This window comes from Candidatus Zixiibacteriota bacterium, assembly GCA_035380245.1.
GTDB lineage: Bacteria > Zixibacteria > MSB-5A5 > GN15 > FEB-12 > DAOSXA01.
This window is the reverse complement of record DAOSXA010000003.1, coordinates 173,015-230,685: the sequence shown is the minus strand read 5'-3', so window position 1 is coordinate 230,685 and position 57,671 is coordinate 173,015. Positions and strand designations below refer to the sequence as shown.

Genomic DNA, 57,671 nt, shown 5'->3' with positions numbered 1-57,671 from the left:
GCGCCGAATCATCAGCATGGTCCCGGCTATTGCCGGAACGGCGGTCGTGGTCTCGTAATCCGGGAGTGTATACCGAGTCGAGGAACCGAACCATCGTCCCAGCACCGATCCGCGAGAGAACAACACGTTCCCGACCGAGGGGTAACGGCGGCAAGTCGGTTGAAATGAGTCATCAGCATTGCGTAAACGTCCTCCCAGAGCACCGACTCTGATATTGGTAGTAGCTGCTTCCAGCAGCCTTTTTATCGCGTATTTGTCGAGTATGACATCGGGATTCAAAAAGAGCAGGAAATCTCCATCCGCCTCACGGGCCCCCCGATTACAAGCCGCGGCAAAACCCTCGTTGCGCTTGTTCTCAATAATCGTCGCCCCTGGCCGGATATTTCCGACACAATCAAGCGAACCGTCATCGGACCCGTTGTCGACAACGACCAATGCCCAATCCACTCCCTCACCTCCGTAATCGAGCGAAGTCAGGCAATCGCCCAGCGCAGGCATAGAGTTATAAGTGACAATGATGATCGTGACGCGATTTGCAGCGGAGCGTTCCAAGCCGTCTTAGCCTAGTTTTCCGAACATCGACTTAATCCGTAACCACCAGACCATCCAGATCGCCTCACGCATGATCTTTTTCGACATCTTGGATTCGCCGGCAGTGCGGTCGACGAAAATGATCGGGATTTCCTTGATGCGGAAGCCTTTTTTCCAGGCTCGCATTGACATCTCAATCTGAAAAACATAACCGGATGATTGCGCCTCGTTGAGATTGATCGCTTCGAGCACTTCACGACGGAAGCATTTGAAGCCGCCGGTAGCGTCCTTGAGTGGTAAGCCGGTTACTATGCGAGTATACAAATTGGCGAAGTATGAAAGCAACAGACGCGACATGGGCCAGTTGATAACATTGACACCTCGAATATAGCGAGAGCCGATCACGACGTCGTATTCCTGGATTTCGCGCAGGAAGTCTCGGAGATATTCCGGACCGTGAGAGAAGTCGGCATCCATCTCGAAGATGAAGTCGTATTGATGCTCTATCGCCCAACGGAATCCGGCTATATAAGCCTTCCCCAGCCCTTCCTTGTTCGGGCGGTGCATTACGTTGACCTTTTTCTCAGAGGCTGCCAGAACATCGGCAATCTCACCGGTGCCGTCAGGTGAGCTGTCGTCAACAATCAGAATGTTTATTCGCGGGTCCATCGGCAGGACAGCGTGAACGATCTTCTCGATATTATCCCGTTCGTTGTAGGTCGGGAAGATAATCAGGGCGCGTTGTGACGGGCTCATGCGTTTTCGGAAGTCTCCTCTGCTTGTTCCGGTCTCTTGCGATAGGTCATTACGCCGAATCCGGCGATGACCAGGATAAGATAGATTGCGGTCAGGGTGGTAACCAGCTTGCCGGTTGCATACACTTGGGAATTATACCGGAAGACAACCTCCTGCGTTCCGGCAGGTAAGGCTACGGCGCGGAAGGTCCCGTAAGCCCGTAACAATTCTGCGGATTGTCCATCGACCGTTACTTGCCAGGCCGGGTAATAGTTATCAGTCATTACCAGCAGGCGATTACTCGAACAAATCATATTTACGGTGACGGAGTCCATGGCCCATTGGCTGATCCAGGCGGAATCGATCGCACCCGAATCGGCGCCGGGCGCTATTGAGATCGGAGGCTCTTGTTCGAGATAGACCACCTTACGGAAGTCAATCGCGCCATCGAGTATCAGCGGGTATATCAGATCCCGGTTATTTACTATCTCAAAAGAATCAACCAGGTAAACCGGCGGCAGGGCATTAAGGTTCTCGCTAACGGTGATACTGCCAAAACTTGCAGCCTGTAACACGGGTTGGTCGCCGAAATATCCAGGTGGAATTTGTGCATTGGAGGGATAAACCAGGAACCGTGCCGAAGCCAGATTGAGCAGGTACGGATTGGTTTCGTTGGGAGCGCCCGGACCACCTAAAAGAGCATCGAACCAGCGTAATTGGTTACCATGATAACCGGTGACCACTTCAATCTCGTGGAACGGCAGCATATCGGCCGGGAGAGCGCCGAGGTTCATCGTGCGATAATGTCCCGGTTGTTTTTCCAGAAAATCAGAAACCGGATTCGCGGACCAATAACGAGCCGGATCAATCGTATCTATAAAACGACTGTCGAATCTGATGCCGTCGATCATCGGTAATAAAATCAAACCGATCAATATCGCCGGACCGGCTTTGCGCTCGCGATACAACCAGATCAAAGCGGCCGTGAGAGCCGTAAAAATGAACGCCATCCAGGCGCCGGACTGAATATGCGGCAACTGATGCAGCGCCAGGTCGAACTTGCTGATCCCCTGCGCGACCATCGTGGTGGATGCCTCGCTGTAGAAAATAGAGGCCCATAATGAAAGCATGCCTCGGCCTGCAGCGGAAAATGCCAGAGCAATCAGCAGCAGGAGACCTGGGAAACCGAACAGGATATAATCGAACCATTTGCTGTCACGTCGTTCCTCTTTCGGAATCTTGCCGTCGACCCAGTCACGCACATACTGAATAGCCATGCCGGCCAACAGTGCTCCCGAGAATGAAAAAAGGAACATGATCATTGACGGCGCCCGGAGTGATTTGACTTTTGGGATGATCCAATAAAACAGATAATAAATCGGTGTCGTAGCACCGAGAGCATAGATCAAGGCAAAGAGCGCCAATCCTCCCCAAAAATACGCCGACTTGCGGCGGCTGAAAAACAAACCAAGCAGAGCTAAAAACAACGTGATGACACCGACTGATTCACAATTGTCCTTAAAAGCATTCCGTCCCCAGTAATACAGATCTTTCTCCTGGGCCTGTGTCCCGGCGAACTCGGGAATAATGAGACCAAACGCTTCTTCCTCATGCAGCGACCAAGATGTCGACCATTGCCAACCGGACTTGGAGTCGGCGCGAGGGGAATAATTTGTCGTATACAAGAAACCGGGATAGAACTGGATCGCCGAAAGCAATAATCCTATCACCACCGCATAAACTGTCAGTAATGCGGGATTAATAATGGAAATAATCGGGCGTTTCGCTCGCAACATCAGAATCAACCGATAAGCAGCGTAAAACGCCACGGCCCAGAGAGTGTAATAGGACATCTGAGGATGGGGAGATAAAATAATGCAGCCGATCACGAGACCGAGCATAGAAAACTGAAAGAACGACTTGAGACCGCTGAAATCAAAACCACCCTTGAGGAAAAAGACTGCCAGCGGGAACAACGCCGTCACAAAAATTTTACCGTCGTGCCCCGGCGCTACCATTGATACCAGATAAGCTGCAAACATATAGCAGGCGGCTGAGATCAGGGCTGCGATTTTGGAGAGCTTGAACCGCCGCGCCGCCAGGTACATAAACACTCCGGCCAGGAAGATATGCAACACCAGGTTCATACCCAGCATGCGGTAGAAATTGCCTAAATACTTGAGTGACGATAAGGGGTAGAAAATGTCGCCGTGGAAGGCTTCGATATACGGCATACCACAGAAAATATAGGGATTCCATTGCGGTACTGTGCCGAATTCTTTGACATGGTTAACCAGCATTGCCCGGAAAAAGACACCGGCCTGAATCGTGTCGGAGCCATAGAGCATCTTGTCCGAGAAGATAAAATCGCTGAAGAGCACGAGGATGCCGATCAGGAACAGGACAAATATGGCCGGGGCAAACCAGGGAGATTGTTCCAGATCAAACCGGATGGTACGTCCGGAGGGAGTTCTTTTCATTCTCTCTTTTTTCGCCAAATCGGTCTCCGCTCTACTTTCTAATCATCAAAGCGATCAACGCTGCCGTCACTTCCACGATAATGGCCCACAAACGAGCCATGATAGCTATTGCCGGCGCCACTGGTCCCAGAAAAGGCGCCAGCATGAAGCCCATTACCAACTCTCGCGGGCCGAATCCTCCCGGTGCGAACAAGGCCAGATACCCGATTTGATAGGCGGCATTAAACACACCAACAGCCGCAATCAGGCGTATGTCTGCCTCGGGCGCAAAGGCTTCAAGGAAAAGATAGAAGGCCAGCCCGTACATGAACCAGCCCAAAGAATAACGAACAAACAGTTGCAGGGCAACCTTTTTGTCCAGTTCGAAGACTATCTCAGGACGGCTAAATCGCCGCAGTACAACATTTAACAGCGATAGAAGGCGCTTCGGCCAAAGCACCAGCACAACCACCCCAATCAGCAAACAAGCAGTAAACAACCAGGCGGACCATTCCCCTAACAGGGCTACCTGATCCACGAGAATCCGTGGTTCGAACTGGACGGCCAGTGCAAACAACAAAAACGAAGCCGGTATGGCAAACAGTTGGATCAGCACAAATGAGGCCGTTGCCTGCTCCGGCGGTACGCCCTCCTTTTTGGTCATATAGAGAATACCCATCAACGGCCAGATTTTGCCAGGGATATAACGACCCATATCCGACAGGTAGAATATCCGGAATGACTTGAGAAGGCTGATGCGATGCCCGAATCCGGCAATCAGGCTCTGCCAGTTAGAAGCCATAATTAGAAAAGTAGCCAGCCCGACCAGAATTGAACCAATCAATGGCAGCCATGAGATCTCCCAATCGAAATCCTTGATCTCCTGCCAGTGGTGTGAAATCTGTCGGAAGAGAAAGAAAACAATAACAGCGGTCAGCAGAAGTTTCAGAACGAGACCGACCGCCTTTTTGAACGACATGGCCGATTGCTTGCCGATAACCAGGTCCTCTCGCTAAGACTGCTCGCGATCCGAGTTATCTTTGAGTTGTCGCTGCACCTTTCGCCGCAGATCGGAAAGTTCTTCTTTAATGGCTGTCTGGCCTTCGGCCATGAAACCCATCATAAAGAGCGCCATACCTATTCCGACCAGCAGAATTACCAGATATAGAAGCGGTCTCTGTCCTTCGCCCACGACATAGCGCAAGTAGACCGCCCAGAGTCCAACCAATACTCCCAGGAAGAGGATAACGCTGCCAACCATACCAAAGAAGAGAAGCGGTTTACGCAGGAACGTAAGTTGAAACTTCACGGCCAGCATATCCAGCACACCGACGGGAATGCGCCAGATCGACGAGAATTTGGAACTGCCCCAGTTGCGATCATAGAGCGGAACTTTAACTTCGGCAATTCGGTATCCCTCGGCCGCCGCCAGGACCACGATATAACGATGCCAATCGCGGCGCATAAAAATGCTCTCGACCACTTCACGGCGAAAAGCTTTACAGGAGTTCAGGTCGTGCACTTTCAGGTTGAAAATCTTGCGTGAGATCCAGTTGTAGACAGACGATACGAACCGTTTTTTGTATTTTCCGTGTTTCCACCCGGTGCAGACATCGGCACCGTCGAGAATCGGCTTGACCAGTGAGGGAATATCCTCCGGTAAAAACTGTAAATCGGCCGGATAAAAAACAAATATCTCTCCCCTGGCAGCACTAAATCCGGTTTGGAGAGCCTCTGTCAATCCTCGATTACGGGCATGAACAGCATAGCGAACGAAATCGTATTTCTGTGCCGCTTCTTTGATAGCCGCCAGGGTTCCATCGGTAGAGCCATCATCGATATACACCAATTCCAGCTCATACTCCCTGACCTGTTGTCGCATCTTATCGAATTGAGCACAAAATTCGGCGATATTTCCCTCTTCGTTCATCGCCGGAACAATGGTTGACACAATCAGTCGGGCTGTTTGTTCAGGGGGCAAGATCGACATCCTCTAGTTCGAGACGCTCTTCCTGAACCTTTTTGACGGTCGGGGCGAGCTTCTCAGCAATTTCGAAATACTCCAATCCCAATGACTTATACCGGGTATCGGCAGTTTCCTCGTATCTCTCCTTATAGAAAACCGCAAGCGTCGCATTAAGATTGTAGTTGGTCGGTGAAAACTCAATAGCTTTTTTCAGCAACGCTTCGGCATCTTCGTAGAAACCACCAGCCTTGGCCATTTCGTACATCATCAGGTAACCGGAGATGTTCTGTGGGTGCCCCTTGATAAAATCGATTAAGAGGCGATTGGCTAAAACCAGGCTTCCTTCGTTATACAAATCGACCGCCCTTTCGAACGCCGAGCGCTTGTATTGGGTGGTCTGCGGATTATCCGTCTGATAGGCGATACGATAAAGACGCACCCGTTTCTTACCAACGTAATAAGTAACTACATGGGTAGCGCCACTCATGATATGAGAATAGTCATCACGAGCTCGGTTTTCATTTGCTTCATCCACTAACAGATGCGTCACCGGGAAACGTTTGAAAAGATTACTGTCGGCCTGAGCCACACCGAACATGTGAATTACCGTTCCCAGATCGTTGGACAATGAGAATTGGGGAGCGAAGGGTCCGGATAAAACCGCATCAGGAGGGAGAATCATCGCGATATCATGCGAGTTGTCACGAAGAGTGAAAGTGGGATTACTCCACCAGGCGGCATAGCTGCTGCCCCCGGCAATCAGAACCCCGACCACGATGCATACCATCACTACTCGCCAAATAATCGGGATATATGGGATCTTCCCTTTTTTGTGAATGTTCACTAAAACACCTGTCAGAACCGTAAGTATTAGCGAGAGGACTCCCAGCATATACTTATTCTCATCGAATGTAAAATTATAATCGAGCCGACGAGAGAGGCCTGAAAAGGTCTGGCTCAACGTCACCATCACTGCCGGATAGAACAGAACATAGAACAACCAGGGCGTTTTTTCCGCCTTCGGTTCCGACCATGTTTGCCATAAAGTCGACAGAACCACCGCCGCGCCGCCGCAGAATGGAAAAATCAACACCAGTTCATAGCGTAACGGTCGATAATTCCAGATAGCCATAGAGCCGAAAAAAGCAACAATCATCGCGGCCATGAACAGATGGCCGCTGTTGAAACGTCCGAATCCCTCTCGCCAGCTTACTTTGCGGCCAACATGATAAAAAATCATCCCGAGAAAGATCACGCCGAGCAAAGCGATAGTCGACATACGCGGAAACAAATTTGACCGCACCCCGAACGAGACCATTTTCCACACGAAGTCATCGAACGACTGAAGTCCCTCAGGAGCACCGTAAAGCTCAACTGCCTGCTCCTGGATATATCCCCCCACTTGCGACTGAGCCGGGATATAACTGAAAAACAACCAGAACACCACAACTACAGCGAATCCCGCCACAAAAGCACCCGGCCTCACCAGGCGCGATTTAAGCGTTTCTCCTCGGTAGTCGAGCCAGAATTGATAAAATAAAAGACAGGCAAACGGAAACAGAAACACCGTGCCGACCACTTTACCGAAGAATATACCAACTGCAAGTGCGGCGCCGGCCAACAGATGCGCCAACATGCTCTTTCGGTAAACCAGCAATACCGCCGCAAGTATGGCGAAAAACGACATGGCATGTTCCAGAAACGGCAACCGGCCATAAAAAAGCTGGTTGTAATTCAGTCCGACCAAAAGGAGAAAGAGCAGCCCGGCCAGAGAACCTGATATTTTTCGAACAAATAAAAAGAACAGGAGAAGTGAACCGAACGAAAGAAGCAATCCGACAAAATTAGATTGCCATAATCCCACCCCGATGATTTTAAAAACAACCACGGCTAAAGCTGTAACCACGGATTTAACGAAAAACACCCGGCGGTCATCGTGAAACGGATTCAACTCACCGGATTGCACATACTGCTTGGCAAACAAGGTATATTGAGGAGGATCAGTATAAACATCAGATGATCCGGAAAGATCACCCGGCGGATCGGCATCGAGATTCCATAAACGAAAAACCAGCAACACGACAAGCAACGCCAGACAAGCCCAGTCGAGGCGTGATAATCTGAAATGTCGGAGGTTAATGCGCGCCAAAGAACGACTTCACCTTCCCCGCCACAAAGGTTACCTGCTCGTCGGTTATTTCCGGATAGATCGGCAGCGACAGAACCTGATCGGCCAGCCGTTCAGTCACCGGGAATTCGCCTTTTCGATAGTTCAGGTAATCGAAAGCCTTCTGGAGATGTATGGGAATCGGATAATGAATAAGGCTGGGCACGCCTTCCTTAGCGAGGAAAGCCTGAAGTTCATCACGACGATCGGTCTCGATAACATAGACATGAAAAACTTGTTCGATATCATCGTCAGCCATATTCGGGAGGGTGATCGGGAGATCAGACAGCAGTTGGTTATAAAGCGCCGCCACCCGGTTGCGTTCGCGATTCCATTTTTCGAGATAACGGAGTTTAACGTTCAACACCGCACCCTGGATTCCTTCCATCCGGGCGTTGTATCCTAATAGTTCGTGGACATATTTTTGTTTGGAGCCGTGATCGCGCAACATCCGCACGGTTTCATCGAGTTTCTGATCGTCGGTTGTTATCGCCCCCGCTTCACCGTATGCTCCGAGGTTTTTCCCGGGATAAAATGAAAAAGCGGCGATATGTCCCATACTACCGGTGCGCAGCCCGCGATAGCGAGCTCCCTGAGCTTGAGCGGCATCTTCTATCACGGAAAGACCGTAACGACCGGCCAATTTCAGAATGGAATTCATGTCGGCCGGACAACCGTAGAGATGGACCGGGATAATCGCTCGGGTTCTTGATGAAATGGCCATGGAAACCAGTTCCGGATCGATATTACGGCTGACCGGATCGACATCGACCAGCACCGGTTGTGCTCCAGCATGAACGATAGCCGCGGCAGTAGCCACAAAGGTGTTTGCAGCCGTTATTACCTCATCTCCGGGGCCGATATCAAGCGCTCGCAGCGCCAGCAACAACGCCGAAGTTCCGCTGTTCACGCCGGCACAGTAAGAGACATCACAGAAATTGGCGAATTCTCCTTCGAAATCAGCCACTGCTTGTCCCAAGACATAGGCCGATTTATCCAAAACAGCCTGAATCGCCTGATCGATTTCCGTTTTGATTGATTGATATTGAGCGGGAAGGTCCAGGTAGTTGATTTTCATAGTTTTTCCTTTGCCGCCAACAAGATAGAAGCACACCTGCAATGTGTCAAGCCTGCCGTCTTTCGCAAACGGCCAACTTAAAAAACTCCGGGGAAGACAATGGGGGATGTCAAAATGACATCCCCCATTGTGCAAAACGATATCTAAGATTGGAAGGTAATACGACCACCCATGATGGTCATGTGAGCCCGTCCTGACAGTTTCCATCCGATAAAAGGCGAATTAAACGACTGGGACAGGAACTTGGCGGCGTTGACCGTCCATTTCTTGTCCGGGTCGATGATCGTAATATCAGCCGGAGCACCGTCGGCCAAAGTACCTCCCGGAAGACCAAGAATCCTGGCCGGGTTGATTGTCAGCTTGCGAACAGCATCAGCCCAGCTCAGGTAACCCTTGTCGATCAAGAAGGTTTTAACCAATCCCAAGGTGGTTTCCAGACCGATCATCCCAGCCGGCGCCTGGTCGAACTCGCAGTCTTTGTCCTCCTGCGGATGCGGGGCATGATCCGAAGCGATACAGTCTATCGTACCGTCAATCAAACCTTCAACCACCCCATCCCGATCCTCAGCACTGCGCAAAGGAGGATTGACCCGCAGCGAAGTTGAGAAGGTCTTACCAATCTCATCGTCGGTCAGAATCAGGTGATGAGGTGTCGCTTCGGCCGTAATCGGGAGTCCTTCAGCCTTGGCTTTGCGGATAGCCTCCACCGCCCCGCGTGTCGACACATGCTGAATATGCAAACGAGCACCGGTCAGACGAGCCAACGCGATATCTCGCAAAACGGCGATTTCCTCGGCCACCGGAGGCGTTCCTTTCATGCCAAGGCGAGTAGATTGGAACGACTCGTTCATAACGGTTCCCTCAGAGAGGAACTGGTCTTCGGCATGTTCCATGACCGGGATGTTGAACATAGTCGAGTATTCGAGCGCACGGCGCATGATCGCCGGGTTCTGGACATAATTGCCGTCGTCGGTAATTGCAACGGCTCCCATCTTGACCAGGTCGCCAATTTCAGCCAGTTCCTTGCCCTCGATCCCTTTGGTGATCGCTCCGACAACGTAAACGCGGGCATCAGCCGACTGGGCTCGAGCCTGTACGAACTTGACCGTTTCCTGATTGTCAATTCTCGGATTAGTGTTCGGCATACAGCAAATCGAAGTAAACCCGCCGGCTGCAGCCGCCCGGCAACCGGACTCAATCGTCTCGGCATCCTCACGCCCCGGCTCTCGCAAGTGTACATGCATGTCGATCAGTCCCGGCACCACGAGCATATTGGTCGCATCGATGATGTTTTCGGGAGCGAGGGTCTTGATCTCCCTTTCCTTGACCTTGTCATCCGACTCTACCTTGGCAATCAGACCATCCTTGATAAACACCGAGGCATCCTTACCAAATCCAAGGGCGGGATCGATAACCCGGCCGCCGCGAATTACCAGATCGTATTTGTTACCGGCCATCAGTTACCTCCTTCCTCTTTACGTCCGGAAAGCAGATAGAGAACCGCCATCCTGACCGCCTGACCGTTGGTTACCTGATCGAGGATTACGGAGCGGTCGCCATCGGCCACTTCACTGGTTATTTCCACGCCGCGATTGATCGGCCCGGGATGCATGATCGTGTAGTTTTTGTTGAGCCGTTTGAGACGGTCGCGGTTGATCCCGAACAAGTTGGTATATTCCCTCAGCGAAGGGAACAACCCGGCCTGCTGCCGTTCGAGCTGGATGCGCATAATGTTGACCACATCGGCCCCTTCCAGCGCCTCATCCAGATTGGTATAGACATCGCAGCCGAACTTCTCGACTTCGACCGGCATCAGTGTCGCCGGCCCGCAGAGCGCCACCGACGCTCCCATGGTCTTGAGACCGAAGATGTTGGAGCGAATCACTCGAGAGTGTTTGACGTCGCCGAGCAACACCACGCGGAGTCCCTCGAATGATTTGTAGCGTTTCCAGATCGTATACATATCCAGCAACGCCTGGGTGGGATGCTCATGAGCGCCATCGCCGGCGTTGATGATATTGGCATCCATGCACTGAGTGAGAAAATACGGCACTCCGGTCGAGCTGTGACGAACAACAGCCATGTCAATCTTCATCGCTTCGATATTCTGAACCGTATCCCGCAGTGTCTCTCCTTTTTTCACGCTTGATATCGCCTTGGAGAAATTGACGGTATCGGCTGAAAGCCTCTTCTCTGCCAATTCGAATGAAATCCTGGTGCGGGTCGAGGGCTCATAAAAGAGGTTCAACACCGTGATACCACGCAGTGTCGGGACTTTCTTGATCGTGCGATCGAGCACCTCGCGGAAGGTGTTGGTCGTTTCGAGGATTTTTTGAATATCCTCGCGCGGGACATCTTCCAGACCCAGCAAATGACGTGAACTGAGGCGACTCATTTCGCGCTTCCCCCTTTCCCGGCTTTTTTCGCCGCCGGTTTACGCTTTTGCGTCTCCTTCTTGCCGCGTTCCACGACCACGCTGTCTTCGTTGTCGCGCTCCTTAAGGCGAACGACCACCTGGTCCGACTTGGCTGTGGGGATATTGACTCCGACATAATCCGGCTTGATCGGCAATTCGCGATGACCGCGATCTACCAGCACAGCCAGTTGGATCGTTCTTGGACGACCGAAATCGACGATCTGATCGAGTGCCGCCCTGATCGTTCGGCCGGTGAACAGAACATCATCAACCAGGATTACATTCCGGTCGACGATATCGAACAGAATCTCGGTACGCTGGACCACCGGCTGGTCCAGTTTGGAATGGACATCATCGCGATACAACGAGATATCCATCAAACCGACCGGGACCTCCGCTCCTTCGAGTTCTTTGATAGTCGCCGCGATGCGCCGCGCCAGCGTCGCCCCACGCGTAATGATACCGATAATGACCAGCGACTCGGCTCCGGAGTTGTGTTCCAGAATCTCATGGGCTATCCTCGTCAGAGCCCGGCTGATCTGCTTATCGCTCAGGATAGTATCTGGTTTAACAGGCAAACCTACCTCCATTGGAGATAAAACATATATAGATTGATTGTAATTGATCGTGTTCGTGCAGGGCGCCTCTATGGCGCTGAGTCACTTTCAATCTGAGTTCCTTTCGTGACCTCCCGGGTCACATTAAAAGGTTCAGGGTAACGGGCGGCGGGAAAGATCCGGTCGCTTTTGAGGGGGATAATAGCAGGAAAAATTACCGTGTCAAGCTAGCACTATAAGAAATCCGGATTATTGCAGCAAATCGGAGTTACCAAGTGTCACCGGCGAAACGAACGAGGCTAAATCGGGATTCCCAAAGAACTGCTCCGGCATAAGGATTCGATGAGAGCCATCGCCCGGCAGCAGCAGAATCCGATCAGCCAGAGCCTTGATAATGTCACCGTCATGAGAGACCAAACCGATACCAACGTGATTGGCCTTAAGAATCCGTCCCAAACGGATGAAACGCCCGACTCCTTCCATATCCAGGGCGCAGGTGGGTTCATCGAAAAGCACCATCTCCGGAGCCATTGAAAGTACCGCCGCGAACGCAAGACGGCGCTTCTCCCCACCCGACAAACTGAATGGGTCCCGCTCGGCAAATTGCTCTGCCTTGAGACCGACCAGATGAAAAAAAACATCGCTGGTCTTTTGATCGAGCGTGCGGCCTAAGTTAGCCGGGCCAAAGGCAATTTCCTCGCGACAGGTCGGTAAGAAGAACTGCCGTTCCGGTTGCTGAAAAATCCCCGATACACGACCGAGCAGGTTCCGTCGCGGTATCGACGCCCCGTGTTCGTCCTCGTACCGTATCTCTCCCGTTCGGGGTAAAAGCAAACCACAAAGAAGATGCGCCAGCGTGCTTTTGCCCGATCCGGAAGGTCCAACCAGCGCCAAAGTTTCACCGCGCTTCAACTCGAAATTCAGCTTTCGAAAAATAGGGGCTTTAGTGCCGTAACAATATGACAGGTCTTTGGTTACGATTCGTTTTATGGCCATTTGCCCGGCTGTGACATCTCCGTTGGTCAATCCCGGCACGGCTAACTCGGTGTTACCCAGGGGAGCCAGTGAGATACCTGCACCGCGACAGAATTCCTCGTTGGAGAAAACTGCATGTGGTAGTCCGTCAACCGTCAAACGACTGTTCTCAAAAACCAGCATCCGTTCGTAGGGCTGAGCTACCTGGGGATACTGGGTTATGCGAACCTCAATCAAATCGGGACAACTGTGATGAATTCGTTTCAACTCACGCCGGAGAACCTCGCGACCGGCCTCATCCAGATAGGAGTCCGGTTCATCAAGGACCAGAACCGGGGGATCGAAAACCATGATCGAAGCCAACGCCACCCGTTGTCGCTCTCCCCCGGAGAGTTCTGAAGTAAGCCGGTTTCGTAAGTGTTCGATGCCGAACCGCTCCAGCACCTCTCCCACTTTTTTCTCCATTTCAACCAACGGCATCGACAGGTTTTCGAGGGCAAAAGCCAGCTCTTTTTCCACGGTCACCGCCACCATCTGGTTCTCCGGATTCTGGAAAAGAATCCCGACCGGGATCGGGTGCCGGGAGTCGACATCCAGCTTGAAATAACCTGTTTGAGCTTTCAGCAATCCGGCCAGAATTTTGGCAAAAGTAGATTTACCGGAGCCGTTGGCGCCCATAACGACCAGCGACTCGCCGTTCTCTATTTTGAGATTGAGTCCCTTGACCGCCGGTATCGAAGCACCGGGATAGGTATAAGTCAGATTATCGATCTGAATCATATTGAAACCGCCGATGCCACAATAGCAGCATCGGCGGATATTATCAACAATTCTTGTACTTCCTTAATCGCCCAGGCAGGCGACATCAAGCGTACGAGCCGCACCGGCCTCATCGAGTCTGCGGACCGGGGTATTGTGCGGGGCCGTTAAAACCAACTCCGGATCTTCCTTTGCCTCACGAGCGATCTGTTTCATCACTGAAGCAAAACGGTCGAGTGTTTCTACCGATTCCGTCTCGGTCGGTTCGATCATGAGTGCTTCGGGAACGATCAGCGGGAAATAGTTAGTCGGTGAATGAATCTCGAAATCGAGCAAACGCTTCGAAATGTCGAGCGTTTTGACGCCGAGCTTCTTCTGTGCCGAACCACTGGCAACGAACTCGTGCATACAGGGCTGATCGTAAGGAACCTCGTAATCCTCGCGAATCAAGGCCTTGAGGTAGTTCGCGTTAATCACGGCGTTCTTACTCGCATCACGTAATCCCCTGCCGCCGAGCGTTCGGATGTAGGCGTACGCCCGAACCATATTCAGGAAATTGCCGTTGAAGCTGTGCAGATGACCGATCGAATCGGGCCGATCGTAGTCGAAATGCAACTCCCCGTCGTCCTTTTGCACCAGCACCGGCGCGGGAAGGAACCGCTCCAGATCAGCTCTGACACCCAGCGCACCCGCTCCCGGGCCACCTCCGCCATGCGGGGTGGAGAAGGTCTTATGGAGATTAAAGTGCATCATATCGAAACCGACATCGCCGGGGCGGAAGATGCCCATGTTGGCATTCAGGTTGGCGCCGTCGAGATACATCAGGCCGCCGCCTTTATGAACGATTTCGGCAATTTCGGCACAATGCGTTTCGAAGATTCCGAGGGTGTTGGGATTGGTCAACATCATCCCGGCTACGGTGTCGTCCATTACCTCGGCAATCGCTTCAGGAGCAACGACACCTTGATCGTTGGACTTAACCTGAATAGTGGTATATCCCACCGCCGAAACCGAAGCCGGATTAGTACCGTGCGATGAATCCGGGATAATGATCCGGGTCCGCTTGTTACCATCGCCGCGCGACACATGATAAGCCCGCATCACCAGCAATCCTGAGAACTCACCGTGCGCTCCCGCGACCGGCTGCAGGGAGACCGAAGGGAATCCCGAGATCTCACCCAGATCATGGGCAAGATCATACATTAACCGGAGAATACCATGAGCGGTACGACACGGGGCCAGCGGGTGATGATCGGTGAAACCACTCATATTCGCAGCGGCTTCGTTCAGTTTCGGGTTGTACTTCATCGTGCACGAGCCGAGCGGATAAAAGCCGCGATCGATATGATGATTCTTTATCGAAAGCCCTATGAAGTGCCGCATCGCTTCACCTTCGGTTACCTCCGGTAAAGCCGCCTCTTTCGTGCGTCGGTATTTTTCCGGAATAGCCGAGAGTATTTCCTGCTCTGTCTTGCCGGTCGTCGGCAGGGTGAAACCGGTTCGACCCGAGACCGACTTGTCATAGATTAGAATTCTGTCGTCCATATTTAAGACTCCGCCGCGAGATTGCGGCGCGTTGCTTATTTACCCGGTTCTTCCTTGGGCGGAGGCGGGTTTTTAAGCTTCTCTATCTGTTCCTTTACATAACCCAAATTATTCGAATCCGCATCGGGATTATCTTTCACGTACTTCTCGAAACGCTTGATCGCATTGGTCGTATCACCGGCCTGACGCGCGGTGATACCGGCCCAAATCTGAGCCTCATCACCGGCTGGGAAGTCGGCAAAATCTTTGGCAATCAGATCGTACTCGGCGATGGCGGCATTGTAGTCCTTGGCGCGACGAATCATGTCCGCCAGGGCCAGGCGAGCTTCACCGGCCATTGAATCCGGCTCCGGCGCTTCGGCAACCACCTTCTCATACCAGGTGTGGGCATCGTCCGAACCGCCACGGTATTTATACTTCTCCGCGATCTCCATATAGAGATTGCGCTCACCGCTGGTTTCAGCTTTGGACAACAGGTCATCGAGCGTACCGATTCCCTGGGCATAATCACGCCAGGTCTGGAGAAACGGCTCGGGATCGAGATAACCGACTAAACGGTCCACCTCGTTGCCGTCTTTGTCAACCATCACTAAAGTAGGATAGCCGCTCACATGAAAAGTCTGCGCCGTGACAGTGTCCTCTTCGGCGTTGAGTCGCACTAACATCATATCGTTGGCGAAGAAATCTTTGACGGTCGAGTCAACGAAGACCAAAGTATCGAGGCGCTTGCACCAGGTACACCAATCCGTGTAGAAGTCGATCACGACGTACTTATCGGCCGGGTCCATATCAGCCTGAGCCTCAGCCAGACTGGCATAAACCGGCTTATTGGGGCGGCTCGATTCACCGCACGAAATCGCCAGAACGATCAAGGCCATTCCGATCAAGGCGAATTTGGTTAACTGCATACCTGCTCCGTGGTTTAAGTTAGAAGTATGTATTTTCATTTTCTCCGAAATCATCCCCCAATACCGATTTGAGAATCACGACCGCCTCCTGCAGAAACTCGCGCGGCACTGCGATCAGTTTGGCGTCGCCGCCATCCGGATCAACCGCACCTGTCGGGGCCATCCTTTCCAGTGGTACGTGAAGGCTCGGGGGAAGCATAACCGAAGGGATATTGTTCGAGTCAAGGGAACCTTTGGCCAGATCCGATTCATAGCCTCGATCGACTCCGCCCACCACCACCCAGCTTCCATCGGGGGTTTGAGCAGCGTTGGAAGTAGCCTTAAGACTATCGACCAGGATCTCGTCACATTCGGGACAAATCAACTCGGTGATATTGTATTCAAATTTACAACGGGGACAATAGGGCATCTTAGCTCTCAATCTTCAGGAAGTTATCGCCCAGTGTCATCTCCAGCGTGTCTATTGCCTCGCGGGCGAAAGCGACCGGGACCGATAGCTCATAGGCTCCCGAAGTTTTTCCGGACCAGGGATTGAGAGTCAGTCCCATAGCACCGAAAATCCCCGATCGTGACAGCAGCACCGCCGGGATACCGATTTGCTCCAATGTTTCACGGGCCAGTTCGGCAAACACCTGGCTGCTAATAAGACCTATGGCAATCCAGTCTTCTTGCTCTTTCACCGGTCGTTCCCAACCACAAACGTTGCAATCGACATCGAACCGATTTAACTCGGAGTTACCTTCGGGACACAGCATGTCGTTTGACAACATCCTTGAGTCCCGAGGTCAGACAAGTGATATCCTGAGCGGTACGCTTCTCGGTGGCAGCCACGATCAAGCAGTTCGGCAACGAACGGTACCAGCGGCCGGCATCGATACCCGGCAACACACCGGATTCGACCATATCCTGAATGATCTGCTTAGCCGGAATCGGGGTTTTAACCGCGAATTCGCGAACGAACGGACCTTCGAAATACGGCTCGAAATTCCCGAGCGCAAACATAGCACGAGCCGTTTCCTGGGCGCGTTCCGCTGAAAGCAATGCTACCTGCTTCAGGCCCTGCCGTCCCATCAGCGTCAGATAAACCGCCGCGGTGGTTGCACAAAGCGCCTGATTGGTACAAATGTTCGAGGTAGCTTTCTCGCGACGGATATGTTGTTCCCGTGTCTGCAACGTCAGCACGAAACCATCGCGTCCGTCGACATCCTTCGTACGCGAGGCGATTCGTCCGGGCACCTGGCGAACCAGATCCTTGCGCGCGGCAAAGAATCCCAGCAGCGGACCACCGTAGGAAAGCGGCATGCCCAACGGCTGGCCTTCACCGACAACGATATCGGCGCCGCACTCGGCCGGTGTTTTGAGAAGCGCCTGCGAGATCGGATCGACCGCCATCACCAGCTTAGCACCAATGTTGTGGGCAATCTCGGCAACCGCCTCAGCCTCTTCGATCAGACCGAAGAAATTCGGTTGGGCAATTAACACCGCCGCGGTCTTGTCATCGACCTGAGATTTAAGTCCGTCAAGATCGGTGTGTCCGTCGAGCATCGGCACCACCACCAACTCCATATCGCGTCCGGACAAATATGTAGCGATCACATCGCGGAAAAGCGGACTGACCGTTTCCGAAACCACCAGCTTGTCGCGCCGGGTCACACGGGCGGCCATCAGTAGCGCCTCGGCCGAAGCGGTGGCTCCGTCATACATCGAGGCGTTGGCCACTTCCATACCGGTCAGACGACAAATGTGGCTTTGGAATTCATAGATCACCTGAAGTGTCCCCTGAGCCACTTCCGCCTGATACGGCGTATATGCCGTCATATACTCGGGCCGATTCACGATAGTCGGTAACGCGGCAGGAATGAAATGGTCGTAAACACCGCCGCCCGCGAAACAGATCAAGCCGTTACGGTTGTCCGCAGCCCGTTCGGCAATCTCGCGAAGTAATTCCATCTCCGACAGAGACGGGATATTCAGGTCTTTCTTGAAACGCAAATGCTCCGGAATTCCGGTGAGCAATTGCTCAAAACTGTCGACGCCGATCTTTTTCAGCATGCGGCTGCGATCGTCGTCGGTATTGGGAATGTAGGCCATTTTGGTTAGAGTCTTCTCCGATAAGACGTTGATAACGGCCCTTAAAGGCTCTTTACATGGTCGGCGTAGGCGGCGGCATCCAACATCTGATCCAACTCACCGGCGTCAGACATTTCAATTTTGATCATCCAGCCGGTCCCATAAGGATCGTTGTTGACCTGCATCGGATCATCTTCGAGGGCGGAATTGATTTCGGCAACCTTGCCGGAGACCGGAGCAAACAGCTCGGAGACCGCCTTGACCGCCTCGATCGTTCCAAACGGAGCCATGCGCTCAACGGCAGCACCGACCTCGGGAAGTTCGACAAATACGACATCACCCAGTTCACCCTGGGCGTAATCGGTGATTCCCACGGTGGCGATGTTGCCGTCAACACGCAACCACTCGTGTTCTTCAGTGTATTTAAGATCGTCAGGGACGTTCAACTTAACCTCCAGAATTATTCCTTGGCCGAGAGTTCGGCCGCTTTATCATCACCGGTCATTACGGCCGGTTTATCCTCTATTACTTCCTCCCCCGGTCGCACCAGAGTCACGGACGAACTTTCAGGCTTTTTTTTAGCGGGATCGTTCGCAACGAACTTCTCAACAAAGGTCAGATCGTATTGACCGGCTGCGAATTTCGGGTCGGCCAGTATTTTTTTATGAAAAGGTATTGTGGTCGGGACACCGTCGACGACAAACTCCGTCAAGGCACGTTTCATCCGCACCACGACCTCTTCACGCGTGTGAGCCTTGACAATCAGCTTCGCGATCATGGAATCGTAATACGGCGTTATGGAATAACCGGTATAAACGGCCCGATCCACCCGCACGCCCGGTCCACCCGGAATATGCAATCCGGTAATCCGACCCGGAGTCGGACGGAAATCCTTGTCGACATCCTCGGCGTTAACCCGGCACTCCATCGCTGCCCAGAGTGGTTTTAGTTCTTCCTGGCGAAGTGACAATTTATGCCCCATGGCAACCTTGATCTGCTCCTTGACCAGATCGATATCATAAGCCTCTTCAGTGACAGGATGCTCAACCTGGATACGGGTATTCATTTCCATGAAGTAGAAATTGAGATCACTGTCGACCAGAAATTCGATCGTACCGACGCCGCGATAGCCAACCATCTTCGCCCCTCGCACCGCCGCCTCACCCATTTGTTGGCGCAATTCGGGGGTGAGTAACGGCGAAGGTGTCTCTTCGATCAGCTTCTGGTGTCGTCGTTGAATCGAGCAATCACGCTCCCCCACATGCACGAAATTGCCGTGTGTGTCGCCGATGATCTGGAATTCCACATGGTGCGGGTTGAGCACCAGTTTCTCCAGGTACAGGTCCGGATTTCCGAATGAATTGGCCGCTTCGGTCGAGGCTACATGATAGCCGCGCTCCAGCTCGGCATCATCGCGACACATCCGCATCCCCTTACCGCCGCCGCCGGCCACCGCCTTAAGCATGACCGGATAGCCAATCTCATTGGCTATACGACGGGCATCGGCATAACTGGCCACGATACCGTCCGAACCCGGGATCACCGGCACTCCGGCTTTTTTCATCATCTCCTTAGCGACTACCTTGTCACCCAACTGCCGAATCTGGTCCGGGGTTGGGCCGATGAAGGTGATGCCGCAGGATTCACATATCTCCGCGAAATCCGCATTTTCCGCCAAAAAACCATACCCGGGATGAATCGCTCCGGCGTTGGTAACTTCGGCCGCAGAAATAATTCGCTTCGAATCCAAATATGATTGACCGGGAGCCGCCGGACCGATGCAGACATCCTCGTCCGCAAAGCGGACATGAAGGGCATCGCGATCAGCCTCGGAATACACTGCCACTGTGGTCAAGCCAAGTTCACGACATGCGCGAATCACTCGCAGGGCAATTTCTCCACGATTAGCTATGAGAACTTTCTCGAACAAACAGCATCCTTTATGTAAGTGCCCGGTCTGGCGGGCCTTGTGGTCGTCCTAACTACAAGCATGGAATATACGTTATAACCGGTAATCTGACAACCCCAAAAGCAGCGGCCGGGTCCATTGACGAACCCGGCCCTGATCGTGTTATCGTATTGTTACAGAGAGCGTTACAACTCTCAATAGTTATCAGAACTTGTTAAATCCTTCCGTTGATCCACCGCTTCGGGACTTGTTGGATGATTCCGTCCCCTCATCTCCGGACCAGCGATCAGCGCTGCTGGTGATGCCGCGGACACGTAGATCGAAGTCGTCCGGATTGGAAGCATGCGCCATTGCTTCTTCGAACGATATCAATCCTTTCTTGTAAAGCTTCATGATACCCTGATCGAATGTCTGCATTCCGTACTGCACCTGCCCCTGCTCCATCAGTTCGTGAATCTCGACAGTCTTTTCCGGATCCATAATGCACTCACGAATCGCGCCGGAATTGATCATGATCTCCAGCGCCGGAACTCGCCCCGGCATATCGGCACGCGCCAGAAGACGCTGGCAGATAATCGCCTTGAGAGTACCGGCCAGAAGAAGCCGTATTTGCTGATGCTGATGAGGCGGGAAAAACGACACAACACGGGTTATCGTCTCGACTACGTTCATAGTGTGCAGCGTCGTCAGCACCAGATGACCGGTATCGGCTGCGGTCAGGGCGATAGACATCGTTTCGAGATCGCGAACTTCACCGATCAGAATAACATCGGGATCCTGGCGGAAAGCATGTCGCAAAGCCGATGCGAAAGTGTCGGTGTCACCACCTACTTCACGTTGCGAAATGATCGAGCTCTTATCGCGATAAATATACTCAATCGGGTCTTCAACCGTCATGATGTTATCCGAACGTATCGCATTCATCTTCTCGATCATGGCCGCCAATGTCGTTGATTTACCGGAGCCGGTCGTACCGGTGATAATGATCAGTCCTCGGTGCTCGGCCGCTATTTTCTCGATAACCTCCGGCAAATTGAGTTCCTCGAATGAGGGAACCTGCGTATTGACGGCACGGATAGCGATACCCGAAGTTCCGCGCTGCCGGAACAGGTTGATACGAAAACGGCCTAGCTTGGCCACCGAGAGGGCCAGATCCATCTCGTGTTTGGCGTTAAATCTCTCGAGTTGTTTTTCGTTGAGAATCTGCTGAACGATCTGATCAATCTGGTCGATTGTCACCGGGTCGGTCGCAATCGGTTCGAGTCGTCCGTTAACTCTCAAGTGAGGACGGTTACCGACTCGAATGTGCAAGTCGGAGGCTTTCCGCCCGAGCATTTCAACCAACATCTGTTTGAGATTCATGTCTAACCCCTGGCTGTTGCGAGTTCCGTTCGCCCTTAATCCGGTTCAATCAGGAACAAGGTCTGGCCGAATTCTACCGGTTGGGCGTTTTCGACCATGATCCTGGTGATTCTACCGCTGACTTCCGATTCGATTTCGTTCATCAGCTTCATCGCCTCAACGATACAGACAATCTGCCCCACCGATATTTTCTGATTGAGTGAAACATAGGGATCGGAGTCCGGTGAAGGCGCCGCGTAGAATGTCCCGACCATCGGCGACTTAACCGGGACCAGATTACCCAGATCTTCGGTCGGAGCCGCCGGTGCAGGCGAAGTCGCCGCTGCCGGAGCTGCGGCCGGAATTGGTGCTGCCGCTACGGCTGGGGCGTGGGCAGCTACGACTACATGCGTACCATCACCGTGACCGTTTTGAGACGATGAAATCCGCTGGACGATTCTTACCTTGCGTCCCCACGAAGAGACCTCAAGGGATTCGATTTCCGATTCTTCGACCAGTCGGATCAGTTTCCGAATATAATTCTCGTTCATTATAGTTCCTCACGGGCCAATCCATCCGGGATCGGCCGGGTGATCTGTCCAGGCCTCAACTGTCCTGATAACTTCGAAATTATAGACCCTGCTAATTACACTTCCAACAAGTTTTTTGGGAAGTGTGTCAGCACCTTACAGCCGTTACGTGTCACGACCACGTCATCTTCGATCCGAACGCCGCCCCAGCCGCTGATATATATACCCGGCTCGACCGTGATAACATTGTTGACCTGGAGCTTCTCCTCGGATATCGGCGATACATGCGGACCGGTATGAATCGGATTGTAGGGGAAACCTATCCCGTGCCCGGTGCCGTGTCCGAATTCCTTACCGTAACCGGCGCGCGTTATGATTTTACGACAGGCTTCATCTACTTTTCTGCAAACCACGCCGGCTTTGACCGTTTTGACTCCCGCCATTTGCGAACGAAGTACGATGCCGTAGATTTTTTTCTGTTTGGCCGTTGCCTTGCCAACCACAATCGTACGAGTCATGTCCGAGACATACCCGTTAACCGTAGCACCGAAATCGAACGTGACGAAATCACCGGCCTGTATTTTTTTGTTCGAGGCCATACCGTGCGGCATAGCCGAACGATAACCGGACGCGATAATCGTCTCGAACGATGGCCGTTCGGAACCGAGCATGGCCATTTGATATTCCAGCTCGGCTTGTAATTCGCGCTCAGTCACCCCCGGCGCTACCAGTTGGAGAACCCGCTCCAGGGCCGTATCACCTATCTTACAGGCTTTGGCGATCAGGTCGATTTCGAGTTTCTCTTTGACCCAGCCCAATTCGGCAATCATTGCATCGCCCGGTACCAACAACGCATCCGGTAACGCAGCCTGTAAGCGCTTGCCTCCCGCTACCGACAAATTGGATTCGCTGTATCCGTAACGAAGATTCTTCCGGTTTAACTGTGGAAATTCTTTGAGAGCCCCGATCAAATCGCCCTTGCTCATTACGTTGACCGTCGCTCCCTTGACTTGATTCTTAGCCTGATCAGCATAGCGGAAATCGGTCAGGAACTGGGTTTTGCCGTTGCCGATAACCAACAATCCGTTTGATCCGGTATAACCGCAAAGGTAGCGAACGTGATCCAGATGGGTTACGATGAATCCGTCCAGATTTTCCTTCTTGAGTCCGGACTTAATTTCATTGATTCGTTTAGCAGACATGTCAATGTTCCTTTTGTTCTGCAGACAACCTGGCCTTGGCCAGTTTTTCTTTTAATCTGGGTGAATCACCCCGGTCACTGAGCATTTCGAACACTTGTACGGCCAATCGCGGATATCCCTGGGCCAGATACAAGTCACCGACCGTTTCGGTATAAAACGGGATATCTCTCCGTGGAGCTTCGCGCTGCGGTGAGAGTTTTACATGTTCGGAATGGTTCTTAAGGGTGATAGTGCGAGTGAGCGGTTCCCGGCTTCGTTCGAGCGACAAGACCAATCCACGGCAGTCCGGGTCAATTTCAAGGACACGTTGATAATGAGCTATAGCAGCCGGTTCATCACCGGCCTCAAAACAGATGTCCCCGAGATATTTCAGAGCTACCAGATTATCCGCATCATAAGCCAGCAACGAATAGAATTGCTCCCGGGCTGATTCGGTCTGCCCCGCATGATACAGCGCTCGGGCATAGATACCACGCGCTGAGGTCGGGGTACGCCCTGATTCCATGTTGGCCCGACAGATCTCAACCGCCTGTGAGTATTTACCCTCAGCCAAAGCCCGTGCGGCTCGTGCGGGCCAGTAACCGGTCGCAGCGAGACGCTCGGCAGCGCCGGGACTCCTTTCGGTGGTCTCACTCATGAATGGAATTAAAACCAGATAGAAGACAAAAAGCAAGGTCCGTTTAGCTGGAACCTATTCCGTCAATAACTTGAGAAGTCGGGTTGAGGAGCGCCCGTCAAGCAATCTGACCCGCCTGACAGTACCGCCGTTTGCCCGAACGAAGTCCGCTCCCACAATCTCAGAGATCTTATAATCAGCCCCTTTGACTAATACATCCGGGCGAACTTGCTCGATCAGTTTCTGCGGTGTGTCTTCACCAAAAATCACGACATAATCGACCGCTTTCAATCCCAGCAGAATCTTAGCCCGGTCTCTCTGGTTCTGTAAGGGACGTTTTGGTCCTTTGAGACGCTGCACACTGGCATCGGAGTTCAGCCCAAGAATGAGTAAATCCCCGAATGATCTGGCTTTAGTGAGATATTGAACATGACCGGCATGCAGAATATCGAACACCCCGTTGGTGAAAACGATTCTCTTCCCCAATCGATGTAAACGTAAACAGAGTCGAGCGATATCCTTATAAGGGATGAGTCCGGACTGTACCATCTGTCGTTCCAGAGACAATACCCGCGAAGGATTTAATTGTCTATCCCGGCTGAGACCAGATTGCCATTGAGAACGTTCTGCTTCAGACCTTTCGAAAGACGTGGCAATGACACCGAAGCGGTACCGATCTCGGCAATCGTGATGCCGGCAGCGGTGTTGGCAACAATAGCCGCCTCGACAAGATTGGCTTTCGCCGCAACCGAAGACACGAAAGTAGCGATAACCGTATCACCGGCGCCGGTGACATCATAAACCTCGCGTGCGAAAGTAGGGATATGCGTCGGCGGCACATCTTTCTGAAACAACGACATTCCGTCGGGACCGCGCGTGATCAGGATTGAGCGGGCCTGGAGACGATCCAACAGACCATTACCGACCTCAAGCAGGTCCTGCTCGTTTTGGATACGACGCCCATATGCAAAACCTGCCTCGTGATGGTTCGGAGTGATCAGCGAGACATTACGGTAATTCGGGAAATTCGTCTCCTTGGGATCTACGGCGACAAATTTCTCTCGATGGGAACAGGCCTGAATGACCGCTTCCAGTAAAGTCGGTGTTATCACTCCCTTACCATAATCGGAGATAATCACCGCATCGACCCGGTCGATCATCGACATGAAACGATCCAGGAGCTTCTTCTCGATCGGCTCATCGAGACTATGACGATTCTCCCGGTCGGTTCTTACAACCTGCTGGCTGTGAGCGATAACTCGTGTTTTGATGGTCGTCTGGCGTGACTTGTCAAGAATCAGATAGTCATCCGATATGGAACGATCGTTCAACAACGCTGTTAACTTCCCCCCGGCCTCATCGTTACCCACCGCTCCCAGAAGAACCACTTCATCTCCCAGGGTGCGAATGTTGGCCGCCACGTTGGCCGCACCGCCCAGAAGCTGCTTGCTCGAGGTGATTTCTACGACCGGCACAGGAGCTTCCGGTGAAATACGACTCACCGATCCGAACCAGTATTCGTCGAGCATGATGTCGCCTACAATCATTATCCGCGCCCGACCCATACCTGCGGTTATTTCATCTACCCTTGCAGCAGTCAAAGCCATATCACTACCTTATTGCGAACATTCACCAAGGTTCACGGTTATAAGTCACAAATCTGTTGACTTGGTGTTCGAATATATTAAAATGCAACGCCTTATACAAGAAAAGAAATCCACATTATATAACGATATAAAGGACCTGACATGATGCAGCCTCAAGGCCCCCAGCAGATACAGATAGAGCTTGAAGACGCTGTCTCAGAAGGGACTTACGCCAATCTGGCCATGATAATGCACTCCCCTAATGAGATCGTGTTGGATTTCGCCAGGGTTGTACCGCGCAGCCCCAAGGCTAAAGTCAAGGCTCGGATAATAATGACCCCTATGCATGCCAAGATTCTCCTTAAGACTCTCGAGGATAATCTCAAGAATTTCGAGAAGCAGTTCGGTGAAATCAAAATGCACGTTTCACCGGATAAAATCCAAAATCCCATCGGTTTCGAATCCAGCAGTTCCGATCGAGGGGAGGACTGACCGTGGCTAAAGGTTATTTCTCCTTCGTATTGCATGGCCATTTGCCTTATGTGTTGTCACACGGGCGCTGGCCGCACGGCATGGACTGGCTAAGTGAAGCTGCTGCCGAGACTTACTTGCCGATTATAAGAACACTCAATGAACTGGCTGCCGAGGGTTATAAGCCCAAACTGACGATGGGACTCTCCCCCGTCCTCAGCGAGCAGTTGGCCGATGATTCCTTTAAGGAAGAACTGGTTTCATATCTCAACCAGAAAATCAAAGCGGCCCAGGCCGACTCAGAGGAGTTTTATCGCTACGGACAAAAGCAGATGATAACCAACTCCCATTTCTGGGAAGAGTTCTACAGTATGACGTTGAATCATTTCAACGGAATAGGTCAAGACATCATCGGCGCATTTCGGCAACTCCAGAACGACGGTTATCTTGAGATAATTACCTGCGGCGCCACTCATGGGTATTATCCCCTTTTGTCCCGAGACGAATCGCTTCAGGCCCAAACCAAAGAGGCCGTTAAAACACATTCACGTCATTTTGGCCGCGCCCCGAGAGGCATCTGGCTTCCGGAATGCGCTTATCGTCCTCGCTATAAATGGACGCCCCCGGTGCCTATCGACGGCAAGCAGGAGCCGTATTTACGCAAAGGCGCCGATGAATTCCTGACCGAGAACAATCTGGATTTCTTCATTATTGACTCGGCCCTTTTAAGAGGCGGCAAGTCGGTTGGTGTATACATCGATCGATTCGAAGCCCTCAAACTCCTTTGGGGACAATTCGAATCACAATACAAACCGCGTGACGAAGAACATGACAAAACTCCCCGCGAAGTCTACCTGGTTTCATCATCGCCGGAAGGGAAAAAACCGACAGCCATCTTCACGCGCGATCCGGAAACCGGCCTTCTGGTCTGGTCGGGAGAGCACGGCTATCCGGGCGACGGAAACTATCTCGATTTTCACAAGAAACGCTTTCCCGGGGGTCATCGCTACTGGGCGGTAACTTCCGCCAAAGCCGACCTGGCCGATAAAATCGAATACGACCGTCAACGCGCACTGGGTCGAATCGGTGAGAACTCGGATCATTTCGTCGGCAAAATCGAAGAGATTCTCGTCAAGTACAACAGCGACAGCAATCGCGAGGGAATTTTAGTAGCTCCCTACGATGCTGAACTCTTCGGCCATTGGTGGTTCGAGGGACCGTTGTTCCTTAAGGATGTATTGCGGAAACTCTGCGAGAATGAATCGGTGGCTTTGACTCACCTTTCAGAGCACCTCGATCGTGTCAAGCCGACCAGTATCATCTCCATCCCGGAAGGTAGCTGGGGTGAAGGCAATCATCACTATATCTGGCTCAATAAGAACACCGAATGGACCTGGACTAAAATCTATTCGGCTGAGAAGCGGATGTGTGAAATCGCTCGCTTCTGGTCTGAAAATCCGGATCGCCGAGATCATGAATTAGATGATTTGATCAAACAAGCAGCTCGTGAATTGATGCTTTTATCAGCTTCCGACTGGCAATTCCTGATCTCCACTTTCGCAGCCCGTGATTATGCGGAATTGAGACTTAGTGAGCATTACAGCGATTTCAACCGACTGGCCACCATAATCGACAAGAAACTAGCCGGTGAGACTATCTCGGACGGTGACTGGCAGTTCTTTGCCGATTGCAAGCAGCGTGACAAACTGTTCGATGATATTGATATTGAATGGTTTGCCAGGGTAGAATACCCCGCAAAATAGCCGGGCCGGGAACGATAACTAATTAACGAGACTGATCCTTCAGAAGTTCAGTCTCGTTTTTTTCTTGCCCGACACCGTCCTGTCCAGGTAGTTAATCTTATGGTAGTAGTCAAGCAACTGACCAAGTGCCCGTTCTGTCTGGAACCGATTGCCGCGGGAGCCACCCGCTGTAAACACTGTCAGGCCGATTTAAGCTCAAATCGCAAGAAAAAGGCTTTTATTTATAAGCTAAATACCTTTCGTACCGGATTCCTGACCGGGGTGCTATTCAGCTTGCTTCTAGTAATTATCATCTGGTTCCACTTCTGGTCCGGCGACTGAAATAAAAAGAGGTTATGGTATCTCTCAGATACTTTTTGTTCAGAACAACTTAACCTTTGGCCTGTTATCGCCGACCATAATAGAAAGGGTTTGATACCGATTGGTTTCAGAAATATCCAATATCAGACCATCTATGGAAGAGGATTTTGATGGGCTCCAAGGCATCTGTACTCATAGTAGACGATGAACAGTTCCTGCGCCAGATTCTCGGGAGGATCGTTGCTCGAGAGGGATTTGCAGTGGAAGAAGCCATCGATGGTAAAGATGCCCTGAAAAAGATCCAGGAAAAAACCTACGACTTCGTGATCTCCGATATCAGGATGCCCAATCTAGACGGGATAGAACTCCTGAATCGGATAAAACAGGATCACAAAGGCATCACCGTTATCCTGATTACAGCTTATGCCGGTCAGTACACAGCCCAGGATGCCCTCAAAGCAGGTGCTGATTATTATATAACCAAACCGTTCAAAAACGTGGAAATCGCCCGCACATTGAATACCCTGCTGGTGAAACGTCAAGCCCTGGCCCGTCGTCAGGAAGCCAGACGTTAGGCTCTGTCCTCAATTCAAGCCTTTTTAGACCCTTGCCGATAACAGAATAGAGGGATTATAACCGGAAAATGGGGCTGTTCGGTCAGATATGCTTGCTATTTGGCCGAAGTCATAACCGACTACTAAAGAATTGCCCTTTGCCCCAGGAGCTAACTGAAGAAAGCCGATTCATTGAATCATAGCGTTGATCAATCCACAAAAGGCATTTTAAAAAGAATCCCCTCGCCTGTTATCGATGCCATCATCGTATCCGTGGGATTTATTCTGGCGGCATTTGTTCTGACGGCTACCCGTTCGTGGTCGTTGGAAACCCATTCCACGGAAACGCGTCTTATTAATTTCATTCTCCCGCTACTGGCAGCCCTCACTGTCGTAGTCATCCGTCGGCTGGTTTTCGCTATTCGACGTATTCATCAACAAGAATATGAATTGAATGAATTGAGTATTTATCGTCTCCTGACCGACTCCGCCCTGATGGGATTCTGTGTCATCAATTTCGAAGGGAAATTCATATATGTCAATCCGCGCATGGCCGATCTTCACGGTTATACAGCTCAGGACATGATCGGTCGGCACTTCACTATAATCCACCCCGAGGATCAGCATCCCAAACTACAGCAACTATGGTTAAGACTGATGACCGGCGACCAATTTGGTCCGCTTGAATTTACCAATATAAGACGTGACGGCAGCACTTTCCCGTCTCTGACTAATATCTCGGTTATGTCCTCGATGGAGAATCATCCGGTATTAGTAGCTGTATCCACCAGTGATATGACCGTTCAGAAAAAACAGGAATTAAATCTGAGACGACAAGCGGCATTCTTCCGCAACAACCCTTCCCCGGTGCTATTGATCGATTCAATAGGAACGATAACGGCTCAGAACCTCGCGGCCTCCGCCATCGTCGGTTCCAATGCCATTGGACAACTTCTTTCCGATATCCTGCCTGAAATTGAAATGGAGTCACTGTTGAAAATGAGTGACGGTGTATCTCCATCATTGACTGTCTTCGCTGCCGGTCGGAAGTTTCTCTTCACGGCAGTAGCCAATCGGGCAACTCAATCGACCTGTCTTTATGGTAACGACATTACGGAACGCAGTCGCGTCGAGAAGGAACTCGAGACTGAGAAAGCTCATGTCGATGCTCAACTACGTCAGGTGAAGAGCCTGAACCATGTCGGTCAACTGCTAGAGGACACCAGCCAAAGCACCGATGAATTGCTTCAGACATTAGTGGACTCTCTGCCAACCTTTCTGGGAGAGAAAAACCGCCTGGCGGCGCGCATTCTGATCGAGGGCCTGCAGTACCACGGGCAGGGTTTTCGCGATTTGCACCGGGCAATCTCCTCTACAATCGTAGTTAATAACCAGTCACGCGGAATTCTCCAATTGACCGAAATTCCCAATAATACCCAGGAAAATAACAATCGGAACCTGACGGACATCCAATATGTGATCGATTTGATGGCAAAATCGATCGGCCGTTTTCTCGAACGAACCGAATCGATCAGAATGTTGGAGCGCAGTAAAGAAGAAAGCCGCCTCATTCTAGATACCGCCCGCGATGCATTCGTCGGTATCAAGTCAACCGGTCAGGTGACCGCCTGGAACCGCCAGGCCGAGGAAATCTTTGGATATGAACATCACCAGGCTATCGGTCGATTCCTTGCCGATCTCATAATACCCGAAGAACTCATGGTCAAGCACATCGCCGGGATACAGAAATATGTTGAGGTAGGAAAGTCCGGTCTGGGGCGCCGTCGTTTTCAATCAACGGCTCGACATCGTGACGGTCATGCATTCCCGGTCGAACTCACAGTCTGGTCAGTAGGAGGCGGCGAAAATCTGCGTATTTATTCGTTGATCCATGACATATCAGATCGCGTACGCTCTGAAATGGAGTTGATCAAAGGGCAGATTCTCCTTAATACTACCCTCGAAGCCACTTCCGAAGGAATCGTCATCACCGATGATGAAGGTCATATTCTGCGTTGTAACGCCAAAGCTATCCAGTTATATGGAATTTCTCCCAACCTCCAGATGCCTGATAATCGTGAGTTGTTACTAGATCATATTGCCAAACGTTTTACCGACCGCGAATTCGCTGCCACTCGTATCGAACGGTTCCTCCTTTCAGAGGATATATTCGAGGAGGAAGTGAACTTGATCGACGGCCGAGTTTACGAGATCAGCTCTCATCCTTTGCGAGCCGAGGGTTTTAGCGGCCGGCTCTGGACCACCCGCGATGTATCTGAACGTAAAGAATCGGAACGGCGACTCCGTTTTCAAAACGACTTCATGAGTCAGGTGATCGATGCCCTCAGCGATCCATTCTTCGTCATAGACGCCAAGACTTCGGCAATAGTTCTTTCCAATCGGGCGGCTGAATTCAGTCGCAAGGATAAAAGGCGCATTTGTGGTATACAGGAAGACGGATTGGAGCAATCCTGTGATTCGGTTGATTTCCTCAATATCAGTCAGGAGACTATCAAGTCCGGCAAACCGGCGGTGGTCACCGGCAGCTATCTGACTTCGACCGGCGATACCAGAGTACTGGAAGTCCACGCTCATCCTATCCTGGATGAGACGGGAAAAGTGCATCAGGTTATTCTACATGAACAGGATGCAACCGAACGTGTCGAGCGCCAGCGAGATTTGCTGATGCTTTCTGCCGCCGTGGATCAATCAGCCCACATGATTTTTGTCTTCGATTCCAACGGCAGGATCCGCTATGTCAATCCGGCTTTTTGCGATCAGACCGGATATAATATCCGCGAGGTGCTGGATCGACCGATCAGTCTCTTTGAAACATCGGTCGATAAGGGACATCGCATCATGACATTAATTGATCAGATTCTGTCCGGTGATCGCTTTTCCGGCAAATTACAACTCCGCCGTAAAGGAGGTAAGACTTTCTGGGCGCGGCTCTCGATTTCCGCCGTCAGGACTATCGGAGAATCCAATGAAGTCCGTTTATTGGCCGTAGGCGAGGACATCAGTAACGAGTTATCAACCCAACAACAGCTCATGGAGTCCGATAAAATGTCCGCCATCGGAACCCTCGCGGCTGGTGTCGCACATGAATTCAAAAACTACCTGGCCGGTATCATGGCCAATGCTTCATTTGCAATCGATCAGAAAGACGCGGACGATGCCGAAGAGATCACTAGCGATGCCCTAACCCAGATCCTCCAACTCAGCGAGGGCGCAAATGAGATCGCCATGTCCCTGCTCAGTTATTCACGCTCGCGCGCCGACGATCGCTATGCCGTTATCGTACGCGACATCGTCACTCAAACGGTATGCCTGATTGAGAAGGAATTCCGCAGTCACTCGATCGAGATTATCACCCGTCTGGACGATATGGAACCGCTGATTCTGTCGCCGTCGAAAATCCAACAACTGCTTCTCAACCTGTTAATAAACGCAGCTCAGGCCATCGGTGACGAAGGCGTGGTCACTATTACTCTGACCCAACGAGAGGATCAAATGATCCTACGCGTAGCCGACAGCGGCAAAGGGATTCCGGTCTCACACCTCCATCGGATATTCGATCCATTTTTCTCAACAAAAGGCGTCTGGGGAGAAGATTCCGCCATTGGGACCGGTATCGGGCTCTCGATCTGTCGCAACATTGCTCGTGAACATAATGGAGACCTTACCGTGGAATCAGTGATCGGCGTCGGTACCACTTTCACGCTGAACATCCCCATCGTCACGGAAACCACGATTCACGATGAATTGGACGGTTCTTTAGCAAAAGGACCAACCATGTTGCTTCTGTGCAGCGATCAGCATATTGTCCGGCACTATCAGGCTCAAGGCGAGATTACTGAGACACAAGTGAAGGCATCAGCATCACTGTCGGATCTCGATGACGATCTTGCTACCAGCGCTGATTTTGTGGCGTGTGACAGCCGGAGTATGGATCGCCCCAGCGTTCTTAAGCTGCACGAGCTTTGCCGAAAAAATCACCTCATCTGTCAGATGATTAATTGCGGTCGCGATAATTCAGATCAGGATGAAGTGGGAGACGGAGTAATCAGATTCGACGGTCTGCCCGATATAGAAATCCTGGCTCGCAACAAACGATCCCGCCCCCGACTAGTCAGACATTAGATCCCTGGAGACCGAAAGCGTACGATAACGCTGCGGATACGCTGCCCATCCACTCGGGCCACCTCGAATTCGATATCGTGCCATTTGATTCGCTGGCCCTCGGTAGGCACGGAGCCAACCATTCCATAGATCAAGCCGCCCACAGTATCATAATCCTCTTCATCGTAGTCGGTGTCCAGGTGTTGTTGGAGTTTCTCCACGGAGAGAGCCGCACTGACATGATAAACACCCTCGGAGACTTTCTCGAATTCTTCACTCTTGGTGTCGTGCTCGTCTTGAATTTCACCGAATATCTCTTCAATGATATCCTCGAGCGTCACCAATCCCGCTACTCCCCCGTACTCGTCGACAGCTATGGCTATATGCTGTCTGCGGATTTTAAATTCCGTGAGAAGTTCACCGATAATTTTGGTTTCAGGTACGAAGTAGGGCCGACGGAGATATTTGGAGATATCGAATACCTCACCCGGTTCAGGCATATTGTTGAACAGGTCTTTGACATAGATAAGACCGATCACATTGTCGATTTTCTCCTCGTAAACCGGATAACGTGAGTATCCGGATTCGAGGACTATCTCACGAATCTGCATAAAGGTCAAATTCTTGCCGATTCCGGTGATGTCGATACGCGGGATCATAATCTCGCGCACCACTGTCTGGTCGAGCAGGAAGATCTGCCCTATCATCGCCTTTTCATCGTCTTCGACCAGCGACTCGCCAATACCGGCATCCTCGGCCAGAGTCTCGATAGCTCTTTCGATAATCTCTTCCTTATCCTCCTCGGAGACTTCACCGGTCCGGCGGTTTTTCCCCACCACCCGTTTGTAAAGTCGGGTTATCGGCGACAGGAAGAAATCAACCGCGATGATCACCCAGAGATGGCGAGCGAAACCGACTCCGATAGCTCGACGCGAGTGCCGTCGTGGAAGGAATTCGACAAAAAGCAGATAAGCCAGCCAGATTAACACTAAACCGGGAACCCACACGGCCACATCCGGGAAACCGGTCAAGTACAGAATTAGATTGACCAAAGGCCAGATGGCCATAGTAACCAGGATCAACACGAATGACTTATAGATAGTCGCCATTCGCGTGAAAGCTCTTGGATCCTCAGCCAGCCGCGACAGGAATTTACGACGGGCCGGTTTAAGATCGGGGAACACTTCCTCCACTTCGTCGGGATCGATGTATACGGCCAGCGAATAAAGCGAAACCACATTCCCCGTCCAAAGGCCCCCGATTATTCCGATCGGCGCCAGCCAATCCCAAAGCTGAATATCCACGCTATACTCCGACCTTCTGAAGATAGAGTTCCTGCCGCTCGAACATAAGCCGTTCGTCAGCGACCGAGCGTTCATGGTCGTAACCTAACAAATGCAACAAACCATGACACGTCAATCGGGTCAACTCCCGTGTCAGGCTGAGATCGTTTTCCGAGGCTTGTCTTTGCGCCGTGGGAATCGAGATATACAATTCACCGAACACCGCCTCGGTCTCGACCGGCTCATCCAAATTGAACGACAGAACATCGGTCGGTTTGTCTTTACCTCGATAAAGCCGGTTAAGTTCCCGGATACGTTGGTCCCCCACGAACACGAGATTGACCTGCCCTTTTAGTTTTAGTCGTCTTTCCCCTCTCATTACTATCTCGAACAAACGAAGTAATAGCGCCCGCGGCGCTCGAAAGGAGGGGACGTCGTCATCCTTGCCGATCATCAGGTGTAACATCAGTCGGCGTCCTTATCTTTAGTCGGGTATTTCACACGATGATGGAAAGCTGCAATCAATACCTGAGCAAAGGCCTGCTTGATTCGAGCCAGATCCCGCAGGGTCAGCGGGCAATCATCGAGCTCTCCGGATTGAAAACGATCGTTGATGATCCTCTGAATAAGCCGATTGATACGCGACGATGACGGTCCTTCCAATGTCCGGCTGGCGGCCTCGACAGCATCCGCCAGCATCGCGATACCGGTTTCACGGATCTGAGGTTTCGGACCGGGATAGCGGAATTTATCTATAATCGATTCATCCGCTCCCTGCTCCAGAGCCTTATTGTAGAAATATGTCATGACCATCGTGCCGTGGTGTTCTTCGATGAAGTTCAGAACGTCGTCCGGGATATTGGCCTCTTCGCCGAGCTGACGACCTCGCTTCACGTGCGAAGCCAGCACCAGAGCTGAGATTGTCGCCGAAATCGATTCGTGCTTGCTTTTTACGCTCAACTGGTTTTCGACGAAATACTCCGGGATTTCGATCTTACCGATATCATGGTAATAAGCGCCGACTCGCGCCAGCAACGAATTACCGCCAATCGCTTCGGCAGCCGTCTCACACAGATTCCCGACCACGATCGAATGCTGGTACGTCCCGGGAGCCTCGATCGCCAACCGTTTGAGCAACGGATGGTTCATGTCCGAAAGCTCCAGCAGCGTAATATCGGTGGTAATCCCGAACAATGCCTCGAAAAACGGCAGGATACCGATAGTCAGCAGAACCGATACGATTCCGTTTACCAGACCATAACCGACCTCCGTAAGAACTTCATCGTTCGGCGTAAATTTGAGATTCTCGACCAGGAATATCAGTGCGGCATAGGCAATCGACACCAGGAGAATGATTCGGAAGAAATCAGTCCGGCGCCGCACTCGCCGTGAAGCGAAACAAGCCACGGTTCCGACAATCATGGTTGTAAGCGACAGACTGAAATTGAACCGATGCATGATCCCGAGTAGAAGCGCCAGTACCAATGTGGATAACACTCCCACCTCGGCATCGAACAGAATCGTAATCATAATCGGCAGGATCGCTACCGGGTAAAGATAGATGGAAACATCCAGCCGTTGGATGATATTAATTAAAAATAGCTGCAGGGCGAACACGAGGAACATTGCCAGCAGTCGTGGATTCGATTGATATATATCCTTCCGGAAAGCATAGAGGAACAAATACAGTGTGGAGAAAGCGGCCAGGACAAGGAGAATCCGAGCCAATGCCGGGATGAGTGCATTCAACCAGCCCTTGTTGGCGGCCTCAGCCCTCATTATTGCCGCCATCTCGTCTAAAATGCGCTGTTGGCGCTCGTTTACCCGCGTACCGGAACGAACGATGATATCCCCGGTATTGACCACTTCCTTAACGTTCGAAACCGAAGCCAGCCGTTCCTCAAGTTGACGGTTATATTCGTCTTTATTGATCGTCAGGTTTGGTTCGATAAACACTCGCCCGACCATGTAGGCATGCTCGACATCGATCGAATCCGTCGATCGCGCCAGATTTAAAGCACTTAGCAGTCTTCCATTCGCTTCGGCGGTCGAGATCACCATCTCCTTGGCAAAGAGGCTCCGTCGATCACCACGGACGATCAATACCTCGTTGGCGGGAAGGTCCTCCAGAGCAGCCCGGTCGGCTACCACGCCCACCTTGTAGATGACGTCATGATAGATACGCTGCAGGACTTCATTCAAACGGTCAAGATTATCTGATGTCAGCGAACGCACAATCGCACTACGGGACATTTGCGGATAACTGTTCTCCAACTGTACGATCATGCTGTCCTGGAGGAGTGGCGTGCCGCTTTGTTTAGAGCGTCTGAGTCGCTTAACGGCATCAATGAAACCGTTCAGATTATCGGATACCCGCTCGATTACCGAAGTATCATTGTCAATTATGTATTCCTGAGAATAGCGGATCCGCTCCATCTCCGCTTCCAGTTCACGATCGCTCTTATAAACCGTGATCTGAAATGGGGCAATCACTGCCTCCTGAGAGATCTCTCCGCGACGGGGCATATCGAGCGGATCATAAAGATCCTCACCGGGATAAAAAATACCAACCAGAAGCGAAACGAGCAGCAACAATCCCAGCTTGCGCAGTCGCGACTGCACTGAGGTCCTGACTACCTGGCGACTGGCACTCTTGACCTTGAGTATTTTAGTTATCCGGCGTCGGATATGAAGAATGAACGAAAACATACGGCGAAACTCCCTTTCGCCTCACTCCTTTCGCCGCGGTTTCTCAACCCGGTCGTAGGCTTTGATAATCTCCTGCACCAGACGATGCCTGATCACATCCTTGTGCGTCAAGTAAACAAAATCGATCCCTTTGATCTTGCCGAGAATCCTTTGCACGTTGACCAGCCCGCTCGATCGCGGCCGATCGATATCGATCTGGGTTATGTCGCCGGTGATTACTGCCTTGGATTTCTCACCGATACGCGTGAGGAACATCTTCATCTGGGCGTTGGTCGTATTCTGAGCTTCATCCAGAACTACAAACGCTTCGTTCAAGGTACGCCCACGCATGAACGCCAGCGGGGCGATTTCGATTACACCTACTTCGAGCAGCTTCCGGATTTTATCCGGCTGCAACATATCATAAAGAGCATCGTAAACCGGTCGTAAGTATGGATCGACCTTGGCCCTGATATCTCCGGGCAGAAATCCCAAAGATTCTCCCGCCTCTACCGCGGGTCGTGTGAAAACGATGCGATTGACATGGTTGGCCTTCAGCTCGGCAACCGCCATCGCAACGGCCAGGTAGGTTTTCCCGGTCCCGGCCGGACCGATGGCAAACACGATATCGCTGCGGTCGACGGCCTTGACATATTCGCTTTGCCCGACCGTCTTGGGTTTAATCGCTTTCTTCAGAGCTGAAGTCAAGAGACTGGCGGTGGAGATATCCTCCGCCGGGCCACGGCCGTTTTCCTTGACCATTGCGATAGCATAATTGATATACTGCTCGGTGATAAAATCCCCCTGCCGTACCCGTGTTACCAGGTCCTCCAACAGGCGGATCACCTTCTCTACCTCGTCCGGGTTCCCCGTAACGGTAATGGAATCTCCCCGGGCTATCACCCGGCAATCGAAGCGGGACTCCAGCGTCCTCAGATTGAGGTCGTTTTGTCCAAACAACAGCCGTTGATCAAGTCCTTCGACTGAGAAATTGCGACTTATCTGCTGATCTGTTTCAGGCATCAGGTTCCTGTTTTAGTCCTTTACCTTGATACTGAGACCCAACTCATCGAGTTGTTCCTGGTCGATTTCTGAAGGTGCCCCATCCATGAGCGACTGGGCGTTGGTAGTTTTCGGAAAGGCGATAACATCGCGGATCGAATCGGTTCCGGCCATCAGCGCTACGAGTCGATCCAATCCCGGAGCCAGCCCGGCATGCGGCGGGGCGCCGTATTCGAGCGCCCGCAACAGAAAACCGAACATGCGGTCGGCTCGTTCTTTGTCGATTCCCAGAATCGCCAGCACCTGCTCCTGCAACTCACGCCGGTTGATTCGCTGGCCACCCGAGGCTATTTCCCAGCCGTTCACCACCAGATCATACTGCGATGCCCGTGCCCGACGCCAGGGGTGCTGCGGATCGGACAATGGCAACTGAGAGCTTGCGCCTTCGGTCATTAGCGACAGATCTTCTTCGACGGGATGCGAGACGATGTTGTGCATGGCCTGTAATCCGCCGGTTTCCTCGTTATATTCGAACAACGGGAACTCCGTTACCCAGAGGAATCTCCATTCTCCAGGCTTCGCCAGACCATGCATCCGACCCAGGTGTAACCGAAGCTGTCCTAAAATCATTTCGGTTTGCAGCTTCTTGTCGGAAATAATGAACAAGGCGTCACCGGTTTTCATCGAGGCCTTCTCACAGAGAGCCTTAACCATGTCGTCACCGAGGAACTTAGCAATCGGAGATTTGATGCCGTCCTCTTTGAGCATTATATAAGCCAGCCCCATAGCGCCGCAACTTTTGGCTTTCTCAGTAAGCTCATCGATCTGCTTACGCGAATAACCGGCGCCTCCTTCGAGAACGATTCCCTTCACCGCTCCGCCGGCGGCGATATTGTCGGCAAACACCTTGAAATCACAGCCGGTCAAAGTCTCGGCCAGGTCTATCAACTCCATCCCGAAACGAAGATCCGGCTTATCGATTCCCCAGCGGTTCATTACTTCTTCATAACTGTAACGTTCGAACGGCGTTTGAAGTTTGATCCCCATAACACGCTCGAAGAGATCGGTCATCATGCCTTCGGCCACAACGAATACATCATCCGGCGTCGCAAACGACATCTCCATATCAATTTGGGTATGCTCAGGCTGACGATCACTGCGCAGGTCCTCATCACGTAAACAACGAGCCAGTTGAAAATAGCGATCGAATCCCGACACCATGAGAATTTGTTTCAAAAGTTGCGGTGATTGCGGCAGGGCATAAAATTTCCCTTTGGCCACCCTCGACGGGACTACATAATCACGCGCCCCTTCAGGCGTCGATCGCATCAACAGCGGCGTTTCTATTTCATAAAAGCCCTGACCGGCCAGATAATTACGCACGGCCATGGTCGTATCATGACGAAGTTTCAGCATGCGTTGCATGGGAGCACGCCGGAGATCCAGATAGCGGTATTCCAGACGAAGTGACTCGTTGGCGTTACATTCATCCTCAATCTCGAACGGAGGTGTTTTCGAAGTAGCCAGGGTGTAAAATGCCTCAGCTACGACCTCAACCTCACCGGTCGCCATATTCTTGTTGATCGTTCCCTCAGGACGAGGTTGAACCGTCCCCACCACCGCCACGACATACTCATGACGAGCGGTATTGGCCTCAGCCAGCATGTCGCGATCGAAACTCTCCGGGTTAATAACCACCTGGGTGAGACCGTAACGGTCCCGAAGATCGATAAAAAACAAACCTCCCAGGTTGCGATAGCTGTTTACCCAACCGTTCAGCGTTACTTTCTTGCCCTGGTCGGCGATTGTCAGCTGCCCGCAGTTGCAGGTCCTTTTTATATCCGAATAAGCAGGCATTAAACCTCACTAACTGTCAGTGTTATAATGTATTATCGGCACATTAAACCACTCGGTGAAGCATTTCTCCGGGTGACCGATGTCTTAAGGTAATGCTTTGAACCGGGATAAGTCAAGAAACGCGCCGATAGTAAAAAATGCCTCAGCGATAATAGTCCTGCCAGGCATCGTTGAACAATTTACGCAGATAGAGGGGGATATTTACCGTGGACTCGAAATGTCCAAGATATGTCGGCTCGCTCTCAACGACGCGAAAGATGTCATACTGCGAATATATACAACCGGCCAGACAGTCTCCCCAGGCTTTTCGGAAGAAATAGATCCGAGCATCATCGTCCGGCCAGGCTAAAAGCATTGGACCATCGCCGATGAAACGGTTCGGCGTAGCGAAAGTAATCCCGGGTAGTTGTTCGTAAGCCTGAGCCAGCAACACCGGATTGAGCGGTTCAGTAAACTCCAGCACCGCCCAGGCAAGTGATGGATGATAAGTTCCCACAACCACCGAATCGAAACCGTAGACCAAGTTAAGCGAATCCCACGCCCGGTATTCACCGGCCAGCACCGAATCGTATGTAGTCTCTTCGAATCCGACCACGATTTTACCACTCTGCCAGGGAGGGCAGAATTCGATAGCAACCTCGGGAACGGAGTCAAGAAACCGATCACGGATCGATGCCATCTCCGCATCGAGTGATATAGCCAGAGAATCCGACACGGCTATTTCTCCTCCCAACCACAACGCCATTGCCTGGGCTTCAGCGCCTGGCTCCGATTGCGCGGTGGCTATCGGGGTGGTTTGACTGCCGTCATCCGTTGGCGCCGTTGGAGGTTGATCGGAACAACCAGGAATTACCGTAAGCACCAACAGCAGGGCAATATTTATAGCAATATAAGCTCTCATAGGCCCTCCCTTTGATCTTCGACGTAAAGCCGGAAACGCTTGACTGACGCGGCTTTTCACGGATCAAGAAAGAACCCAATAAGGAAATTATGCGCATTTTCTGAACAGACGACAGTTGCCGTTGGGAACGATTTGCAGAAGACAACTGAAAAACGACATAATGAAGTAGACAGCAATCTGAGGGATCTTTGGTTTCTTATAGATGTGTAAGATTACTGCATAGGTGAGACACCTCGTCTGCCCCTCGGTCTATGTAGTTAAAAAGGACATGGCGTCTCCAAGTGACGCATGGCTTCTACCACATAGTAAGGATGTGTGTATATCTATTGACAGCGTGGTGAAGTAAAACGTATAATGCTTGCTAAAATTGTAAACTTAAGAGTCCGATATAGTTAGTATGAATATCTCGCGGTACATGGCCGAGGATCGCATCAAGCTCGAAATGGAGACTGTGATCGAGCCACTCGAAGAGGGCATGTCCGAAATCAAGTGGCAGTTAACAGCGAAGGAGAAAATCCTCGACGAGCTGGTAACTCTACTTGAAAACGGCACGCGTGTCGGTAATCGTACCAAGTTGCTTATCGACTTCGTGAACCGCGAGAAAAAGGCCACCACCGGCATTGGGGATGGAATCGCTATCCCCCATATTCGTTCCATGCAGGCCAAGGAACTGGTAATGGCAATCGGTCGCTCCAGCGAGGGATATTTCTTTGACTCGCTCGATGGCCGTCCCGCTCATTTGTTCTTTATGATGGCCGCTCCTCCTTACGATGACAGTCTTTATCTAAAAGTCTTTAAAGCCCTCTCCGAGATGTTGCAATACGAATCGTTCCGCCAGGAACTGATGGATGCTCAAAGTCCCGGTGAGATGCTTCGCATCATCCGCTCCGCGGAATGAGAACTACTTTTTGAAATACAACGCCCCGGCTGCTTTTCGCAGTCGGGGCTTTTCATTTCATCGTCGATGTTGAGAATTGATCTACGGACAAGCCGCCGGCGCAGGTCCGCTCTGGAACATATACGTTACCAGGTAAACCAGATCGGAAATATCCGGTCCGGCGCCGGAGCCATCGATATCACATGCATCCATACAAGGCGGCTCGGTTCCGCCCTGGAACATATAAGTCACCAGGTAGACCAGATCGGAAATATCCGGCCCGGCGCCGCTGTTGTCGATATCTCCCATGATTTGACAGCAGGAGGTTCTCTCCGTGTACATAACGAACGTTTCCGAGGAATAAGTCTCGGCCTCGGCCAGATCGGTTGCCTTGACACGCCAAAAGTAAACGGAATTCAGTTCAAGGGTGATCGGTAAGTAGGTCGAAGTCTGATCCAGATGATCCCATTCCGTGTACGTGGCGAATGTTGAATCGGTCGTAACTTGCAAAGTGTAAAGAACAAAATCGTTCGGATCGGAATCGATAGCTTCATCCCAGACCATCAACGGCTGTGACACCAGCACGGTATCCCCGTTAACCGGTGAGAACAGCGAAAACGCCTGCGGTGCCTGATTCACGGCGTTAACCCAGAAGGAAGCGGTATCCGACCAATCGGAGTATTCATAACCATCGTAGGCGCGAACACGCCAGAAGAACTGCTCATCCTCTGTCAAAGGAATATCGACTGTCCAGCCGGTCGCTGCGGATTGCTCCACCACATCCGAAGCCGAGGCTACCATGTTGGTCATCTCATGATCGGAATAAACCTCAAAATAATAAAGGAGGGCATCCGCTTCGGAGTCTTCGAAATTAACCACCTTGAGCAGCGGGGTAGTCGTTGAGACCAGTTCATCATTGATCGGTACGATTAAATTCCCCGGCTGGGGACGGCCGTTCATGTGGAATTCCTGACTCATCCACTCCGACCAGGTAACACTGTTGTTTACCCGTACCGCGAAAACATAGGAGGATCCATCCTCAAGCGGATCACCGGCGTAGACAACCGAGGTATCCGTGCTGCTTATCACTCCGGGATCCCACCGGTTATCGTCGTTATAGCAGGCCGTACCGGTTCCTACCGTCACCTCGAACGAGACGGTACCGATGCCGGTGGTGTCGGTCACCTGCCAGGAAAATTCAGGAGTGTGATCTATTACGTTGTCGAGGGAGACTTCATCGAGTAGCGTCGCTCCGCTTGCCGTCGGATTGAACGAAACGATATGTCCCGATAAGAAATCGAGAATCCGGTCCATAACGTCCTGAGACGTGGCATAACCCTGATTAACGTAATCGCTGGAGATCGCTTCAAATCCGAAGCTCATCAAAACCAGATTATATGCTCCTCCATAAGTAATCACCGACGGCGTGCCGTTGGCGGTGAAATTAGCTTCGGAGCCATTGATTACGTTCATGGTCTGAGGATCGGTTTGATCCGAAGTATTGGCCCAGCGAATTTTAAGCCCGTCACCCAGGATCGAACCGGTTACACCCAGGTGCAAAGGATAAAACAGATCGGCGGCATATTCGACTCGCAGATAGTTATTCAGGAAAGCAGGATCGTCGCTATCGAGCTGTTTCACGATCGACTGCCCGGTAAGAAACAAATTACCGCCATTGTCCAGATAGGTTTCCATGGCAGTAATGTCGGCTGACGATAGAATTCCCGAGCGACTCGCACCGGTCAGCCAAATCACGGTTGTATACTCGTTCAGAAGCGCCCCGGAGGGTGAACCTTCGGTGGATTTATCATAGAGATCATACGGTTTGCCGTTTGCCAACAACGGGGCTGTTACACTGCTCTGGTAATCGTCGCCATTGTCGTCATCGACCACCAGAATCTCGGCGCCGCCCAAATGAATCTCCAGCCCGAAATGGGTTTCATCGAGCGGATTGTCGGTAGTAATGTCAAGCGAGAAAGAATCGATACAGGGCTCGAAATCAATCGGGATAGTGAACTGCAGCGGTTGAAGATAATTGTCGCCGGTTCCACCCGATCCGGCCACCGTGCCGATATTGACCGACCCGGTGGGGAAAGTGATGTCATTGTTGGCCGCCGAAAGAACTGCCGTAACGTTGGTGGCTCCCAACCAGGCGTTGCTCAACGCGAAAGTCAGTTCAATCGTCTCCCCCGGCTCGAAAGTCCCGTCGCCATCACCGCCTGCATTATCGTCAATAGCCATATCGGTCATGGTAAAGCGGGCATGAGAATAATCGATATCGAAATTGGCATACATCATCGAATCTACATCGGAGATATTCCAGACTGCGACCAGTGTCTGAGCACCCGAATAAGCCCTGCTGTTCGGTACCGACAGGTCATCGAAATGAGTCGCGGTTTCGGTTCCCCAGGGATCCGAGCCATCGCCATTGTTGACGTCGTTCTCCAGATCGTATCGGCCGTCGGCCTGCTCGACATTGACCAGACGATGCCACTCGTCGTCATTACTCCACATACTCTCATCGACATGATAGATTATCAAACCTGATCCTGGCGCATTGATGTCGTATCCAATTTTCCGGCGGTTCTCTACCAGAAAATACTGCTGTCCCACAATTCCATCCTGCCAGACTCGGTATAACACCGGATTATAGTAAGAGGTGGCAATGGCCACGTCGAGCTGGTTCGAAATAATGTTAGTCGGTTCAACAAAACCGAGTTGGTACTTGCACCAGGCATCGAAATAAGACGGACGAGCCCCGTTGCTGCCCCAGGAGCCACCGGCCATGATCGACCAATAGCCAATCCCATCGGTGGAATAATCAGTATCGTAAAGATCGGGTAAACCGAGCGTGTGTCCGTATTCATGAGCGAAAACACCCATCGTAACCAGACCGCTGGAGCTGTTCTCTTCCGGTTCCATCGAATACTGTGTAGCCGTAACACCGTCCAGATAGAGGGAAGAATGCAGGCCGGAGTTATGCGACCAGATATCGTAATCACTGCCGGTCTGCTCCGCACCGAGACCGGAGTGGATGATAAACACGCCATCGATATAGCCGTTGCCGTCGTTGTCGTAGAGCGAGAAATCGACATCATCGTCGGCCATGAGCAGAGCATCTTCGGCCAAATGCTGGGCGTTGGTCGGATAAGAGCTGAAACCGTAGTTCGCATTGACGTAATAAGCGTAATCCTCCGGCATGCGATACCAACCGACCACATCTCCGATCATGATAAAACCGCCGTAGGAATTGTCCCGGTAAAACTCCGACATGGAGTAATGGGTATCGTAGTTGTCGAACGAAAACAGGAGTTGTTCGAAATCTTCTTTCAATCCATAGATAAGCCCCCCCGACGCCGGTTTGTCGTCGAAATCGGCCAGAATAACTATCACCCGGAAGGTGTCCGGTTCCTCAGCGCTGAACGACTGCGCCATACCTGAAGATCCCTTACGATCGGACAACGCATCACCGGGTGCAAAGAAACCCTTTTCACGAGCAGCGTTTAATTTGGCAGCCAACTGATCAAGGGTACCATTGGCACGCAATAGCGCTTCCAATTCAGGTGACGGCGGTGTGGCTTGCACTACTGGTGTTAATGTTGAAGCTATAAATAAAACAATGGCGATTAGGATGAGGAAAGATAGATTTCGAGAATGATTTCCACAGTTGATCACGATGTGTACTCCTATCACGAAAAGGTTGGACCCACAGCATTAAAGATAGTCATTAGCTTTAACCTGTCAATCCAATTTATTGTTACACAACAGATTGACCATAACATTATTATCGACAATCGAGATCGGACACATGAGTTTCAGGACCGACCGGATCATTGGCATAAGCCCTCAAAGCAGAACAGTTTAGGCCGTACCACCTGTTTAACAGTTCATTTTAATTGGAGTTCCTTCCGCACTGAACTTGCGGTAAGGTGGTGCAAATCAGTCAGAGAACTACTGGAAGTTTAAGTAGTACGTAATCCTCGTGATTTTGCGGAATAGATATCGTTACATTGCCGATCAGGCAGTTGCCGGGCGGCTCTTTCGCTCCGACACATACACCCCGGCTGAGATCAACAGGGCGCCGATTACCAGCCAGAGCGTGATCGGTTCATCGAGCAACAGCCAGGCAAAGATCATCGTGAAAATCGGCTCAATGTACAGATAGGCGCCCACTTCAGCCGCCGTTTGTCGTTTGAGGCCTTCCGCCCAGAGCCAGAACGAGACCGCCAGACAGAACACCCCGAGGAAGATCAGATTGAGCCATGTGATCGGCTGCATCGCGAGATAAACGGACGGACCGGATGTGATCAGGCTGTAGGGGACGAACACTGCTCCGGCGACGGCAGTCATCCAGAACGTCGCTGTCAGCGGATGGACTTTTTTGGTTATATCACGCGTCACTACGGTATAGATCGCCCAGGTAACACATGATCCTAAAACAATCACATCGCCCCGTGAGTGAATCCAGGTCAGGTTGTCCAGGTTGCCGTTGGCTGTCAGCACCACCACTCCGACCGCCGCCAGGAACAGCCCCAGCCATTGGGAACCGGAGAATACTTCCTTCAAATAAACCCAGGCAAGAACAGCGATGAAAATTGGTGCCGTTGTCAAAATCCAGGCGGTGTTGGAGGCGGAGGTCTCTTTCATGCCGGTTGCCATAACCCAGAAATGCAGGAAAACGATAAACGCCGCTATCGCTAATTTCCCTTTCCCGGCCACCGGCCAGACCGACATACCCTTGGCTTTGATTATCAGATAAAGCACCGGCGCGGCCATGAGAAAACGGGCCGAAATCATCTCGACCGGCTCCAACTCGCGAAGCACCATCTTGATCGAGATGTAGGACATCCCCCAGAACAACACCGGGAGTATGAGGAACAACGAAGACAGCCGCATATACGGCGGGAAGGTACGCTCTTTACCGCAGCCATACAAGCGGGATTTCGGCAGGGTCCCTTAAGGCTGTCGCATTCATAGCCGCCAACGGTACGACAGATCTCCGGAAAACAAGCTGGGCGTTACTTGGGCCGGGAATCGAACCGACTCTGAAGTGCCGCCGGCGTCTGACATGGGCTATCTACTACTTAGCGAAAACTCCACCGAGTAAGTAACCCAGCAGGCCATCGGCTGGCCCTCGCACAATCCCGGCTTGAACCTGCAGCCGTACGCGGCCTCGACAGCAGCGTTGTCGAGCAGGATAGAACCGGAACTAGCTCCCACTTTGGCTACCAACACTTCGCCCGCCTTGCCCACTAGTGCTTTGACCGCAACTGCGCCGGTGATTCCGCGAATCTTAGCCTCGCGAGGATAATCCGGAGGATTGTTGGAAACCATCGCGGGATACACCGGATCCACACATGGCATATCGGTATCGCTGCTCCCGTCTTGAACCGCCTCCAGCAACCGGTTCAACCGTGCGTCTTCATAGACCGGCCCGAAGACCCTATTGAAGTACTCGTGCACCCGCGCTATGTCACCCTTCCGCTCATAGAAGCGGGCAAGCGCCAAAAACGCATCTCGGTGCACCGGGTCGACGCCCTCAACGGTGTCGGCAACAGCTTTGTCCCGAAGATCGACGACGCATCCCCGGATTTTATCGGTCAACGCCTTTGCCTGCGTGGGATCGTTTGTTACACACAGGGCAGTATCGAAGAAGAACATGGCCTTCTCACAGTCACCCTTCTCCATAGCAGCACGTCCGTCCCGGACGAAATCCTCGGCGGAAAGCACCGGCAAATCAAAAACGGCTGTAAAGCCCTTCTTGACTTTCCCGAACTTCTTTCCCTCAACCGGAACGACCAGACAGGCGGCCTCGTACAGGCTCACATCCTGCACCTGCAGTCGCGCCAGCACGGTCGTATCGGCGATCTTTTCGCCGTGGTTCCACCGCTCCTTGATCTTCGCGATGCTGCCCTCATCGCCTACCTTGAGGCCATCGGCATAGCCGCCGCCGATCAAGACCACCGGCACCTTCTCTCCGGGGCCCGACTCCGCCTTGGATTGCATAAGAATATCGAATTCGCTGGCCTGGGTCGGCGCAACCAGCGCCAAAACCAGCGCCATCCCAACAACAACGCTCAGCCTTCTCATAGTCTATCGCTCCTCATCTCATCATCACATCAATCGGCACCGGCCGGTCGTCTATCACAACTCGAACGAGACTTCCCACGTTACCTGGCACCCTTCAGGTTGGCCGTCTTGGATCGCGGGGTGAACGCGGTTGGTCGACAAAGTTGTCCCTTCTCGTGAATGTTCGTTGTTCTGGGAATAATATGGAGATTAGACTCAACTGTCAAGGCGAACGGCAGCTCACACACAGAAAAAGCCCTCCGGCATATCGCCGGAGGGCTTTCGTTTACGTGCACCCACCTCTGAACCGTCAACCGTAAGGCTCTTCGCCCAGCCGGCTCCGACCGGGTGACCCTGCAACACACAGAAGGAACCACTTACCGCTGCTACCTTCCGGTCCTGACGGGGTTCATGGGCTTCTGTTGTACAGGACCCGGTCTTCAACACCACTTAAACGTCGAAACCAAACAGCGACTAAGCCCTCGGGTGGGAATTCAACCCCGGTATAGCGGATTCCGGGTTACAGGGCACCGCTAACTCCCCGTCTAGCACAAATCGGTGCAGGTCCTGACCCAACGCAATTCGTGGATACCGGCCTTCGCCGGTATGACGTCTCGGAGACATCGTGGGCGGCAGACGTCCTCGTCTGCCCCATCCTGGCATCGAACGATGTCTCGTCGTTGGGTCAACAGATATTCTTGTCAAAGAACAGGCGGATCATCCGGGCATCCGCCAAAACAAAATGGAGCAGATGGGGATCGAACCCACGACCTCAACGTTGCGAACGTTGCGCTCTCCCAACTGAGCTACTGCCCCAATTCTATCTTATTCAATCCCGACCACGGTATAAAGCAGCCGTCTGCCGGGGGTCTAACAATAACATATTTGTCCCCGCCCGCCAAGTGGTTTTTCGGCTCCGCCGACAGGCAGCCTAACCCGCGTCCCAACCCAATTAGGGCCAAATTTATGATTTCCCCGGCTGGATCGATAATGTATATTGTCAATCCATGAGTTATCTCGTATTTGCTCGCAAATACCGCCCACAGCGGTTCGAAGATGTGGTGGCACAGGATCATGTGACCCGGACACTCCAGAACGCCGTAAAAAACGACCGTGTCGCTTCCGGCTATCTTTTCTGCGGCCCACGCGGCACCGGCAAAACTACCACCGCCCGTATCCTGGCCAAGGCTCTCAACTGTGAGCAGGGTCCTACACCCACCCCGTGTGGCGAGTGTTCGTCCTGCCGCGAGATAGCTTCCGGGACCTCTATGGATGTCCTCGAAATCGACGCTGCCTCCAACACCGGCGTCGACGATATCCGCACCCTGCGCGAAAATGTCCGCTATTTACCTGCCTCCGGGCAAAAGCGTATATACATTATTGATGAAGTCCACCGACTCTCCGGTGCGGCGTTTGACGCCCTGCTCAAAACACTCGAGGAACCTCCCCCCCACGTCCTGTTCATCTTCGCCACCACTGAGCCCTCGAAAGTCCCCGAGACGATTCTTTCACGCACTCAGCGATACGATTTCAAGCGGGTTTCCGCCGCTGATCTCGCCGGGCATCTGCGGAAAATAGCCGACGCCGAAGGCCTTCAAATAACCGATGCAGCGCTGGGGATCCTGGCTCGCAAAGCCGACGGCTCAGTGCGCGACTCCCTCTCCCTGATGGACCAAATCGCTGCTTATGCCGGTGAAACGATCGATCAGGACGAGGTCATCAACGCTCTCGGGCTGGTTGATCGGCAATTACTGCTGGACTACACCCGCGCTATCGCTTCGCACGATACTCGTTCATCGCTGGGGCATATCAAAGCGGTCGTTGACAGCGGCACCGACACGCGCGATTTCGTCACGGAGCTGCTGGAGCATTTCCGGACGCTGATGATTATCAAGGCTACCGAATCGACCGACAGCCTGAACGATCTCAACAACGATGAGCGTGCCGCTCTCAAGGAACAGGCGGACTTTTTCCAGCTAGGCGACCTGGTCCGACTGACCAAGATCGGCTCCGATCTGCTCGGCGATCTGAAGCGCAGCGGTCTCGATCAACGGCTTCTACTCGAAGTTGCCGCTATTCGCATGGCCGAAATGGAATCCACCGTCAGGTTCGAGGACATCCTCGGCTATCTCAAGCAGGGAGCGCCACCGGTCACGGCACAACCGTCTAATAACCTGTTCGGACAGGCTGAAAAAAAAAAGAACACCGCTGACTCCAGACCGGTAACGCAACTCCGACGACCACCGGAAACTCTCGAATCCCTTCCTCCAGCGACACTCACTTATCCGGTGCGCAACATCAACCTGCCGACCGTACAGCTCGGATGGAAAAATTTCCTCGGTTTCCTCAGACAGAAAAATGTCATGCTCGCCTCACAGCTTTCCATGGCCGAGGTTCAAACCGTGGAACAGAATCGGCTGAAAGCCGTATTCGGATCTTCCGGGTGCGCGGCGAAACAGGTGGTGGAGCGCCCGGACAATTTAAGCTTGATAATCGCCTGCCTCAGGGAGCATTATGGGGCCAATTTGAGTATAGCTTTCGATATCGACCGGACACTCCAGCAGGAGGAACCGATCACAACCGATCCGGACCATCCCAAGATCAAGGTCTCGGATTTGATCAAACAATCTCCGCGCATCCGGAAATTGATGGATTTAGTCGACGGAGAGATAATTGGTGTAAAAAACGTAGTTAAGTTTTATCGAGGACGACAAGGAGAACGACATGAAAGGTGGCATGGGCAATATGATGAAGCAGGTTCAGCAAATGCAGGCCAAAATGGAGAAAATCCAGGCTGAACTTGAAGAAGCACAGGTCGAGGGTTCCGCCGGCGGCGGCATGGTAAAAGTGATCGTCAACGGCAAACAGGACATAGTCTCAATGGCAATCGACCCGGAAGTAGTCGATAAAGACGAAGTCGAAATGCTTCAGGACCTGATCATCGCGGCCATTAACCAGGCCAAACAAAAAGCCCAGGAACTCCAGACCGAGAAGATGTCCGCCCTGACCGGCGGCCTTAATATCCCCGGCCTTAACCTGCCGTTCTAGTGTTAAGGAGTCATTGACACATGTTCAAATCGGCAGGATCGGTCGAACGTCTGGCCAACCGCCTGGCCCGGATGCCCGGGATCGGGCGCAAATCGGCCAATCGTCTGGCTTTTCACATTCTCAAACTGGCTCCGGAAGAAGCGTTCGAGCTAGCCGATATTATTCGCGAGGTGAAGGAAAAGGTCGGTTTCTGTTCTATATGTAACAACATTTCGGAAACCGATCCCTGTCAAATATGCACGGATCCCAGACGTCGTTCCGACATCATCTGTGTTGTCGAAGAGACCTCCGATGCCGCCGCACTGGACAAAGTCGAGGGATTCAACGGTCGTTATCACATTCTCGGGGGAAGACTCTCTCCACTGGACGGGATCGGTCCCGACGATCTCAAAATCAAGGAACTGCTCAATCGGCTCAACGGTGAAGTGACCGAAGTAGTCATCGCCACCAATCCCAACGTAGAGGGTGAAGCAACGGCAATGTATATCGCCAAGTTAATTCGTCCGCTCGGCGTTAAAGTATCTCGTATCGCGCGGGGACTTCCGGTCGGCTCCGATCTGGAATACGCCGACTCGGCCACGCTGTCGCGGGCAATCGAGGGACGCCAGGAGATGTAGACCACCATGAATAAAAACCGCTCCGCTCTTATCCTTGCTATTGCTGTATTCGGCCTGTTTATACTTGGCCGTTTCATCGGAACTCAACTCGGCGTCAACACCTGGTCGTTTACCCATTGGCAGTTTCTGCCGCAGGTGTGGCCCGCCGGCTGGTTTGCAGCGATGGCTTTGCTGGCCACGCTGTTGATTCTTTTCCCGGAGAAACCGGCCCAGGTTCTTACTTCCCGATCAGGCACAATAGCGGGGGCGGTTGTCCTGGGAATTCTAATCGTGCTGTTCCACTCCGACTCGATGGTTTTCGACGGCGGAAACTTAAAAGTGGCGCAAATCTCACAGATTCCTACCACGGTCATGCGCTGGTTCGAGTTCGGGACCTCAGCCCGCATCTCTATGGTATACGGGATGCTTAACGGCGGAGACCTCAAAGCCGATACCGCCGCAATTTATGCCTGGCAGTCAATATCGCTGGTAGCGACTCTCCTGACTATTGTCGCCCTGATTTTTCTTACCAGGGAAGTCACCAAAGATCCCGTTAAGCGCCTGGCTTTTTTCCTGGCATCGTTTTTGGGCCCGCAACTGCTGGTGATGTTCGGAGCAATCGGTTTTGAACCGACATTAATAGCCGTTATATCCTGGTACGCTTATCTTACGGCCCGACACGGCCGGATCGGTACCTGGCGCTCGCTTGGCTGGGTGCTGGCGATACAGATTGTCGGATTACTGCTTCATGTAAGTACGGCGATTCTTTTACCGGCCACGATTTTCCTTATCATCAGGCAATTCGTTGGACCGGACAATCGTGGTCGACTGGCACTCACCATCGGGCTGCTTTCGATCGTAGCCGGTGTAATTGTCATATACTGCCTGGCCTCGACCAATTTTTACTTCTCGCATTATTTCCTTTTCTTGAAAGGCAAGCGTCCGATAGCCGATTACAGTCTCTTCTCTCTGCGACACATAAGCGATGTAGTCCAACTCTTTTTCCTGGTTTTCCCGGCGGTCCTGGTACAGAAGCTCCTTTTCTTCCGACACGGCTGGACTCGAACCGATGACCCACTGTTCAACACCATGACTCTGGCAGCAGCAGCCGGAGGTACGATTGTTTTTATCTCCGATCCGGTCGATGCAATCGTCCTCGACGTCCCCGGCCTCGCAGCTTTCCTGTTCCCCTCACTTCTGGTCCTGACCTGGTTGTTGACGCGTATCAACAGCGAGAAATTCTCCGGTCGCGCTCTGATAGGAGCCGTCACGGTACTGATCGTCATGGCTCCGACAGCGGTTCTGCCGACATATCTCAGAATCGACCTGGCTGATCCATACGCCAAAGCCTATTACGAAACCAACGAGTTGTATTATCTGCAAGGCTCCATAGCCTTTCGCGATGCTTATTTCGCTAAAGGTGATCTCGATCCAGCCAATCGCTGGGAATGGGATATGCCGATAAAATCCTCGGACTATCTCGATTTTCAGGGAATCGGCAACTTGATTATCGACAACCAGGAAGATGATGCCCTGAATCTCCTCTATCGTATGATCTCCAAAGACCCGTATTGGGTTCAACCCCGCAACACCCTGATCGGACTTCTACTTAAGCAGGGCAAACTCGAATTCGCCCGCCCGCACATTGACACCGTTCTCATGCTGGCTCCTTACAATCGCGAAGCTCTCATGAACAACTACCTCACCCTGCGTAACGCCGACAGATACATCGAGGCATTGAAAGCGGTCGATGAAACCGCCCGGATCTTTCCCGACAATGAAGCGATTGCAATCGATCGGATGATTATAAACTATTACGGCGGGCAATATGACGTTGCGGCAGCGTTGGCCGACTCTCTCATCGCCGATGACACCACTCGACCGCAACCCTACATGATCAAGGGCATGCTGGCTGACAGAGACCACGACGCCAACGACGCCCTGGCCAATTACCGCAAATTCCTTTCACACGGACCGAATGCCGAGGATGCCGAACTTGTCCGTTCCCGCATCGAGCATATTACTGAGATTTTGAATAAACAACAGACCGGCCGTTAAAAGAGTTGGCTCAATCGAGCGAATCCGTCGAGTGCCGCTACTTTATACGCTTCGGTCAGAGTCGGGTAATTGAAAACCGTGTCGACGAAATAATCCAGCGTACCCCCATGGGTCATTACCGCCTGACCGATATGAATCAATTCGGTGGCCCTTTCTCCCACGATATGCACACCCAATATCCGACGTGATTTAGCATCGAAAATCAACTTCAGAAGACCGTCGTGATCATTGATGATCTGCCCTCGGGCCAGCTCGAAAAAGCGAGCGATTCCGACCGAATAATCATGCCCCGCTTCGGTCAGTGTTTCCTCCGTCTCCCCCACCATTGAGACTTCGGGAATGGTGTAGATCCCGTACGGCAACAGGGTATTAATACACGAAGTATCATTCTTACGAAAAGCATGCAAGGCCGCCAGACGCCCCTGATCCATAGACACCGACGCCAACGACGGGAAGCCGATGACATCACCTACGGCATAAATCCCTTTGACCCCGGTTTCGTACTGGCCGTCGACCTTTATCAGACCACGCTTGTTTACCTCGATCCCAACTTTATCCAAACCGAGAGATTCGGTATTACCGACACGACCGGCCGCATACAACAGACGGTCCGACACGATCTTCCGGCCTCGTTTAGTGACCACTATTACCTGGTTGTTCCTGATTTCAACCTGATCGGCTCCATCACCGAGGTTAAGGGTAATGCGGTATTTGCGCATCAGGTACATGAGGGCTTCGACGATTTCGCGATCAAGGAACGAGAGCAACTGCTCACGGTCATCGACTATCGTCACGTTGATGCCGAGATGAGCAAAAATGCAGGCATACTCACAACCTATCACACCGCCGCCGATTATGGTCAGCGATTGAGGCAGGATATCCAGGTTGAGAATCGACTCACCGTCGTAAATAAACTTGTGGTCAAAATCGATATCATCCGGATGATAAGGTCGGGTGCCGGTTGAAAGAACGATTGCTTCGGCCGTAAGGCTCTGTTCGATGCCGTTATCGCCGACTACCTTGACACGATTCGACCCGGTGAGCGAACCGGTTCCCTGAATCACTTCGATTCGATGTCTGGCCATGTTCTGCTGAATGACATCGAGTTCTTCCTGGATCACCTGATCCTTCCGGTACATCAATTCCCGCACCGTAACGTTGGGACGGACACCGCCCATGAGGCCGTAAGCCGAGCGCTGACGCAGACCGGAGATATAAAGAACCGTCTCCCGGAGGGTTTTAGAGGGGATCGTCCCGGTGTGGATACAAACGCCGCCCTGTACCGAATGCCGCTCGACGATTGCTGTCGTCTTGTGCATCTTGGCCGCTTCAATGGCGGCTTTCTCTCCGGCCGGGCCGGATCCTATGACTATAAGGTCGAAGTGTTTTTCGCTCACGTGTTCTTCCTGCCGTCGCTTTCTATTAACAACCGTAATCGCTCCGGGTTTCGGGAGATCGATTAAAAGTTACAAGAAAGGCGGGCAGGATCAACCACTAAACATGTCATCGTCGTTAGCTGAAGACTCTTGTGACTGACTTTCGGGATGGCTGTCACCGGCTTGTAAACGTTCCAGTTCGCTACGGACACGGCTTAATTCGCTTTTGGTCGAGGTAAGTACCGCCCCCAATCGACGGTGCGAACTTTCCATGCGGTCGTTGAAGCCAACCAGTCGTTCCAACGATTCCTTGAGTCGATTCAATCCGGCTACCAACTCGCGGCTGGAACCGGCCAGTCCGGCCTGTGTGTAAACAGCTCGGAGCGATGCAAGAAACGCATAAAGGTGCCCGGGAGAACTCGGGATAACGTTCCGAGCCAGCGCCTGATCCAGCCCGGCGCAGTCATCTTGAGAAACAAACCGGTAATAAACCGCCTCCGACGGGATATACATGAGGGCGATATCGGTGGTCTGTTCATCGGGTCGGATATATTTACTTGCAATGTCCTCGATATGTTTCTTCAACACCCGATTCAGCTCTTTGACATCCGCCTCTTCGCCTTCGCTGCTCATGCGTCTGAATGCCTCCAGCGGGAATTTCGAATCGATCGGGAGCAGGCGATCAGCCAGTTTTATCACGGCATCGACACGTTTGCCGTCGGCGAGGCGGTATTGCGTTTCATAAAGGCTTTGCGGAAGAATCTGGCTAAGCAGGTTTTCGAGCAGGATTTCCCCGAGAGCGCCCCTCAACTGCGGTGGTTTGAGCAATTCCGACAATGACTGAATGTTGCCGCCGATCTGCTCCAGATTCTTGGTCTGGACGGCCAGACGACCGAGTTGATTCTCAATTTCTCCGAATTGAGCCATGCGCCGATCCAGACTGGATGTCCCCTCAGAAAGCCGCTCCCCAATCTGCCGACCGGTTTGATCCAGTGAGTCCTTGAGAGATATGAACCCCTCCATCTGCTTCTGGATAATATCAGCCTTAAGAGATTCCAACCGGGCTTCGGACCGATCATCTCCGCCGCCGGTAAGACGCCGCCTGAGATTGATCACCAGCCAGAGCAGTAAGAATAACAAACCGGCAAAGCCGATAACTACGGCAATATCGACCGAACTCATCTAGCGCCGGACTCCTGTCATTGATTCAGTAATTGCAGATCCTCCGCTTCGAACTTGATGTCCCCAACAAGCTCCTTTTTGAGTCTCATGGCAATCACATTTCCGGCTGTGTTGATATAGTCATCCGACGGACTGAACGAGAAGACATATTTAGCCACCAGGTAATTGGTCGCATAATCATATAATCCCGCTTCATTACGGTCGAACCGTAATCCATACCGCGCTCCGGGGAAAGCACGGCCGTCGAGGTATTGCTCCATAAACAGATCGGAAACCACATTTTGCAATTCCGGGACATGATTGAACAGCAAATTGCCGCTGAGCGAATCTCCGGGTTTTAACGAAAAGCGGAAATTCAACCAGTCGCCGTCGCGAGATATCGTTACCTTGTCATCTTCATACACCGGCTTACCTTTACCGGTCGTTCCGGGCAGTAATCCACGATTGGTGATCCGTACCTCCCTGGCATATTCGGTGAACAAACTGTCCAGAGTCATCCAGTCGGGATCACCGGTAACGGCCGTTATCCCCATTTTTACGTCGTTGATGGTCATGCTGTATACCTGATTGAAATTCGATCCTGACAATACCCGGTATACATCTACGTAACCATCGGGGCCGAGCCGTTCCCAAAGATAAGCACTGAAAAGACCGGTCATCGGGTAAGCTATGTCGGCGGTAGCACTTGATTCATAGAACCGCATCGTAAGCAGCGAATCGAAATCGATTATCTTATCAAGATATAGAAATGCTCCCAACTCCATAAGAGCCTCAGGCTCCTTACCCCAGCGTCCCCCCATCGCCACCGCTAGTCCTTCCTTCATGATCGGCTGCGTGTAATAAGGCAATTTCTTGAGTTTGATATTTACTAAAAGGTGCATGAGTTCATGGTAGTGCGGGAAGAATGCTGAAATCATGTCGTTGGATGCCTGATCGAGCATACCCTTGACCAAATAGCCGGTTATCTGCATCACCGTTGAATCGTCATGGCAATAGAAATAGTCAATCTTCTCTCGGGCGATTGTCTCAAAATCGGCCTTGGGTATCTCTAACTCCCTGACGATGCGCTCCACGAAACGATCAGCTTCATCCAGGGCAATCTGATTGGGTGGTATACACAACGGATCTCGATGAATCCTGAAATACTTCGTCTCGCTGACAGACCAGTCCTGAGCATAGCAATCCTGCGGATACACCAGCCAGAAATAGCGACCGTCATAATAAGTGTAATAGTAGTAGATCACTCGGTTCGTGCCGATCATCTGGTTGAACTCGAGCCTCGCAAAGCGACCGTCAAGTTCCTTTACTTGCTGCACCGGCGAGATCAAGTAAGGCCGATACAAATCCAGATCTCTTACGATCGGAGACACACAGTCGAACTTCATCGGTATACCGGTGAATTCGATTCCGAACTTGGTCCCCCGCTTTAGCGAAGGTCCCCACCATAGGTCCGGAGCAATATCGTAATTACCGGAAGCCAGCAGGTCGAAGTAGTCCGACAGAGCCGCAACACTCCGATCGGCATATCCCTGCGCCGTTACCGAGCCACAGGCCAATCCCCCCAACAAACCGACTAATAGAATCACCCGCTTTACCGATATCATCAGATCAGTCTCCTGCACAATTCAGATTCCTAGTTTCCCGTAATTTATATTTGTTTTACCCCTGTTGTCCAGCCGTGATACATCAAAAAAAGCCCTCGCCGCACGGACGAGGGCTTTGACTGATCAAGATACTAATATCTCAGAACGAGAATCCAACCGAAAACCGATGGGTGTTATCCAGACGTCCGAAATCCTGCCAGGAGTAATCGATCAACAACTCCGTATCGTTCGAAATGTTGGTCGATAATCCGGCTCCGAACGACAAGGTCTCTTCATCGTAACCCATTTTGTAACCGGACCGGACAAAGAAAGTCTCATCCCAGGCCCACTCGGCTCCGACCGAACCCTGCTGGTTAAAGTCATTGGGGTGCTTGAGTTCTCCACTCAGTGTGAGCATGCTCTTCGCCCCGGTGTTGACGTCATAGGCGACGCCGAAGCGGAAGGTCATCGGCAGTTCGTATTCGGTCGTCTTGACCGAGGCGCCGATCGTCTCATTGGCTCCCGTACCCAGCAGTTCATCGTAACTTACGTCAAGATCCGAACCGGAGAATTTCATTTCAGGCCCCATGT

The 57,671-nt window shown here is 52.0% G+C and carries 47 protein-coding genes, 1 tRNA gene and 1 other RNA gene (2 of these 49 running past the window's edge); 10 read left to right on the top strand and 39 right to left on the bottom strand.

What is annotated here, in order from left to right; all coding sequences use genetic code 11:
• The 24 genes from PLF13_11315 to rfaE1 form a co-directional block, all read right to left on the bottom strand.
• Nucleotides 1–552 carry the 5' portion of a glycosyltransferase family 2 protein gene (locus PLF13_11315; GenBank protein HOP07865.1) on the bottom strand. It extends 333 nt beyond the left edge of the window, so the window shows 552 of its 885 coding nt (coding positions 1–552); it begins with the start codon at nucleotides 550–552; the stop codon falls past the left edge of the window.
• Nucleotides 553–558: 6 nt separating this feature from the next.
• Nucleotides 559–1,287, bottom strand: coding sequence for a polyprenol monophosphomannose synthase (locus PLF13_11310; GenBank protein ID HOP07864.1), 729 nt, complete (start codon nucleotides 1,285–1,287; stop codon nucleotides 559–561).
• Complete coding sequence (locus tag PLF13_11305) at nucleotides 1,284–3,746, bottom strand: YfhO family protein (protein HOP07863.1); 2,463 nt, start codon at nucleotides 3,744–3,746, stop codon at nucleotides 1,284–1,286. Before PLF13_11305 ends, PLF13_11310 begins: the two co-directional genes overlap by 4 nt.
• A gap of 31 nt (nucleotides 3,747–3,777) precedes the next feature.
• Entirely contained in the window at nucleotides 3,778–4,704 is a 927-nt protein-coding gene (locus tag PLF13_11300) for a lysylphosphatidylglycerol synthase transmembrane domain-containing protein (GenBank protein ID HOP07862.1), read from the bottom strand.
• A gap of 33 nt (nucleotides 4,705–4,737) precedes the next feature.
• Complete coding sequence (locus PLF13_11295) at nucleotides 4,738–5,706, bottom strand: glycosyltransferase family 2 protein (GenBank protein ID HOP07861.1); 969 nt, start codon at nucleotides 5,704–5,706, stop codon at nucleotides 4,738–4,740.
• On the bottom strand, nucleotides 5,696–7,840 hold the full coding sequence (locus PLF13_11290; protein HOP07860.1) for a hypothetical protein: 2,145 nt from the start codon (nucleotides 7,838–7,840) through the stop codon (nucleotides 5,696–5,698). The genes PLF13_11295 and PLF13_11290 overlap by 11 nt, the downstream gene beginning before the upstream one ends.
• Nucleotides 7,827–8,936 (bottom strand): DegT/DnrJ/EryC1/StrS family aminotransferase, encoded by a 1,110-nt coding sequence (locus PLF13_11285; GenBank protein ID HOP07859.1) that lies wholly within the window; start codon nucleotides 8,934–8,936, stop codon nucleotides 7,827–7,829. Before PLF13_11285 ends, PLF13_11290 begins: the two co-directional genes overlap by 14 nt.
• Nucleotides 8,937–9,079: 143 nt before the next feature.
• Nucleotides 9,080–10,393 (bottom strand): dihydroorotase, encoded by a 1,314-nt coding sequence (locus PLF13_11280; GenBank protein ID HOP07858.1) that lies wholly within the window; start codon nucleotides 10,391–10,393, stop codon nucleotides 9,080–9,082.
• Nucleotides 10,393–11,331 carry an aspartate carbamoyltransferase catalytic subunit gene (locus PLF13_11275; protein HOP07857.1) on the bottom strand — a complete coding sequence of 313 codons (939 nt, stop codon included), beginning with the start codon at nucleotides 11,329–11,331 and terminating at the stop codon, nucleotides 10,393–10,395. Before PLF13_11275 ends, PLF13_11280 begins: the two co-directional genes overlap by 1 nt.
• Nucleotides 11,328–11,942 carry a bifunctional pyr operon transcriptional regulator/uracil phosphoribosyltransferase PyrR gene (pyrR, locus tag PLF13_11270; protein ID HOP07856.1) on the bottom strand — a complete coding sequence of 205 codons (615 nt, stop codon included), beginning with the start codon at nucleotides 11,940–11,942 and terminating at the stop codon, nucleotides 11,328–11,330. Before pyrR ends, PLF13_11275 begins: the two co-directional genes overlap by 4 nt.
• A gap of 216 nt (nucleotides 11,943–12,158) precedes the next feature.
• The gene (locus PLF13_11265; protein HOP07855.1) at nucleotides 12,159–13,664 is read right to left on the bottom strand and encodes an ABC transporter ATP-binding protein; all 1,506 of its coding nucleotides are present in this window, start codon (nucleotides 13,662–13,664) and stop codon (nucleotides 12,159–12,161) included.
• Between the two features lie 63 nt (nucleotides 13,665–13,727).
• Nucleotides 13,728–15,188 (bottom strand): aminomethyl-transferring glycine dehydrogenase subunit GcvPB, encoded by a 1,461-nt coding sequence (gcvPB, locus tag PLF13_11260; protein HOP07854.1) that lies wholly within the window; start codon nucleotides 15,186–15,188, stop codon nucleotides 13,728–13,730.
• 35 nt (nucleotides 15,189–15,223) lie between these two features.
• Nucleotides 15,224–16,096, bottom strand: a complete 873-nt coding sequence (locus PLF13_11255) for a thioredoxin domain-containing protein (GenBank protein HOP07853.1) — start codon at nucleotides 16,094–16,096, stop codon at nucleotides 15,224–15,226.
• A 19-nt stretch (nucleotides 16,097–16,115) separates the two neighbouring features.
• Nucleotides 16,116–16,505, bottom strand: coding sequence for a hypothetical protein (locus tag PLF13_11250; GenBank protein ID HOP07852.1), 390 nt, complete (start codon nucleotides 16,503–16,505; stop codon nucleotides 16,116–16,118).
• A gap of 1 nt (nucleotide 16,506) precedes the next feature.
• On the bottom strand, nucleotides 16,507–16,851 hold the full coding sequence (locus PLF13_11245; protein ID HOP07851.1) for a hypothetical protein: 345 nt from the start codon (nucleotides 16,849–16,851) through the stop codon (nucleotides 16,507–16,509).
• Entirely contained in the window at nucleotides 16,832–18,187 is a 1,356-nt protein-coding gene (gcvPA, locus tag PLF13_11240; protein ID HOP07850.1) for an aminomethyl-transferring glycine dehydrogenase subunit GcvPA, read from the bottom strand. Before gcvPA ends, PLF13_11245 begins: the two co-directional genes overlap by 20 nt.
• Before the next feature lie 41 nt (nucleotides 18,188–18,228).
• Nucleotides 18,229–18,612 (bottom strand): glycine cleavage system protein GcvH, encoded by a 384-nt coding sequence (gcvH, locus tag PLF13_11235; protein HOP07849.1) that lies wholly within the window; start codon nucleotides 18,610–18,612, stop codon nucleotides 18,229–18,231.
• A gap of 14 nt (nucleotides 18,613–18,626) precedes the next feature.
• Nucleotides 18,627–20,096 (bottom strand): acetyl-CoA carboxylase biotin carboxylase subunit, encoded by a 1,470-nt coding sequence (gene accC / locus PLF13_11230; protein ID HOP07848.1) that lies wholly within the window; start codon nucleotides 20,094–20,096, stop codon nucleotides 18,627–18,629.
• Between the two features lie 183 nt (nucleotides 20,097–20,279).
• Complete coding sequence (locus tag PLF13_11225) at nucleotides 20,280–21,437, bottom strand: type IV pilus twitching motility protein PilT (protein ID HOP07847.1); 1,158 nt, start codon at nucleotides 21,435–21,437, stop codon at nucleotides 20,280–20,282.
• Nucleotides 21,438–21,472: 35 nt separating this feature from the next.
• Nucleotides 21,473–21,967 carry an acetyl-CoA carboxylase biotin carboxyl carrier protein gene (gene accB, locus PLF13_11220; GenBank protein HOP07846.1) on the bottom strand — a complete coding sequence of 165 codons (495 nt, stop codon included), beginning with the start codon at nucleotides 21,965–21,967 and terminating at the stop codon, nucleotides 21,473–21,475.
• A 95-nt stretch (nucleotides 21,968–22,062) separates the two neighbouring features.
• Nucleotides 22,063–23,148, bottom strand: a complete 1,086-nt coding sequence (locus tag PLF13_11215; GenBank protein ID HOP07845.1) for a Xaa-Pro peptidase family protein — start codon at nucleotides 23,146–23,148, stop codon at nucleotides 22,063–22,065.
• A 1-nt stretch (nucleotide 23,149) separates the two neighbouring features.
• The gene (locus tag PLF13_11210; GenBank protein ID HOP07844.1) at nucleotides 23,150–23,785 is read right to left on the bottom strand and encodes a tetratricopeptide repeat protein; all 636 of its coding nucleotides are present in this window, start codon (nucleotides 23,783–23,785) and stop codon (nucleotides 23,150–23,152) included.
• A 54-nt stretch (nucleotides 23,786–23,839) separates the two neighbouring features.
• Nucleotides 23,840–24,313 (bottom strand): D-glycero-beta-D-manno-heptose 1-phosphate adenylyltransferase, encoded by a 474-nt coding sequence (gene rfaE2 / locus PLF13_11205; GenBank protein ID HOP07843.1) that lies wholly within the window; start codon nucleotides 24,311–24,313, stop codon nucleotides 23,840–23,842.
• A gap of 32 nt (nucleotides 24,314–24,345) precedes the next feature.
• On the bottom strand, nucleotides 24,346–25,371 hold the full coding sequence (gene rfaE1 / locus PLF13_11200; protein HOP07842.1) for a D-glycero-beta-D-manno-heptose-7-phosphate kinase: 1,026 nt from the start codon (nucleotides 25,369–25,371) through the stop codon (nucleotides 24,346–24,348).
• Nucleotides 25,372–25,512: 141 nt separating this feature from the next.
• Here rfaE1 and PLF13_11195 point away from each other — a divergent pair, with 141 nt between their 5' ends.
• The 5 genes from PLF13_11195 to PLF13_11175 all read left to right on the top strand — a co-directional run bounded on the left by PLF13_11195 (nucleotide 25,513) and on the right by PLF13_11175 (nucleotide 32,581).
• The gene (locus tag PLF13_11195; protein ID HOP07841.1) at nucleotides 25,513–25,842 is read left to right on the top strand and encodes a DUF3467 domain-containing protein; all 330 of its coding nucleotides are present in this window, start codon (nucleotides 25,513–25,515) and stop codon (nucleotides 25,840–25,842) included.
• Between the two features lie 2 nt (nucleotides 25,843–25,844).
• Entirely contained in the window at nucleotides 25,845–27,584 is a 1,740-nt protein-coding gene (locus tag PLF13_11190) for a DUF1957 domain-containing protein (GenBank protein ID HOP07840.1), read from the top strand.
• A 99-nt stretch (nucleotides 27,585–27,683) separates the two neighbouring features.
• Complete coding sequence (locus tag PLF13_11185) at nucleotides 27,684–27,905, top strand: hypothetical protein (GenBank protein ID HOP07839.1); 222 nt, start codon at nucleotides 27,684–27,686, stop codon at nucleotides 27,903–27,905.
• Nucleotides 27,906–28,054: 149 nt separating this feature from the next.
• Nucleotides 28,055–28,459: a response regulator gene (locus PLF13_11180; GenBank protein HOP07838.1), complete on the top strand. Its 405-nt coding sequence runs from the start codon at nucleotides 28,055–28,057 to the stop codon at nucleotides 28,457–28,459.
• 171 nt (nucleotides 28,460–28,630) lie between these two features.
• Nucleotides 28,631–32,581, top strand: coding sequence for a PAS domain S-box protein (locus tag PLF13_11175; protein ID HOP07837.1), 3,951 nt, complete (start codon nucleotides 28,631–28,633; stop codon nucleotides 32,579–32,581).
• Here PLF13_11175 and PLF13_11170 read toward each other — a convergent pair.
• The 6 genes from PLF13_11170 to PLF13_11145 form a co-directional block, all read right to left on the bottom strand.
• Nucleotides 32,578–33,864, bottom strand: coding sequence for a hemolysin family protein (locus PLF13_11170; GenBank protein HOP07836.1), 1,287 nt, complete (start codon nucleotides 33,862–33,864; stop codon nucleotides 32,578–32,580). The genes PLF13_11175 and PLF13_11170 overlap by 4 nt on opposite strands.
• A gap of 1 nt (nucleotide 33,865) precedes the next feature.
• Nucleotides 33,866–34,309, bottom strand: coding sequence for an rRNA maturation RNase YbeY (gene ybeY, locus PLF13_11165; GenBank protein HOP07835.1), 444 nt, complete (start codon nucleotides 34,307–34,309; stop codon nucleotides 33,866–33,868).
• Nucleotides 34,309–36,552 (bottom strand): HDIG domain-containing protein, encoded by a 2,244-nt coding sequence (locus tag PLF13_11160; GenBank protein HOP07834.1) that lies wholly within the window; start codon nucleotides 36,550–36,552, stop codon nucleotides 34,309–34,311. The genes ybeY and PLF13_11160 overlap by 1 nt, the downstream gene beginning before the upstream one ends.
• A gap of 21 nt (nucleotides 36,553–36,573) precedes the next feature.
• Complete coding sequence (locus tag PLF13_11155; GenBank protein HOP07833.1) at nucleotides 36,574–37,554, bottom strand: PhoH family protein; 981 nt, start codon at nucleotides 37,552–37,554, stop codon at nucleotides 36,574–36,576.
• A 12-nt stretch (nucleotides 37,555–37,566) separates the two neighbouring features.
• Entirely contained in the window at nucleotides 37,567–39,390 is a 1,824-nt protein-coding gene (aspS, locus tag PLF13_11150; protein ID HOP07832.1) for an aspartate--tRNA ligase, read from the bottom strand.
• A gap of 142 nt (nucleotides 39,391–39,532) precedes the next feature.
• On the bottom strand, nucleotides 39,533–40,291 hold the full coding sequence (locus tag PLF13_11145; GenBank protein HOP07831.1) for a hypothetical protein: 759 nt from the start codon (nucleotides 40,289–40,291) through the stop codon (nucleotides 39,533–39,535).
• Between the two features lie 397 nt (nucleotides 40,292–40,688).
• Between PLF13_11145 and PLF13_11140 the strand changes: the two genes are divergently transcribed.
• Nucleotides 40,689–41,189, top strand: coding sequence for a PTS sugar transporter subunit IIA (locus PLF13_11140; protein HOP07830.1), 501 nt, complete (start codon nucleotides 40,689–40,691; stop codon nucleotides 41,187–41,189).
• A gap of 81 nt (nucleotides 41,190–41,270) precedes the next feature.
• On the opposite strand, the gene PLF13_11135 is transcribed toward PLF13_11140, so the two are convergent.
• From PLF13_11135 to PLF13_11115, 5 genes are all read right to left on the bottom strand, one after another.
• Entirely contained in the window at nucleotides 41,271–44,714 is a 3,444-nt protein-coding gene (locus tag PLF13_11135; protein ID HOP07829.1) for a M6 family metalloprotease domain-containing protein, read from the bottom strand.
• Between the two features lie 471 nt (nucleotides 44,715–45,185).
• Entirely contained in the window at nucleotides 45,186–46,049 is an 864-nt protein-coding gene (locus tag PLF13_11130; protein ID HOP07828.1) for a DMT family transporter, read from the bottom strand.
• 192 nt (nucleotides 46,050–46,241) lie between these two features.
• Nucleotides 46,242–47,258, bottom strand: a complete 1,017-nt coding sequence (locus PLF13_11125; protein HOP07827.1) for an energy transducer TonB — start codon at nucleotides 47,256–47,258, stop codon at nucleotides 46,242–46,244.
• A 267-nt stretch (nucleotides 47,259–47,525) separates the two neighbouring features.
• An RNA gene (ffs, locus tag PLF13_11120) (signal recognition particle sRNA large type) lies at nucleotides 47,526–47,791 on the bottom strand.
• A gap of 189 nt (nucleotides 47,792–47,980) precedes the next feature.
• Nucleotides 47,981–48,053 (bottom strand) — tRNA-Ala (locus PLF13_11115).
• A gap of 191 nt (nucleotides 48,054–48,244) precedes the next feature.
• Here PLF13_11115 and dnaX point away from each other — a divergent pair.
• Genes dnaX through PLF13_11095 form a run of 4 tightly spaced genes read left to right on the top strand, consistent with a single transcriptional unit; the run spans nucleotide 48,245 to nucleotide 52,939 of the window.
• Nucleotides 48,245–50,035, top strand: a complete 1,791-nt coding sequence (gene dnaX, locus PLF13_11110; protein HOP07826.1) for a DNA polymerase III subunit gamma/tau — start codon at nucleotides 48,245–48,247, stop codon at nucleotides 50,033–50,035.
• Complete coding sequence (locus PLF13_11105; GenBank protein ID HOP07825.1) at nucleotides 49,962–50,285, top strand: YbaB/EbfC family nucleoid-associated protein; 324 nt, start codon at nucleotides 49,962–49,964, stop codon at nucleotides 50,283–50,285. The genes dnaX and PLF13_11105 overlap by 74 nt, the downstream gene beginning before the upstream one ends.
• Before the next feature lie 20 nt (nucleotides 50,286–50,305).
• Nucleotides 50,306–50,902, top strand: a complete 597-nt coding sequence (gene recR, locus PLF13_11100) for a recombination mediator RecR (GenBank protein HOP07824.1) — start codon at nucleotides 50,306–50,308, stop codon at nucleotides 50,900–50,902.
• 6 nt (nucleotides 50,903–50,908) lie between these two features.
• Nucleotides 50,909–52,939, top strand: a complete 2,031-nt coding sequence (locus PLF13_11095) for a hypothetical protein (GenBank protein HOP07823.1) — start codon at nucleotides 50,909–50,911, stop codon at nucleotides 52,937–52,939.
• Here the strand turns inward: PLF13_11095 and sthA are convergent.
• The 4 genes from sthA to PLF13_11075 all read right to left on the bottom strand — a co-directional run.
• Complete coding sequence (gene sthA / locus PLF13_11090) at nucleotides 52,936–54,336, bottom strand: Si-specific NAD(P)(+) transhydrogenase (protein HOP07822.1); 1,401 nt, start codon at nucleotides 54,334–54,336, stop codon at nucleotides 52,936–52,938. The two genes, PLF13_11095 and sthA, sit on opposite strands and share 4 nt — an antisense overlap.
• A gap of 90 nt (nucleotides 54,337–54,426) precedes the next feature.
• Nucleotides 54,427–55,497 carry a DNA recombination protein RmuC gene (locus PLF13_11085; GenBank protein HOP07821.1) on the bottom strand — a complete coding sequence of 357 codons (1,071 nt, stop codon included), beginning with the start codon at nucleotides 55,495–55,497 and terminating at the stop codon, nucleotides 54,427–54,429.
• Nucleotides 55,498–55,514: 17 nt separating this feature from the next.
• Nucleotides 55,515–57,101 carry a hypothetical protein gene (locus tag PLF13_11080; GenBank protein ID HOP07820.1) on the bottom strand — a complete coding sequence of 529 codons (1,587 nt, stop codon included), beginning with the start codon at nucleotides 57,099–57,101 and terminating at the stop codon, nucleotides 55,515–55,517.
• Nucleotides 57,102–57,240: 139 nt separating this feature from the next.
• A protein-coding gene (locus PLF13_11075) for a PorV/PorQ family protein (protein ID HOP07819.1) crosses the window boundary here: on the bottom strand, nucleotides 57,241–57,671 show its 3' end. Its footprint extends 568 nt past the window's final position; the window shows 431 of its 999 coding nt (coding positions 569–999); its start codon lies beyond the right edge, outside the window; it ends in the stop codon at nucleotides 57,241–57,243.

Excerpts from the sequence above, each read along its gene's own strand:
- PLF13_11310 (HOP07864.1), bottom strand. The coding sequence starts at position 1,287 with ATGAGCCCGTCACAACGCGCCCTGATTATCTTCCCGACCTACAACGAA.
- PLF13_11305 (HOP07863.1), bottom strand. The coding sequence starts at position 3,746 with ATGAAAAGAACTCCCTCCGGACGTACCATCCGGTTTGATCTGGAACAA.
- PLF13_11300 (HOP07862.1), bottom strand. The coding sequence starts at position 4,704 with ATGTCGTTCAAAAAGGCGGTCGGTCTCGTTCTGAAACTTCTGCTGACC.
- PLF13_11285 (HOP07859.1), bottom strand. The coding sequence starts at position 8,936 with ATGAAAATCAACTACCTGGACCTTCCCGCTCAATATCAATCAATCAAA.
- PLF13_11280 (HOP07858.1), bottom strand. The coding sequence starts at position 10,393 with ATGGCCGGTAACAAATACGATCTGGTAATTCGCGGCGGCCGGGTTATC.
- PLF13_11275 (HOP07857.1), bottom strand. The coding sequence starts at position 11,331 with ATGAGTCGCCTCAGTTCACGTCATTTGCTGGGTCTGGAAGATGTCCCG.
- pyrR (HOP07856.1), bottom strand. The coding sequence starts at position 11,942 with ATGGAGGTAGGTTTGCCTGTTAAACCAGATACTATCCTGAGCGATAAG.
- PLF13_11265 (HOP07855.1), bottom strand. The coding sequence starts at position 13,664 with ATGATTCAGATCGATAATCTGACTTATACCTATCCCGGTGCTTCGATA.
- gcvPB (HOP07854.1), bottom strand. The coding sequence starts at position 15,188 with ATGGACGACAGAATTCTAATCTATGACAAGTCGGTCTCGGGTCGAACC.
- PLF13_11255 (HOP07853.1), bottom strand. The coding sequence starts at position 16,096 with ATGCAGTTAACCAAATTCGCCTTGATCGGAATGGCCTTGATCGTTCTG.
- PLF13_11250 (HOP07852.1), bottom strand. The coding sequence starts at position 16,505 with ATGCCCTATTGTCCCCGTTGTAAATTTGAATACAATATCACCGAGTTG.
- PLF13_11245 (HOP07851.1), bottom strand. The coding sequence starts at position 16,851 with ATGCTGTGTCCCGAAGGTAACTCCGAGTTAAATCGGTTCGATGTCGAT.
- gcvPA (HOP07850.1), bottom strand. The coding sequence starts at position 18,187 with ATGGCCTACATTCCCAATACCGACGACGATCGCAGCCGCATGCTGAAA.
- PLF13_11225 (HOP07847.1), bottom strand. The coding sequence starts at position 21,437 with ATGAATCTCAAACAGATGTTGGTTGAAATGCTCGGGCGGAAAGCCTCC.
- accB (HOP07846.1), bottom strand. The coding sequence starts at position 21,967 with ATGAACGAGAATTATATTCGGAAACTGATCCGACTGGTCGAAGAATCG.
- PLF13_11215 (HOP07845.1), bottom strand. The coding sequence starts at position 23,148 with ATGTCTGCTAAACGAATCAATGAAATTAAGTCCGGACTCAAGAAGGAA.
- PLF13_11210 (HOP07844.1), bottom strand. The coding sequence starts at position 23,785 with ATGAGTGAGACCACCGAAAGGAGTCCCGGCGCTGCCGAGCGTCTCGCT.
- rfaE2 (HOP07843.1), bottom strand. The coding sequence starts at position 24,313 with ATGGTACAGTCCGGACTCATCCCTTATAAGGATATCGCTCGACTCTGT.
- rfaE1 (HOP07842.1), bottom strand. The coding sequence starts at position 25,371 with ATGGCTTTGACTGCTGCAAGGGTAGATGAAATAACCGCAGGTATGGGT.
- PLF13_11195 (HOP07841.1), top strand. The coding sequence starts at position 25,513 with ATGATGCAGCCTCAAGGCCCCCAGCAGATACAGATAGAGCTTGAAGAC.
- PLF13_11185 (HOP07839.1), top strand. The coding sequence starts at position 27,684 with ATGGTAGTAGTCAAGCAACTGACCAAGTGCCCGTTCTGTCTGGAACCG.
- PLF13_11180 (HOP07838.1), top strand. The coding sequence starts at position 28,055 with ATGGGCTCCAAGGCATCTGTACTCATAGTAGACGATGAACAGTTCCTG.
- ybeY (HOP07835.1), bottom strand. The coding sequence starts at position 34,309 with ATGTTACACCTGATGATCGGCAAGGATGACGACGTCCCCTCCTTTCGA.
- PLF13_11160 (HOP07834.1), bottom strand. The coding sequence starts at position 36,552 with ATGTTTTCGTTCATTCTTCATATCCGACGCCGGATAACTAAAATACTC.
- PLF13_11155 (HOP07833.1), bottom strand. The coding sequence starts at position 37,554 with ATGCCTGAAACAGATCAGCAGATAAGTCGCAATTTCTCAGTCGAAGGA.
- aspS (HOP07832.1), bottom strand. The coding sequence starts at position 39,390 with ATGCCTGCTTATTCGGATATAAAAAGGACCTGCAACTGCGGGCAGCTG.
- PLF13_11145 (HOP07831.1), bottom strand. The coding sequence starts at position 40,291 with ATGAGAGCTTATATTGCTATAAATATTGCCCTGCTGTTGGTGCTTACG.
- PLF13_11140 (HOP07830.1), top strand. The coding sequence starts at position 40,689 with ATGAATATCTCGCGGTACATGGCCGAGGATCGCATCAAGCTCGAAATG.
- PLF13_11125 (HOP07827.1), bottom strand. The coding sequence starts at position 47,258 with ATGAGAAGGCTGAGCGTTGTTGTTGGGATGGCGCTGGTTTTGGCGCTG.
- dnaX (HOP07826.1), top strand. The coding sequence starts at position 48,245 with ATGAGTTATCTCGTATTTGCTCGCAAATACCGCCCACAGCGGTTCGAA.
- PLF13_11105 (HOP07825.1), top strand. The coding sequence starts at position 49,962 with ATGAAAGGTGGCATGGGCAATATGATGAAGCAGGTTCAGCAAATGCAG.
- recR (HOP07824.1), top strand. The coding sequence starts at position 50,306 with ATGTTCAAATCGGCAGGATCGGTCGAACGTCTGGCCAACCGCCTGGCC.
- PLF13_11095 (HOP07823.1), top strand. The coding sequence starts at position 50,909 with ATGAATAAAAACCGCTCCGCTCTTATCCTTGCTATTGCTGTATTCGGC.
- PLF13_11085 (HOP07821.1), bottom strand. The coding sequence starts at position 55,497 with ATGAGTTCGGTCGATATTGCCGTAGTTATCGGCTTTGCCGGTTTGTTA.
- PLF13_11080 (HOP07820.1), bottom strand. The coding sequence starts at position 57,101 with ATGATATCGGTAAAGCGGGTGATTCTATTAGTCGGTTTGTTGGGGGGA.